This is a genomic window from Roseateles chitinivorans (genome assembly GCF_002761755.1).
In the GTDB taxonomy this organism is placed as follows: Bacteria; Pseudomonadota; Gammaproteobacteria; order Burkholderiales; family Burkholderiaceae_C; genus Roseateles; species Roseateles chitinivorans.
On record NZ_PEOG01000054.1, the window covers coordinates 1 to 40,374 of the forward strand.

A 40,374-nucleotide genomic window follows, 5' to 3' on the forward strand; every position below is an offset into this window, starting at 1 on the left:
TTCTGTGGGCCCGCGGGTCCTGCTCGCGCAGCGCCTCGGCCCAGCTCTGGCCGCGCAGCAGCGCGCGCGCGGCCAGCGCGTCGATGGCGGCGTCGCCGGTGATCTGGTTGGCCTGCGGGAGCGGGCTCGGCCCCAGCGCTGAAGCCAGGCTGCGGGTCGTCTCGATGCGCGGCTGCCAGCGCGAAAGCTTCATCCAGGCCAGCCGGGCCGGCTGCAGGTGCTGCGCGAAGGGCAGCAGCAGCACCGCGTCGCGGGCCGCCAGGTCGTTCTCCTCCAGCCACTGCGCCGCGCGGCGGGCGACGCCGTCCCAGATCGCGGCACTGTTGTGGGCGGGGAGCAACGGGAAGTCGACGGTGGCCGGCGCGGCGCGCAGCGACGGCGGCAGGTCCGGAGCGTGGGGCGTCCGGGGCATCGGCGAAGGCGGCGAGGTCGTCAAGGCGGTGGCGGACTCTGGCGAATGGGCGATGGCGAAATTCTGCGAATGGCGACGATAGCGAAATCCTCGACACCAGCGCCTTGAGATCCGCCTTGCGCACCGTCATGTGGCTGGAGCGCCTACTCGGGCCGAGGTTTCCGGGCTTGTGTGAGAATCTCCGCTCCCCCTGCAACCCTGGGGCTCCCGAGGCGGCACACATTGTCGCCCGGCTGGCCGCCCAACCCGAGGCATCCGCCCGACAGGGACATCACGCAAGGACCATCTCCATGAGCAGCGAACAGATCAAACACATCTCCGACGCCTCGTTCGACAGCGACGTCATCCAGTCCGACAAGCCCGTGCTGGTGGACTACTGGGCCGAGTGGTGCGGCCCCTGCAAGATGATCGCCCCCATCCTGGACGAAGTGGCCAAGGACTACGGCGACCGGCTGCAGATCGCCAAGCTCAATGTCGACGACAACCGCGAGGTGCCCGCCAAGTTCGGCATCCGCGGCATCCCGACGCTGATGCTGTTCAAGGGCGGCCAGCTCGCCGCCACCAAGGTCGGCGCCCTGTCCAAGGCCCAGTTGACGTCGTTCCTGGACGCCCACCTATAATCATTCGATCCGCCGGGGCCCACGCGGCCTCGGCGGTCAACTTGCCAACACGCCCTCTCGGGCCAGCGCGGCGTCTTCGGACGCCGTCGACATTCCGGGTGAGCGCGTGGACTCGGCGCCCAAGTCTCCACGCATTCTTTCCGTCCGCAGCAACGCGGCACGCGCGTCCCTTGGGCTCGCCGTTGTTTGTGTCCCTGGCCTTGGCAGGCCCTGGACGACAGACCGGGTCAACCCCCCCATGCATCTTTCTGAACTGAAGGCGCTTCACGTCTCCGCCCTGATCAAGATGGGCGAAGAGCTGGAGATCGACAACGTCGCTCGCATGCGCAAGCAGGAGCTGATGTTCGCGATCATGAAAAAGCGCGCCAAGGCCGGCGAGCAGGTCTTCGGCGACGGCGTCCTCGAAGTGCTGCCGGACGGCTTCGGCTTCCTGCGCTCGCCCGAGACCAGCTACATGGCGTCCACGGACGACATCTACCTGTCGCCGAGCCAGATCCGCCGCTTCAACCTGCATACCGGCGACATGATCGAAGGCGAGGTCCGCGTCCCCAAGGACGGCGAACGCTACTTCGCGCTGGTGAAGGTGGACCGGGTCAACGGCCTGACGCCGGAGGAGTCCAAGCACAAAATCATGTTCGAGAACTTGACGCCGCTCTTCCCCAAGGAGCAGTTCAAGCTCGAGCGCGACATCCGCGGCGAGGACAACATCACCAGCCGCATCATCGACCTGATCGCCCCGCTCGGTAAGGGCCAGCGCGCGCTGCTCGTGGCGCCGCCCAAGTCGGGCAAGACGATGATGATGCAGCACCTGGCGCACTCGATCGCGGCCAACTATCCCGACGCTCACCTGATGGTGCTGCTGGTGGACGAGCGCCCCGAGGAAGTGACCGAGATGCAGCGCACCGTGCGCGGCGAGGTCATCAGCTCCACCTTCGACGAACCGGCCGCCCGCCACGTGCAGGTGGCCGAGATGGTCATCGAGCGCGCCAAGCGCCTGGTCGAGCTGAGAAAGGACGTGATCATCCTGCTGGACTCGATCACCCGCCTGGCCCGGGCCTACAACAACGTGCTGCCCAGCTCCGGCAAGGTGCTGACCGGCGGCGTGGACGCCAACGCGCTGCAGCGCCCCAAGCGCTTCTTCGGCGCGGCGCGCAACATCGAGGAAGGCGGCTCGCTGACCATCATCGGCACCGCGCTGGTGGACACCGGCTCCAAGATGGACGAGGTGATCTACGAGGAGTTCAAGGGCACCGGCAACTGCGAGATCCACCTGGATCGCCGCATGGCCGAGAAGCGGGTCTACCCGTCGATCCTGCTGAACAAGTCGGGCACGCGCCGCGAGGAACTGCTGCTCAAGCCGGAGATCCTCCAGAAGGCCTGGATCCTGCGCAAGCTGCTCTACCCGATGGACGAGATCGAGGCGATGGAGTTCATCCTCGACAAGATGAAGTCCTCGAAGAACAACCATGACTTCTTCGACATGATGCGCAGAGGCGGCTGATACCGGCCCTGCCAAGGACTTCACGGAAGCCGCCCTCTGGGCGGCTTCCTGCATTTCAGCTATACTCCGCGTTTTTCCGCTGTCGACAAGTGCACTGCAAGGGGCGGTGTGGCTGGCGGCACTGCAGCGAGGTAAGCGAGATGGCCAAAGAAGGCATTCACCCCAACTACCGTGACGTGGTCTTCGTGGACCAGTCCAACGGCGCCCAGTTCATCATCCGCTCGACGGTGGTGACCAAGGAATCGATCAAGCTGGACGACGGCCGCGAACTGCCGCTGGTCAAGCTGGAAACCTCCAGCGAATCGCACCCGTTCTACACCGGCACGCAGAAGAGCGTCGACAGCCTGGGTGGCCGCGTCGAGAAGTTCCGCAACAAGTTTGCGAACCTGCGCAAGAAGGCCTGAGCGCCCTCCCCGACCGGATGTCCGCATCCGGTCACCGCGAAGAAGGCAGCCCCACCGGCTGCCTTTTTTCATGGTGCCCCGCGGCGGCGCGTCACCTCGCCCGGAAGCGCCCCCCGCTGCATCGCTCCCGCCCGGTACAGGGCGTCACGGCCCTTTACCGTGCGCGCTGTCGGCAGAGTCGTCCTGAGGGCGCCGAAGCTGCGGCATGATGCGCACCGGCATCCACAACGACAACGAGACAGACGCGCATGAATCTGCCCACCCCGGCCGTCGTGGCCGAGCGCAGCACGCACCCGATCCCTCGCTGGGCCCTGCTGCTGCTGTGCGCGGCCTACGTGCTGCCCGGCCTGTTCGGCCGTGACCCGTGGCGCAACGCCGATCTCACCGCCTACGGCTTCATCGCCAGCATCGCGCAGGGCCATGCGCCCTGGCTGCAGCCGGCGATCGCCGGCCTGCCCGCCGATGGTGGCCTGCTGCCTTACTGGGTCGGCGCGCTGGGCATCAAGCTGCTGCCCTTCCTGGAGCCGTCGGTGGCGGCGCGGATTCCCTTCGGCCTGATGCTGGCAGCGGTGCTGGCGCTGGCCTGGTACAGCTGCCTGCACCTGGCCCGCACCGAGGCCGCCCAGCCGGTCGCGTTCGCCTTCGGTGGCGAGGCGCATGCGGTCGACTACGCCCGCGCCATGGCCGACGGCTGCCTGCTGGCGCTGATCGCCAGCGTCGGTCTGCTGCGACTGGGCCACGAGATCACGCCGGAGATCCTCCAGCTGCTGGGCATCACCTTGTTCGTCTACAGCCTCGCGGCGCTGCCGTTCCGTCAATGGAAGGCGCGCGCCGCGATGCTCGCCGCGCTGCCCGTGCTCGCGACCAGCGGTGCGCCAGCCGTCGCGCTGGCCCTGTCCGTCGGCGCGCTGTGGCTTTGCTATCGCTCCACCTACGAGGACGCGCGCAAGTTCCTGCCCTGGATCCTCGGCGCGATGGCGCTGGCGGCGCTCGTGGCCTGGCCGATGCATGGCTGGGCCTGGCGCGTGAAGGCCAGCGAACGCAGCGTGCTGGACTGGCTGCGCCTGCTGGGCTGGTTCTGCTGGCCGGCCTGGCCGCTGGCGGCGTGGTCTCTGTGGCGCTGGCGCTCGCACCTGATGCGGCGCCACCTGTCGGTGCCATTGCTGGCTTCGCTGGTGCCGCTGCTGACCAGCCTGCTGATGGGCGCCGACGACCGCGCCATGCTGCTCGCGCTGCCGCCGCTGGCGGTGCTGGCGAGCTTCGCGCTGCCGACCTTCCAACGCAGCGCCAGCGCGCTGCTCGACTGGTTCTCGGTGTTCTTCTTCACCGCCGGCGCGATCTTCCTGTGGCTGTACTACACCGCCTTGCAGATCGGCTGGCCGGCCAAGTTCCTGGCCAACGTGCGCAAGCTGGCTCAAGGCTACGAGCCCGAATTCAGCCTGCTCACGTTCGTGCTGGCGCTGCTGGGCACGCTGGCCTGGCTGTGGCTGGTGCGTTGGCGCACCGCCCGCCACCGCCACGCGATCTGGAAGAGCCTGGCCTTGCCGGCCGGGGGCGTGGCGCTGGCGTGGCTGCTGGCGATGACGCTGGGGCTGCATCCACTGAACTACGCGCGCAGCAACAAGCCGCTGGTCGACCGCATCGCGGCCCACCTGCCGAAGGAGGTCGACTGCATTGCCGCACCGAGCCTGCCGACGCATGCGCTGGCGGCGCTGGAGTTCCAGGGCCATTGGCGCGTCGATGCGACCCGGGGCCTCGACCGCACGGACTGCGCGGTCGCGATCTCCGTGCAGGCGGAGGGTACGCCGACGCCGCCGAGCGGCTGGAAGGTCCTCGGCGTCGTCCGTCGCCCGACGGACCGATTCGCCACCTACCTGGTCATGCAGAAGGACCGCTGACCCGCTCTGGGGCATTTCCCCGACGCCATCCCGGCGCCGCCGAAAAGCCTCAGAGCCCGCCGCCCCCGGCCAATGCCGCAGGCGCGGATTCCTCCCCGATCGCCGGCGCATCGGCCAATCGGACGCGCGTGGCCGGGAACTTGAGCCGGAAGCTGGAGCCCTTGCCGGGCTCGCTGTCGATGCGCAGTTCCCCGCCATGGCGCTGGACCACATGCTTGACGATCGACAGCCCGAGCCCGGTGCCACCGGTGTCGCGCGAGCGGCTGCCGTCGACGCGATAGAAGCGCTCCGTGAGCCGCGGCAGGTGTTCGCGCGCGATGCCGGGGCCGTTGTCGATGACCGAGATCTCGCCGCCATGGTCCGGCATCCAGCGCCATTGCAGCTCGATGCGCCCGCCTTCCGGCGTGTAGCGCACCGCGTTGCTGACCAGGTTGGCGATCGCGCTGAGGATCTCGGTCTCGACGCCTGCCAGCTCGACGCCGGTCTGGCGCTCGCAGACCAGTTCATGCCGCCCGTTGGAGAGCGCCTGCGCGTCGGCGCCGACGCGCGACAGCAGCGGATCCAGCGCGATCCAGTGGTCGGCGGCTGGACGGGGACTGCCCTCGAGTTGCGCCAGCGTCAGCAGATCGCCGACGAGCGTCTGCATCCGCGTCGTCTGCTGCTGCATCAAGTGCAGGACACGCTTGCGCTCGGCCTCGGTCAGCTGCAGGCTGGCCATCGTCTCGATGAAGCCGGCCAGCACCGTCAGCGGCGTGCGGATCTCGTGCGACACATTGGCGACGAAGTCGCGCCGCATCGACTCGTTGCGCTCGCGATCCGTCACGTCCAGCGACAGCACCAGCTTGCGCGATTCCCCGCCGACGCCGTAATCGCGCACCAGCACCTGCAGCGTGGATTTGGCGCGGGTGTTGGTCAGCGTCAGCGGTTGCTGGAAGTTGCCGCTCTGCAGGTAGGACACGAAGGCCGGGTAACGGACCAGGTTGGTGATCCGCTGCAGCTTGTCGCGCTGTGGGTCCAGCGAGAAATGATCGCCGGCGACGACGTTGCACCACTGGATGTGGTCCTGCCCGTCGAGCAGGATCACGCCGTTGGGCGACGCCTCGATCGCCTGCAGGAACTGCTCGAGCTGCTGGCGCTCACGGTCATAACGCCGCTCGCGGTCGCGCAGGCCGCGCTCGACGCGGTAGGCCATCTCGCCCCAGAGGCCGGCCAGCCGCGGCGCGTCCTCATGCTGGTCGCCGCGCAGCCAGGTCACCAGCCGATGCGCCCGCGCCGCGTCCCAGACCGCCATCAGGATGACGGCCGTCCCCGCCGCCAGCGCCGCGGCGAGCTGCGGCATCCGCATCCATTCGCCCAGCCAGTAGCCCAGTCCGCCCGCCACGCCGGTTCCCAACACCAGCATCAGCACCCGCGACAACATCCATGCCATGGACGCGTCCTCAGGCCGACAGGGCGCTGCTCTGCTGGGTCAGTCGGTAGCCGGCGCCGCGCACCGTCTCGATCATGCGGGCGCAGCTGACCTTCTCCAGCGCCTCGCGCAGGCGCTTGACGTGGACATCGACGGTGCGTTCCTCGATGAACACGTGGTCGCCCCAGACGCGGTCCAGCAGCTGCGAACGGCTGTGCACGCGCTCCGGGTGCGTCATGAAGAAATGCAGCAGGCGGAACTCGGTCGGGCCCAGCTTGACCTCCACGCCCTCGCGGCTGACACGTCGCGTGCCCGGATCCAGGACCAGGCCGCCGACCTCGACCGCCGTGTCCAGCGCCTCGGGCGCCTTGCGGCGCAGCACCGCGCGGATGCGGGCCAGCAGCTCGTTGGTGGAGAACGGCTTGGTCAGGTAGTCGTCGGCGCCGGCGTCCAGGCCGGACACCTTGTCGACCTCTTCCGCGCGCGCCGTCAGCAGGATGATGGGCAGCTCGCGGGTGCGGGTCGCGCCACGCCATTGGCGCGCCAGCGCCAGGCCGGTCTGGCCTGGCAGCATCCAGTCGAGCACGACCAGATCGGGCAGCACGCGGTCCACTTCCAACTGCGCCTGCTCGGCATTGCCGGCCAGCGTCACTTCGTAGCCGGCGTGGCGCAGGTTGATGGAGATCAGCTCGGCGATGGCGGATTCGTCCTCGACGACCAGGATGCGACTCATGCGGGGTAACTCCTCTTATTCGGTCCCGCCGGTCCTGACACCCCGATCGGGGCCGGGCCGGACGGGAGGATCGCGATCGGTGCTCAGCGCACCATGTGCTCGACGGCGTCGGGCGAGTTGTGGCGGACGTCGGTGCCCTTGACCACGTAGATGATGACTTCGGCCAGGTTCTTGGCGTGGTCGCCCACCCGTTCGATCGCCTTGGCGACGAACACCAGATCGATCGACGACGAGATGGTGCGCGGGTCTTCCATCATGTAAGTGATGAGCTTGCGCATCAGGCCGTCGAACTCCTTGTCGATCTGGTCGTCGGCCTTGAGCACTTCCAGCGCGCGGTCGACATCCAGTCGCGCGAACGCGTCCAGCGCCTTGCGCAGCTGCGCGGTGGCCAGTTCGGCCTCATAAGACAGGTCCGACATCGGCAGGCGCAGCCGGCTCGACACGCCGGTGTTGATCAGGCGCTGCACGGTGCGGGCGATGCGGGCGGCCTCGTCGCCGACGCGCTCGAGGTTGGCGATCGTCTTGGACACGGCGATCAGCAGGCGCAGGTCCCGCGCGGTGGGCTGGCGGCGGGCAATGATCGTCGACAGGTCGCGATCAATCTCGATCTCCATCGTGTTGACGATCTCCTCCTGCTTGAGGACGTGGCTGGCGATGTCGCCGCTGAACGTGCCCAGCGCCTCGACGGCCTGCGCGACCTGCGATTCGACCAGGCCGCCCATCTCCAGCACGCGGGTGGAAATGCCGCTGAGCTCGGCGTCGAACTGGGTGGAGAGATGTTTATCTGTCATTTCGGTTCTCCTAACTTGATCGGCTCTTAGCTACCGCCTCCCCAGCCATGGTGCGCGAGACGCGCCATGGCCTTCGGCCGGCGTCGGACAGGCCGCAGGGCCCGTCCTCGGTCCGGCCTCAGCCAAAGCGTCCGGTGATGTAGTCCTCGGTGTCCTTGCGCTTGGGCTTCATGAAGAGCTCCGCGGTCGGTCCGAATTCGATCAGGTCGCCCAGGTACATGTAGGCGGTGTAGTCCGAGCAGCGGGCGGCCTGCTGCATGTTGTGGGTCACGATCGCGACGGTGTAGTCGTGCTTGAGCTCATGGATGAGCTCCTCGATCTTGCCGGTCGAGATCGGATCCAGCGCCGAGCAGGGCTCGTCCAGCAGCAGCACCTCCGGCTTGATCGCGATGCCGCGCGCGATGCACAGGCGCTGCTGCTGACCGCCGGAGAGACCGGAACCGCTCTGGTTCAGCTTGTCCTTGACCTCGTTCCACAGCGCGGCCTTCTTCAGCGCCCACTCGACGCGCTCGTCCATCTCGACGCGCGACAGCGTCTCGAACAGGCGCACGCCGAAGGCGATGTTGTCGTAGATCGACATCGGGAACGGCGTCGGCTTCTGGAACACCATGCCGACCTTGGCGCGGATCAGCGACACGTCTTCCTTGCTGGTCAGGATGTCCTCGCCGTCCAGCAGGATCTGGCCCTCGGCGCGCTGCTCCGGATAGAGCTCGAACATCCGGTTGAGCGTGCGCAGCAGCGTGGACTTGCCGCAGCCCGACGGCCCGATGAAGGCCGTCACCTTGTTCTCGGGGATGTCCAGGTTGATGTTCTTCAGCGCGTGGAAGCTGCCGTAGTAGAAGTTCAGGTTCTTCACCGAGAGCTTCGCCTTCTCGGTCACCGGCATGTCGACTTTGACGTCCATGTTGTTTCTCGATTCGTGGGATTCGTTGATCGTGAGACGCCGGAGCATTCGGCCCCGGCGGCATTCAGCCGGTCAATGCTTTTCCTTGAACAGCACGCGGGCGGCGATGTTGAGCAGCAGCACGCCGATGGTGATGATGAAGACGCCGGCCCAGGCCAGCTTCTGCCAGTTCTCGTACGGGCTCATCGCGAACTTGAAGATGGTCACCGGCAGGCTGGCCATCGGGCTGCCCAGTGAGCTGGTCCAGAACTGGTTGGACAGCGCGGTGAAGAGCAGCGGCGCGGTCTCGCCCGAGATGCGCGCCAGCGCCAGCAGCACGCCGGTCACCACGCCGGCGCGGGCCGCCTTCAGCGTGACGGTCAGGATGACCTTCCACTTCGGCGTGCCCAGCGCATAGGCCGCCTCGCGCAGCGCGTTGGGGATCAGGCTCAGCATGTTCTCGGTGGTGCGGATCACCACCGGGATCACGATCAGCGCCAGCGCCAGGATGCCGGCCAGCGCCGAGAACGACTTCATCCGCGTCACCACCACCGTGTAGATGAACAGGCCCACCACGATCGACGGCGCCGACAGCAGGATGTCGTTGATGAAGCGCACGCTGGCACCGAGCCAGGTCTTCTGGCCGTACTCGGCGAGATAGACGCCGGCCAGCACGCCGATCGGCGTGCCGACGCAGGTGGCCAGGCCGACCATCAGCAGCGAACCGTAGATCGCGTTGGCCAGGCCGCCCTCTTCCGCCATCGGCGGCGGCGTCATCTGGGTGAAGGTGGCGATCGTCAGCCCGCCCACGCCCTGGATCAGCGTCTCCAGCAGGATCCAGATCAGCCAGACCAGGCCGAAGCCCATCGCGGCCAGGGACAGCGTCAGCGCGATCTGGTTGACGCGCTTGCGCTTGTTGTACATCGCCAGGCGCTTGGCGTTGGTGGCGCTCATGTGCGGGCTCCCTCGTTCTTCTTGAGCTTGTTGAGCAGGACCTTGGAGAACGCCAGCACCACGAAGGTGATGAAGAACAGCACCAGGCCCAGGTAGATCAGCGAGGCCTGGTGCAGGCCGGCGCCGGCTTCGGCGAACTCGTTGGCCAGCGCCGAGGTGATGCTGTTGGCGGCCTCGAAGACCGACAGCGAGTTCAGCTGGTTCATGTTGCCGATCACGAAGGTGACCGCCATGGTCTCGCCCAGCGCGCGGCCCAGGCCCAGCATGATGCCGCCGACCACACCGGTCTTGGTGTACGGCAGCACGACCTTCCAGACCACTTCCCAGGTCGTGGAGCCCAGGCCGTAGGCCGATTCCTTGAGCATCGCCGGCGTGACCTCGAAGACGTCGCGCATCACCGAGGCGATGAACGGGATGATCATGATGGCCAGGATGATGCCGGCCGACAGGATGCCGATGCCCACCGGCGGGCCGGACACCAGCGCGCCCAGGTAGGGCACGCCGCCCAGCAGCGACTGCAGTGGCTGCTGCACATAGGTCGCCAGGATCGGGCCGAAGACCAGCAGGCCCCACATGCCGTAGACGATGGACGGGACCGCGGCCAGCAGCTCGATCGCGATGCCCAGCGGGCGGCGCAGCCAGCCCGGGGCAAGTTCGGTGAGGAACAGCGCGATGCCGAAGCTCACCGGCACCGCGATCAGCAGCGCGATGAGCGACGTCATCAGCGTGCCGTAGATCATCACCAGGCCGCCGAACTTCTCCTGCACCGGATCCCAGTCCGCGGTGATCAGGAAGTTCAGGCCGAACTGCTTGATCGCGGGCGCGGCCCCGACCAGCAGCGAGCCGATGATGCCCGCCAGCAGGGCCAGCGTGAGCCAGGCCGCGCCGTGCGTCAGCGCCGAGAACACGGTGTCGGCCCAGGGCGCGACGCGCCGGCGCTGCGGCGGACGGCCGTCAGGCTGGGCCCGCTCCTGGCCGCGATCTCGGTCGATGGAATTGGCTGGAAGTATTGCGGCCACGGGGCCTCCGCTGGGAGTGTCTGGAATTCTTGTGCGAAAGCCCGGTGGCCGCGACGCGGGTCACCGGGCTGTGTCGTCAGGCGAGGATCACTTGAAGCTGACAGCCTTGCCCGAACCGTCCTTCACATGATCGGCCCACTGCTTGCGAACCAGCTCCTTGACGGCGGCCGGCAGCGGCACGTAGTCCAGTTCGTCGGCGGTCTTGTCGCCCTGGGTGTAGGCCCAGTCGAAGAACTTCAGCGCGGCGGCGGCCTGGGCCGGCTTGTCCTGGGCAGCGTGCATCAGGATGAAGGTGGCGCCGGTGATGGGCCAGCTGTCCTTGCCCGCCTGCTCGGTCAGCACCTGGTAGAACGATTCGTTCCACTTGGCACCGGCGGCAGCGGCCTTGAAGGCGTCGTCGCTCGGGCTGACGAAGTTGCCGGCGGCGTTCTTCATCAGCACGTAGGTCATCTTGTTCTGCTTGGCATAGGCGTACTCGACGTAGCCGATCGAGTTCGGCAGGCGCGTCACGAAGGCCGACACGCCCTCGTTGCCCTTGCCGCCTGCGCCGGTGGGCCAGTTCACCGCCGTGCCTTCACCGACCTTGGCCTTCCACTCGGCGTTCACCTTGGACAGGTAGTTGGTGAACAGGAAGCTGGTGCCCGAACCGTCGGCGCGGCGAACCACGGCGATGGCGGCGTCCGGCAGCGCCACGCCCGGGTTGAGGGCGGCGATGGCGGGGTCGTTCCACTTGGTGACCTTGCCCAGGTAGATATCGCCCAGGATCTGGCCGTTGAGCTTCAGTTGACCGGGGTTGATGCCCTTGACGTTGATGACCGGCACGACGCCGCCGATCACGGTCGGGAACTGCACCAGGCCGTCCTTGGCCAGTTGCTCGTCCTTCAGGGGGGCGTCGGAGGCGCCGAAATCGACGGTCTTGGCCTGGATCTGCTTGATGCCGGCACCGGAACCCACCGACTGATAGTTGATGCGGACGCCGGTGGCCTTGTTGTAGGCGTCGGCCCACTTGGCGTACACGGGAGCCGGGAAGGAGGCACCCGCGCCGGTCACCTCTTGAGCATGGGCCGCGGAGAACATCGCGGCGCAAGCGGCGAACAGCAGGCCAGCACGCAGTTGATTCATGGTCATTCAGTCCTATCGCTTGGGTTGGTTGGCGAACGGAGCGGATGCTATGACCTCAATGTGACACATCCGTGACGCCGGGCCGGAGCCGGAAAAATCTCGTTACGGAGAGCGCCCCAGAGGAGAACCGGCGCTCCGGGCACGGGGTCCGAGCCATTGTCATATTCGATTCACCCCGCTGTCATCTTCGGTCCCCGGCCTGCAGCGCCGGGGAAATAACCCTTTCGAGGACGAAGTCGGGCCTCCGCGGGCGGACGAATCAAAGGTGTTTCCTGGCTGCCAAGGCTACGAGGAGCCGCATTCGAAGCGACCCACCAATGCGACTAGGGCCGCCGGCGCTCCCGCGCCGGCGGCCCTTTTCACGCTCCGAACTCGTCCGGAGCAGTTCGCATCACTCGCGCGCTGCGTGCTTCAACCGCGAATGGCGTCGGCCAGACGTTCCGCGCAACGCTGGGCGAGCCCGGCGTCGCTGGCCTCGACCATCACGCGCAGCAGCGGCTCGGTGCCTGACTTGCGGATCAGCACGCGCCCGCGATCGCCCAGTTCAGCCATGACCTCCGCCTCGGTGCGGGCGAGCGCCGGATTGCTCTTCCAATCCTGCTGGTCGGCTTGAAGGCGGACATTGATCAGCGTTTGCGGGAACAGGGAGACGCCTTCCAGCAGGTCGACGAGGCGACGACCGCCGCGGCAGACCGCTTCCAGCACCAGCAGGCTGCTGACGATCCCGTCGCCCGTCGTGTGACGGTCCAGCGCCAGCAGGTGACCGGAGCCCTCCCCGCCAAGCTGCCAGCCTCGGGCCGCCAGTTCCTCGAGCACGTAGCGGTCGCCCACCTTGGCGCGCACGAACTCAACGTCCCGCTGGCGCAGCGCCAATTCGACCGCCATGTTGGTCATCAGCGTCCCGACGGCGCCCGCGACACGCTCGCCGCGCGCCAGACGATCCGCCACCATCACGTAAAGCAGCTCATCGCCGTTGTACAGGCGGCCATCGCCGTCGACCATCTGGAGGCGGTCGGCGTCGCCGTCCAGCGCGATGCCGTAATCGGCCTTGTGTTCCTTCACCGCCGCGACCAGGGCGTCCGGCGCCGTGGCGCCGACCTTGTCGTTGATGTTGTAGCCGTCCGGCTTGTTGCCGATGGCGATCACTTCCGCACCCAGTTCGTGGAACACGGACGGCGCGACCTGATAGGCGGCGCCATGCGCGGCGTCGACCACCAGCTTCATGCCCCGCAGGCTGAGGTCACTGCTGAAGCTGGCCTTGCAGAACTCGATGTAGCGGCCCTGCGCGTCGTCGAGGCGGCGCGCCCGGCCGAGGCTGGCGGAGTCCACCCAGACCGGCGGCTCGTCCAGCACGGCTTCCACGTCGAGTTCCCAGGCATCGGGCAGTTTCTCGCCCTTGGAGGAGAAGAACTTGATGCCGTTGTCGGCGAAGGGGTTGTGGGAGGCGGAAATGACCACGCCCAGGTGCTGGCGCAGCGCCCGGGTCAGGTAAGCGACGCCCGGCGTCGGCAAGGGGCCGGTCAGCAGGACGTTGACGCCGGCTGAGGCGAAGCCCGCTTCGAGTGCCGATTCGAGCATGTAGCCGGAGATGCGGGTGTCCTTGCCGATCATGACACTGGGCTTGCCGTAGCTGCGCTTGAGCACCCGGCCCACCGCATGCCCCAGCCGCAGCATGAAGTCAGGCGTGATGGGCGTACGGCCCACGGTCCCGCGGATGCCGTCGGTCCCGAAATACTTGCGGCTCATTGAAGCAACCTCCTGAGACTTCTCGATCTTGAATCCGCGGATTGTCGCCGAAGCCGGATCGAGCACTCCTCGCCCAGGATGGGGCCCCGCGATCGGGGGAGGCGGCCGGGAGGGACGCTCGGAAGTGAAGCAGCCCGTCAGCCTTGCGGTGCGCCGAATGCCTGCCAGACCTTGAGCGCGTCGACGGTGGCGCCGACATCGTGAACGCGCACGATCCGCGCGCCCAGCACCACCGACGCCAGCGCCGCGCCGATGCTGGCCGGCAGGCGTTCGTCGACGGCGCGGCCCGTCACCGCACCCAGGGTCGACTTGCGTGACCATCCCACCAACAGCGGCCGTCCCAGCGCCAGCAGTTCGCGCTGCCGGCGCTGCAGCGCCAGGTTCTGGTCGACCGTCTTGGCGAACCCATAGCCGGGATCGAGCGTGATCCGCTCCGCCGCCACGCCGCACTCGACCAAGTGCCGCATCCGCTCGTCGAGGAAATCGGAGACCTCGGTCACGACATCGGCGTAATCGGTCAACTGCTGCATGCCGGCAGGCTCGCCCCGCATGTGCATCAGGCAGATGCCGGCGCTGCCGTGTTCCGCGAGCAGCGCATCGGCGCCCTCATCCCGCAAGGCCTGCACGTCATTGATGATGTCGACGCCCAGGTCCAGGGCCCGCCGCATCACCTCGGTCTTGCAGGTATCGACCGACACCGGAACGCCGAAATTCAGGGCAGCCCGCATGACCGGCTCGAGGCGACGCCACTCCTCGTCGGCATCGAGCCGGACGGCGCCAGGGCGGGTCGATTCGCCGCCCAGGTCCAGGATGTCGACGCCCTCGCCCAGCAGCCGCTCGCAGAAGTCGATCGCCTTGGCGGCGTCGGCATGCCGGCCGCCGTCCGAGAACGAATCGGGCGTCACATTCACGATGCCCATCACCAGGGGGCGCTCCGTCAGGTCGAGATCGAAGCGGGTGGTTTTCCAGATCGAGGCAGCAGTCATGGGCGGCAGGGCATCGAGCGCGCGGCGGCACGCTAGATCGCGCTGGGGACTGCCACGCCAAGCGGACAGTATGACGGAAGCCGCGACCGCCCGGCGTGAGCACCGCATCCGGCGATGCTCCGGACCAAAAGCAGAAAGGCCGGTCTGACGACCGGCCTTTCAAAGGTGTTGCCCCTTGAGGCCCTTTTTTGGCCTCTTGGGAGTTGCTCGCCGACGATCAGGCGGCGGCAGGTGCGCTGCCTGTGTTCACCGCGGGCGTGCCGCCGCTGTCCGACTTGTTGGCCGGCGGCGTCCAATCCTTCGGCGGACGCGGGGGACGGTTGTCCATGATGTCGTCGATCTGGTCGGAGTCGATGGTTTCCCACTCGAGCAGCGCCGTGGCCATCGCGTGCATCTTGTCCTTGTGCTCCTCGATCAGGTTGCGAGCGATCGTGTATTGCTCGTCGATGATCTTGCGGATCTCCTGATCGACCTTGCGCATCGTCTCTTCCGACATGTTGGTCGTCTTCGTCACCGACCGGCCGAGGAAGACCTCGCCTTCGTTGTCCGCATAGACCATCGGTCCCAGTTCATCGGTCATGCCGTAGCGGGTGACCATGTCGCGGGCGATCGCCGTGGCTCGCTCGAAGTCGTTGCTGGCGCCGGTCGTCATCTGGTTCATGAAGACCTCTTCCGCGATCCGGCCGCCGAACAGCACCGAGATGGTCGAGAGCATGCGCTCCTTGTCCATGCTGTAGCGGTCGCCTTCCGGCAGCTGCATCGTCACGCCCAGCGCGCGACCACGCGGGATCACCGTCACCTTGTGCACCGGATCGGTCTTGGGCAGCAAGCGCGCGACCAGGGCGTGACCGGCTTCGTGATAGGCGGTGTTCTTGCGCTCTTCCTCGGGCATGACCATGGACTTCCGCTCGGGGCCCATCATGATCTTGTCCTTGGCCTTCTCGAAGTCCTGCATGTCGACCACCCGGCCATTGCGGCGGGCGGCGAACAGCGCGGCCTCGTTGACCAGGTTGGCCAGATCGGCACCGGAGAAGCCCGGGGTGCCGCGCGCCAGGATGTCGGCGCGGACGTCCTGGCCGACCGGCACCTTGCGCATGTGCACATTCAGGATCTGCTCGCGGCCACGGACGTCGGGCAGCGTGACGTAGACCTGACGGTCGAAGCGACCCGGACGCAACAGCGCCGGATCCAGGATGTCCGGACGGTTGGTCGCGGCCATCACGATGACGCCCAGGTTGGTGTCGAAGCCGTCCATCTCCACCAGCATCTGGTTGAGCGTTTGCTCGCGCTCGTCGTTGCCGCCGCCCAGGCCGGCGCCGCGATGGCGACCAACGGCGTCGATCTCGTCGACGAAGATGATGCAGGGCGCGCTCTTCTTGGCCTGCTCGAACATGTCGCGCACCCGTGCCGCGCCGACACCGACGAACATCTCGACGAAGTCCGAACCGGAAATCGTGAAGAACGGCACCTTGGCTTCACCGGCGATGGCCTTGGCCAGCAGCGTCTTGCCGGTACCGGGAGGGCCGACCAGCAGGACGCCGCGCGGAATGCGTCCGCCCAGCTTCTGGAACTTCTGCGGGTCCTTGAGGAAGTCGACGAGTTCCTTCACTTCCTCCTTCGCCTCGTCGCAACCTGCGACGTCCGCGAAGGTGGTCGTGTTGTTGGCTTCGTCGAGCATGCGTGCCTTCGACTTGCCGAAGCTGAACGCACCGCCCTTGCCACCGCCCTGCATCTGGCGCATGAAGTACACCCAGACGGCGATCAGCAGCAGCATCGGGCCCCAGCTGAGCAGGATGCTCATCAGGACCGACGGCTCTTCGCGGGGCTTGGCGTCGAACTTGACGCCGTAGTTGATCAGGTCGCCGACCAGGCCGCGATCCATGTAGGGCGCGGTGGTGCGGAGCTTGTTGCCGTCACCGGTGGTCGCCTGGATCTCGGTGCCGGCAGGGGTTTCCTGCAGCACCACTTGCTTGATGCGCTTGGCGCGAACTTCTTCGAGGAAGTCCGAGTAACCGATCTGAGTCCCCTGGGTTGCGCTGCGATCGAACTGCTTGAAGACGGTGAACAGCACCAAGGCGATCACCATCCACACAGCCACTTTCGAGAACCACTGATTGTTCACCGCGACTCCTTTGTCATTCCATCACCGCCGCCCACCGATACTGCCTCGGGCAGCGGACTTTCACGGCATATGGGGCGGATTCTAGGCCAGTCAAGTCCCACGACTTGATTGGCATTCCCACACGCCACGATAGATATTGCCACGCCCACCTCCAGGCAAGCGCCCGAAGCGGCCCCGACTTTGACGCTTGATCGCGGCTTCAGCCAAAACCGAACCGGCTCGCCCGGGCGCCTTCGCCGGATCAGCTCTTCTTCAGCCCGATGCCGACCAGGAAGTTTTCGGCGGATTTGTCCCGGGAGGCTTTCGGCTTGGCGGTTTTCACGCGCTTGAACTGCGCCCGGAAAGCCTGCACCAGTTGGTCATACCCGCTGCCGTGGAAGACCTTGGCCACCAGCGCGCCTTCCGGCTTCAGGTGCTGCTGGGAGAAATCCAGCGCCAGCTCGATCAGGTGTTCCATCCGCGCGGCATCGGTGCTTTCGATGCCCGACAGGTTGGGCGCCATGTCCGACACCACCAGATCCACCTTCGCGCCGCCCAGCGTCGCCTCCAGCTGCGCCAGCACTTCCTGTTCCCGGAAGTCGCCCTGGAGGAACTCCACGCCTTCGATCGGTTCGAAGTCCAGCAGGTCGAGCGCGATGATGCGGCCGTTGAGCGCGCCCACCGCCGCACCGCCGGCGCCCGCCTCCTTGGGCGCGAAGCGTCGGCGGAGGTACTGGCTCCAGGCCCCGGGCGACGCTCCCAGGTCGACCACCACCTGTCCGGGTCGGATCAGCTGGAATTCCTCGTCGATCTCCTTGAGCTTGTAGGCGGCGCGCGACCGGTAGCCCTCCTTCTGGGCCAACTTCACGTAGGGATCATTGACATGGTTGTTCAACCACGCCTTGTTCACCTTCTTGCTTTTCGTATCGACTTTCATGGCACGGATCAGGCTTCTTCGCGCGAATGCCGGCCCGTTCGGGGCCAGAAAGGCATCAGGCAGGATCGCCTCGGCGCAGGCCGCACCATATCACCTCATATATATGCATGGATTGCATGGGCCAGCCAGACGCATGCCCATCGCGCCGGGATCAATTGCCATCGCCCGCCGGATCCGACGACGGCATCACCACGGTCGCGCCGCTGGCATTGGCCGGCGTGCCCATCATGACCGGGATGCGGCCCGAGTCGGTGCTGACGTTCGGACCGATCCGCAGCGTCGAGTCGCGATCGTCCAGCCGCACCAGATGCGAACGCACGCCGCTGAACCGCGAGTCCTCGATCGACACATCGGCCTTGATCGGCTGGCCACCCAGCGTCACCAGCAGCTGGCCGACATCCTCGGCATAGACCCCGCGCAGCTTCACCTGGGCATCGCCGTTGACCTGGATCGCCTTGTCATGCGAATGCCGGAACGAGGAATTGGTGATCTCGACCTCGGCCGGGCCGGACGGGATCGAGGCCGGCGAGATGCCGGCCAGCTGCGCATCGTGCGCGCGGTTGCCGGGGCCGTCGATGGTGATCATGTCGTCGGGTCCGCCGTGTACCGCATGCACGTTGTCGATCTTGCCGCTGCCCAGCAGGTGCACGCCGTCGCCGCCCTGGAACTGCACGTTCTTGAGCGTGGCGCCGGGGCCGAGGATGAAGACCGGCTGGTAGGTCTCGGCCGAACCGCCGCTGAGCCCCGGCCCGGCGGTGAACAACTGGTTCTTGCCGTCGAAGGTCTCGCCCGGGCCGACGACGATGGGCTTGTTCACCACCACCTCGCCGCGATGCGGCGGCAGCACCGAGGTCGCCGGAGCACTGCTGGACACCGCCCCCGCGCCATCGGGCTTGCCGGAGGCGCCGACCGAAGGGGCCGGTGCGGGCGCGAGCGCGGGATCGAGCAGCGGATCGGGAGTCGCCGGAGCCGGGGCGTGGCCATGATGGTGGTGATGGCCATGAGCGGGCGCAGGGCTCGGGCTCGGGCTCGGGCTCGGGCTCGGAGCTGGACTTGGTTGTGAGAAAGCGGGCGCTGGTGCAGGCGGGACATCCCCGCCGCCGAGGCCGGGACTTCCGCTCCCCGCGCCACCGAAGCCGCTGGCGGGCCCGAAAGGACTGACACCACCACCCGGGCCGCCACCGGCGGCGAACGGGTTCCCGCCCCCGGGCGCTCCGCCCAGGCCCCCGCCTGCGCCGCCGCCTCCACCACCCCCGCCGCCCCCGCCGGGCATGCCCTGTTGCCCCTGCTGGGCCTGCAACGACTGCAGAAGCTGCTGCACCAGCGTCGCGATGATCTGCTGGACCAGCAAGGTCATGAGCGGGGCGATGACGTTGGCGGGGGTCGCGGGCTGCGGATCCGCGTAGAGCTGCTGCTGGTACAGCTGCTGCATCGGAGACAGCCGCGGGCCGCTGCCGCTGAGGGAAGAGATCGGATCGATGGCGCTCATGGGCGGTTCCTGTGCAAAGGCATGGGGGATTCACCCTTGACTCTCGGGACCGGACCCGGGCGACGGTCGACACCCGCCGAACCGCCGTGCGGCGAAGCGAAGACATCGCCGCCCACCCCGGCATCCGCCCGTCGCGCCGGCGCCCCTTCGCGCCCGCTGTCAGGCCTTCGCCCCGGCGCGACGGCCCGTCATGGCCGCTCGCCACGATCGGGAGGAAGGAGCAGTCCATGTCCTTCACCACTCGAATCGCGCGTCATCTCGGTCTCTCTCGTGTCGGCGTCGACACGCCGCTCTCCCAGGAACAGCGCACCCCGCTCCTGCCCAGCACGGCGATCCGCCCGCTGGATGCCCCGCCGGCACGGCCGCAGCCGGACAGCGCCGCGGCGCCACGCGCCGCCCTGCCGGCCCGGTCGGTCGAAGCCGGCGACACCGCCGCGGCCGCCGTGTCGCAGCCCGAGCCGCCGTCACGCACCGCGCCCACCGGCGCGGTGCTGCTGGACACGATGCGCATCGACCGGCCGGATCTGGCCCCGCTGATCGCGACGCTGTTCCCTCGCGACGGCGCGATGCCGGAAGACCTGGCACGGTTGGCCGGCCAGCTGTCGCGGCTGGACCTGTCCGGCGTGCCGCCGACGCCCGACCTGCCTTCCGCGCCGGTGGTGCTGCTGACGCAGTCGCTGGCGGCGGCCTGCGAGGGCGACGCGCGGTTGGCGCTGGACGCCCTGGACTCGCTGGCCGCGCTCGACGCGCAGGCGGAACTGATCGCGGCCTGGCAGGCCGGCGCGAACCGGACGTCGGCGGGCTCGCCGCTGCTGTCCGCGTCGCCGTCGCCATCGGCCGCGCTGCTCGGCAGTCCCGGCCGGCTCACCGACGTCGGCCGTCGCCGGCGCCAGGACGGGCTGCGCAACAACCGGCTGGGCTGGGGACCGATGCTGATCGAGCACGCGGCGGCGGACGAGTTGGCCGCCCGGCAGGCCGCGTGGCGGACGTCCTCCGCGCTGGGCGGCACGCCGGCCGGCATGGACGTGCTGATGGCGGTCACCGCGCGCCCGGTCGATCCCGCGCGGCGGCGCGATTTCGCGCTGCTGCTGAAGGCGTCCGAAGGCGCGCCGCGCGCGCTCGATCACCACGGCGATCCGACGGCGCTGCTGCGTGATCCGACCGCGCTGCGGACGCTCACCGGCGAGGCGGTCTTCTGTGCCGCCGCGCGGATGGCGGGCGACGTGGCAGCCTCGACGCCGCATCGATGGGCGCTCGCGGCGGTGCGCAACGACCTGCACGAGACCGGTCCGGGCACGCGCTTCGCGGCGCTTGACGCGCGGCTGATGAAGATGGGCCGCTGGATCGACCGTGCCGCACCGCGCGGCGCGCTGCGCCCGCGCAATCCGTTGATCGGCAAGTCGCCGTTCCGCGCGCTGCGGCACGGCGTGCAGGGCGTGGAGCGCGGGCCGGCCGCACGTCATCGCCAGGCGCGGGAGCAGGCGCTGACCGAAGCCGCGAGCGCGCTGCGGGATGGGCTGCTTCGGGCGGCGGCGGGCCGGTCCACCGGCCCGGCCGCGGTGCCGGCCCATCTGTTGCGCGCCGCGGTCCTGTCGCACTGCCTGGAGGACGCCCGCCCATCCTTCGAGCGCATGGGCTTCGATGCCGATGCGCGCACGGCGATCGCGGAGCGGCTGGCGCGGCTGATGCTGTCGGAAGCCGCCGCCGCGGATCCGCCGGTGCTGGGCGCCCTCGCCCGCCGGCTCGGCGAGTTGCCCGAGCTGAAGGCGCTCGCCGCGTTGCGCCTGGATTCGGCGGCGCTGAGCGCCTGGGTATCGGACGCACGCGCGGACACCGCCAGCGCGACCTCGGGACCCTCGGCGTCCCCGCTGCTCACCGCGTCGGCCGCGCTCGCCCGTGCCGAGGACGAGGCCAACGGCCGCGACACGCGCATGAAGTCGATCGACCGCGAAACGCTGCGGACCGCGCTCAAGGACATCGTCGCCAACATCGAAGGCTCCTCGCGGCTGCGGTTGACCGGCGGCGGCATCGCCGGCGTCGGGCTGCGGCAGATCACGGCGTCGATCAGCGCGGTGGCCGCGGCCCTGTTCGTGCGCGGACGGGTCGACGCACGCGCCCAGGGCGCTCGGCACGCGGTCTTCGAGATCGCCATGCCGCCCTACGACATGGAAATCGTGCTGGGCACGCAGCGCCAGGCCACGCGCCAGGTGGGACTGGGTGCGAGCGTGGGACCGGACCTGGGCCTGTTCAAGATCGGCGGCAACGTCGACGCGCTGCTCTACGGTCACGACCGGTCCGAGCTCCAGGGCCTGTCGCTGCGCCTGCCGCGCGTCGGCCGGCCGGTGTCCGAGCTGCGCGCGGAGTTCTCGCGCCTGATCGACCGGCTCATCGACCACGGCGCCGGCGGAGCCGCCCGCAACCCGGGCGATCCATCGCTGCTGCGCGAACTGCTGCAGGAGTTCCCGGATCTGACCGTCAACCAGATCGGCGATGCGGGCGACGCGCGCCGGCGACACGGCCTGGGCGCCGACGTCACCGCGTCGCTGGGCCGGTGGCGGCTCAAGGCGACGGCCAGCGCCGGCGGCTATGTCGAGACGCAACGCGACGTCACCCGCCGCTACGGCGACGCCAGCGGCGCGATGCGCGTCGAGCGCCGCATCGACGGCCACGCCAGCCGCGCCGGCGTCGCGCTGCGGGCCTCGCTGGGCGTGTCGCAGACGGTGGCCGGCTCGGTCGGCGATGCCGGCAAGGCCGACCTCACGATGGGCGCGCTGCAGGCCGGCATCGGCGCGGAGCGCGTCCTGGGCGGCGTGTTCGAGCGGCGGGAGGCCGTCTACGAGGACGGCCGCCTGCATCCGCTGTCCTTCGTCGAGACCGAGTACCAGGACCTCGACGCCTTCGCCAAGCAGGTGAAGCCGCAACTCGGCGACTGGGTGGCGGCCGGCGCGGACCGTCAGCGGCTGGAACAGCTGGTGGCCGACATCCAGCGCCATGCCAGTCCGAACCACAGCGCCGCGGCGCGGGTGGTGGTCGGGACGGCGATGCGATTGCGCGACGATGCCTACCGCTCCGCGATCGCGCTGTGCGAGCGACAGCCCGGCGGCCTGCCGGCGGAAGTGGCCGCGCTGGAACGCGCGGTCGAGTCGCAGTGGCGAGATCCCGCGGCGATGCGGCCTTACTCGATGCGCTCCTACGAGCGCAACCTGGCGCAGCGCACGCACGGGCTGGACCTGGTCGTCCAGATCGGCAGCGTGACCGCGGCCGAGGCCTCGCACATCGATGCGCGACTGGACGTGCCGGCGCGCTGAGCGCCACGCCTCGCTCGGCGAAGGCCGGCGCCAGGCGCCAGGCGCCGCGCGATCGCGACGTGGACGCGACGTGCGCGTGACCTGGTCGAGTGCGGCCGAGGCGTGATCGCAAGCGCCCCGGCATCTGGCCGGGACGCTTGGTCGTCAGCCGCTGTAGGGCTTGTAGTCCCAGGCGCCGACGCCCTGCACGTCGGCCGTCGCGGGCGCGAGCACCTTGTGCGGCGTGTTCTCGATCACCACATCGGACCCGATGTTGATCTTGGCGTCCTTGGCATCGCTGCGCACCACGGCCTCGTCGCCGTTGCGGAAGACCGAGTTGCGGATGTCGATGCTGATCGGGAAGTCATGGCCGCCGTTGGTGCGCACCGCCTTGCCGAAGCCGTCGGCGGTGAAGCCGTCGATCGACAGCGAGCCCGGTGCATTGATCTGGAAGATCTTGTCGGTCGCCGCGTAGGCGCCGCCGCCGATCACGTGGACGTGGCCCGGACCCTTCATCGTCATCGCGTCCTCGCCGACGTCCTTCCACCAGACGTTCTTCAGGGTCGCGTCGCCGCGGGCGTGGATGCCGTCGCCGCCGGCGACCTGCACGTTCTCCAGCTTCGCACCGGGTTCGAGGATGAACACCGGCTTCTGGGTTTCGCTCTGGCCGCCGTCGCCCAGTGAGGGGCCGGCCTGGTAGAGCTTGCCCTCGCCGTCGAAGGTCTGGCCGGCCTTGACCACGATGGGCTCGTTCACGATGACCTTGCCGGTCGCCGGCGGGATCTCGGTCGGCTTGCCCGCGCCCGTGGTCGGTGCGGATCCGGAAGGCGCGGACGGCGAGGACGGCGAGGACGGCGAGGACGGAGATGGCGGCGCGGACGGCGTGCTCGGCGCCGACGGCGCGGGTGGGCTGGCCGGCGCCGACGGTGCGCTCGGCGAGGACGGCCCGGACGACGGCGTCGAAGGGGCCGAGGAAGTCGACGGCGTGCTCGGCGGCGACGACCCGGGCGAGGAGAAGGGATCGGACTCCGGCGAGGAAGGCATCGAGGGGATCGAGGGCAGCGAAGGGCTCGGCGGCGCCGAGGGCGCCGACGAGAACGGCGAGCCGCCGGGGCCACCCGCGCCCGGGCCCATCGATGGGCCACCCATGCCCCCCATGCCGCCGAAAGGCGAGCCGCCACCGCCACCGCCCGCTCCGCTGCTGAAGCCCCCTCCGCCACCGCTGCCGCCGCCGAACTGGTTGGCCAACTGATTGGCGGCACTGGTGGGCTGCAGGCCGTTCTGCGCGAGCGACTGCAGCAGCGGCAGCAAGGCCTGCAGCAACTGGAGGATGCTGTTGATCAGCGCGAGCTGGCCGGCCTGCGGGTTGTTGCCCGCGGTGCCAGGGCCCATCGGCCCCGACGGGCCGGCGGTCGATCCGGGGCCGGCGGCGGTATCGGGCCAGGGGTTGCCGCCGCCCTGCTGCGGCTGGGCGGCGGCCATGAGGCTAGAGACCAGCATGGCCATCAGCTGCTGGCCGGGCGACCCACCGCTGGCAGGCCCTTGCGGCTGCGCGGCGGGCGCGTTGAGGAACTGGCTGTAGAGGTCGAGCGCCGACGGACGCTGCGCGGACGAAGGGCGATCGATGGCATCGATGGACATGGCTGCTCCTGGATAGGGCCGGGATGGCGCGGTGCGCCGCGTGTGATCGATTGGTGAGGGTAGGCATCGCCCTGCGCCCGGAACGCCCCTGGGCGAAGCGACGTGCCCGGCCGCGAAGCGTCGCGGGGGCCAGGCCTTGCTTCCTTCGCGCGCCGGCGCCGCGCTTCGCGACACGCGTCGCGACGGGTCGCGGTCCTTCCTAGATTGCGGTCCTCCAAGACTTCAGCGCCGAACCGCCATGCCCGCGACGACCGATGTCCTGCCCGCCTCCATCGCGTTCACCGTCGCCCTGGCGGCGATCACGGGCGAGCCGCTCGTCGCGGGCGCGGCGGCGATCGCGATCCGTCCGGCGCTGGACGGCGACCTCGCGGCCATCACCCGGATCTACAACGAGTCGCTGCCGCCATTGCCGGCGCCGCTGCCCGGCCTCGACGCGCGCGCCGGCGGCCGGCCGGTGCTCGGCAGCTGCCTGCCGCAGCTGCCGGCCGACGGTCTCGCGAACTGGATGGCGTCGCACCGCGCCAATGGCCGTCCACTGTGGGTCGCGCAGGCTGGCGTGGAAGTCGTGGGATGGCTGAGCCTGCTCGGCTTCGCCGACCGGCCCGCCTGCATGCCGGCGGCGGAGGTCGCGATCTACATCGCCAGCGGCTGGCGCGGCTGCGGCATCGGCCGGCGCCTGCTGTCCCATGCGCAGGCCGAGGCACCGCTGTGGCACATCGACCGGCTGATGGCCTTCATCTGGCACGACAACGCGGCCAGCCTGGCGCTGTTCCGCGCCCAGGGCTTCAGCGCCTGGGGTCGCCTGCCGGGCATCGTGTGGGCCGACGCGAAGATCCGGGACATGGTGATCCTCGGGCGAGTGCTGGGTGCGGATTGAGCGCGCGCAGCGCCTGTGCCCGGCCCACGGCGCCGCCGGGCCGGGCCTGGGCTGGCGCCCCCCTTTGAAGCCACTTGACTGGCGCGCTGTCGCCGTACTGCATTCACCAGGCCTGCGACGCTTCCTTCATCGGGTCCAGCCGGCAAGCCTGCGCCGTGATCTCGTATTCGACGCGGAGCGACACCTTGGCATGAACGGTTCGGGAGACCAGCCAGTCCGCATGAAGCTCTCGCAGTCGAGCGGTCAGCATGTGCTGCGTCATGGGCAGTCCAATCTGCGTCCGACGTCGCCCGCTTGGGCGCGCTACCTGCCGTTCTGGGGCCGGCAATCTGCTGGAACGCATGTGACGGGTGGTAGGCGGCCTGCTGATGCTGATGCTGTCGCGCGTGGTGCCGCCGCTCTACCGGAAATCCGACTTCGAGAGCTGCTCAACGCACCGCGGACCAAAGAAATTGTTTCGATCGACGCAAGCCGGGAGCGAAACGAGCACGCCACTGCGACACTGTGATCCGGGATATGGCGAAGACCTGAGGGAGAAATGATGCTTCGAATGCGTATCGGTCTTGCGAGCTTTCTCGCGACCACGATCTCGATGCTATGGGCACCCGCCGCCCTCGGCATCACGCTCTCGAACATCGATGTTGTCGGCATCCAGGGTGCTGACAAGGAGCTCGTTCGCTCGACAACCCGGCTCGTCATCGGCAATCAATATGAGGCCCGGGATCCAGCGTTCGTCAGCGCTTGTCGACTGGTCCGAGAACAGTACCCGCGAGCCAGCGTCAGCTGCAACCTGATTGCCAGAGCGAACAACGAGGCCACCTATGCGATCGCGTTCTCGGCGGGCGGCTACACGCCTCGCTATGCGGGGACATGCGTGGATGGCAAAGGAATTCCGGAAGCGCTCAATCGGGACATCGAAGCCTTCGAACGTGCGCGGCAATCGGTTTTCGATGAGACCGGGGGACGCAGCGGACGAGAATTCGTGGGCATCGATGGTTCTCTCGACTACCAAGACCCTCGTCTTCACGAAGCTCGAAACAAGCTCGTGAATGCCGTGGCCGAGGAACGTGCCGCGGTTGTCGACGCAGCCAGGCGATGCGATCCGGGCATCAAGGTGAAGGCCTTGGAGTTGCTTCAATACGCTGGAGCTCCAAAAACAGCCGTTGAGGCGGCGATGCCAGAGGCGACACATCCGGATCCTGCGGTCAGGAATATCTCATTGCGACTGCTTGGAACTTTCGCCGGCTCGCTCGACTCGGCGTCCACGGAGCACGTTCTGAATATTGCTTGTGATGCGGTGCAGCGAGGCGGGTTCCTCGACGTCAACAAAGCGCTCGCGGTGATCGACGCACTGGAGGCGAAGGCGGCAATGCAAGCGTTGAAGATTGACGCCGCCTGCAGGGCGGAGATCGTTCGACTCAGCGCGGAAAGCGATTCCCCTCAAATCGGGGGATTCGCGAATTCGATCATTCGTCAGCGCAAGGACAAGGGGGCGCCGACGTAAGTCCGAGTGCTTTACGCCGCGCCCAACGGCGGTTCCAGCGCCGAAGCTGCCAGCCAACGCTATTCAGCTCAAACTGCTGCTGTTGGTGAGACCAGTCACTCAGTTCCAAGTCGCGAACGACCGAGATCAGCATGCTGCAGTCGGCCGCCATGCAGCGGCACGGTCGCCTGAGCCAGTTCTACCGCCGGTTAACGTCCGATCCTTCCTCTGACGTTCAAGGCTCACCGCTTGTCACGACGCTTCATCGCAGCAAGTTTCGAGTTCACAGCAATAGGAACGACCCGCACGTTATTGCCGTGGAGCCTTCGGGGGGGCGGACTACACGCCGCTCCCAGGCGAACCCCGGAGGTCATTGCAATCCGCGAAGAGGTCGCCCCGTCGTTTGAACTTGTGGCGTGAGACGAGTCCTCACAGCCGTACTGCAACGACGCACCCACCTGCTAGGTAACGCAGAACGGGACCGCCATTCTTGTGGCCACGACAGCCCGCGGACGCATCGAACACCGGCCCTCTCCGCGCCTGAAGTCACGGCGGCTCGGCCGCAAGAGCCAACATTGGTAGGGCAGAATGCGTCGCCCCACCCCGGGCGTACCACACGCCCGTTCGTCTGGATTCAGCCCGCCTGACACTTCAACAATCGCCTCGCATGTGCGTCCTCGACGTTCCCAGCCCCATCGACCTGAGACAGATGGTCGACGCCCGCGAGTGGGCCGATGAAGCGATGGTGAAGCGCCCGTGGCGGAGGGAATTCTTCGCGGAGTTCGCCGAGCAGCTCGTCGCCGGCTCCGCAGTCCGGGTGCTGGAGCTGGGCTCCGGCCCGGGCTTCCTCGCCAAATTCCTGCTCGACGCGCTCCCGCACATCGCCTACACGGCACTCGACTTCTCGCCAGCCATGCATGAGCTTGCTGCGGAGCGGATCGGCGCGGCGTACTCCCGCATCCGCTTCGTCGAGAGGAGCTTCCGCGAGCCCGCGTGGGTGGAGGACCTCGAGTTCTTCGATCACGTGGTCACGAACCAGGCGGTCCATGAGCTGCGCCACAAGCGCCACGCCCGCGCGCTTCATGAACAGGTTCGAGGTCTGCTGGCGCCGCAGGGGCGCTACCTCGTCTGCGATCACTTCGCCGGCCCTGGCGGGATGAAGAACGACCAGCTCTACATGACCATCGAAGAGCAGCGCATCGCGCTTCAGGAAGCCGGCTTCGCACGGGTCGAACCCCTGCTGCTCAAGCGCGGGCTGATGCTCTACGCGGCGTCCTGAGAGGGCAAACCGCGTGCTCGGTCTCGCCGACAGTCTTCAACTGACTACCCGATCCGATAAAGCCCCGCCCCATGCGCCGGCAGCGTCTGTGAGAACCGCCCCGAGGCCTGCGCGAGCGGCCGCCTCGCCCAGAGGTCGCGCACCGGCTGCGCGCCTTCCAGCGCCAGGTCCCGCAACGCGATCGACACCTCCCGCGCCTTGTCACCCGGATTGAAAAGCGCGAGATAGCGGCCCTTGCCGTCGGCCGGCCGCGCCGACCAGATCCGCACGCCGTCCTCGACGAAATGCGGCCGGTTGTCCGAGCTCGCCTGGTCGACCGCCAGCACCTCGGGGTTGGTGAGCAGCGCCAGCGTCGGCTCGTCCAGGTGGCGCAGGTCCCCGCCCATGATCAGCGGCGAGCGCGTGATCGCCCACAGCGTCATCAGCGTGCGCTGCTCGTCGGCGGTGAATTTGGTGTCCCGCTCGCCCAGCGCCAGGCGTCCCAGCGGCAGCATGTCCGGGTCGGGCCAGGCGCCCGGCCGGCGCCACGGGTTCCAGTTCTCCAGCCGCGTGAACTGGGCCTCCAGCATCTTCCAGTCGTCCCAGAAGTCGTCCGAGATGCGCCACATCTGCGCGTACTGGCGGACATGGTCGCCACGGATCACCGGCGTCTCGCCGGGCGACAGGCTCAGCACCATCGGCCGTTTCGTGCGCACGATCGCGCGATGCGCCGCCTCGATCTCGGCCGCGTGGGCGTCGTAGGGACGGCTCATGTCGTCCATCTTGATGAAGTCGACGCCCCACGACGCATACAGCGCGAAGACGCTGTCGTAATAGGCCTGCGCGCCGGGCTTGCGCATGTCCACGCCGTACATGTCGGGATTCCAGGAGCAGACGCTCGACGTGTCGGCGATGTCCGCCGCCCGGTACGACGTTCCCAGGATCGGCAGGTTGCGTTTGACCGCAAGCCGCGGAATGCCCCGCATCAGGTGGATGCCGAACTTCAAGCCCATCGCATGGACGTCCGCCGCCAGCGGCCCGAAGCCACGGCCGTCCGCGCTGGACGGGAAGCGGTTCACCGCCGGCACCAGGCGGCCATGGCCGTCCATCGCCGGCTCGGGATCGGCGCTGTAGGTGTAGCTCGACGCCGTGGGCTCGTACCACTGGATGTCAATGGTGAAGATGTCGTAGCCGGCAGGCCGCAGCTTGTCCGCCATGATGCGCGCGGTCTCGCGCGCCTGCGCCTCGTTGATGGTCGTGGCGAAGCTGTTCCAGCTGTTCCAGCCCATCGGCGGCGTGGGCGCGAGCACATCCACCGTCACCCCGCTTGAATCGCTGGTCGCGGCCACGCCGGCTGTTGCGGCCGCGCCGGCCGTTGCAGCCATGCCGGCCAGGCCCGTGCGGATCATTGCGCGACGACTGATCATTCCTGTCTCCGTGAGTTCTGCTTGTATGGCGCCGCCAGGCAATGCCTGGCACCGCGGCCATGCCGTCCGTGCCGAGCGCCGGAGGCGGCAAGAAGCTATCACGGGACGCTGCGGCGTCCGTCCCCCACCGCGATCACAATTTTCCGCCCATCGATATCCAAGCCGATATCAACGCCCCGGACCGGTAGCCGCATCGAGCACGGGTTTGAGCGCCGCATGCGCCCCGACCGCGCTGCCGATCGCCATGGCCGTGCGCGCATCCGCACCGCGGTCCCCTTCCGACATCGGGCGCACGGCCGGGGCCGCCGCGGCGGCCACCTCCACCGGCACGGCCTTGATGCCCTGCCTCAGCGATTCGCGGGACGCGGCCATCCGCGCGCGCTGCGCCGCGTCCGCGGCCGGCTCGGCCTTGCCCGGCAGCCGTTTCGCGAAGAACAGCGGCACCTTGTGCGCGCCGGGCTGCTCGCCGCCGCGGGACTTCATCAGTTGCTCCAGCGCCTGCGCGCCATCGGCCGGGCGAGACGCCACCAGCGCCCTCAACTGCTCGGCGTCCGGCACGGTGACGGTCGCCACCGATTGGCGAGTCGCCATCACGCCGCCGATGACACAGCCCGTCGCCGCCGCGGCCCCGAGGCCGAGCGCCGCCTGCCCGGTCAGGCCCAGCGGCGTCGTCACCATCAGCGCCGCGCGCGCGCGATTCGCGACGTCTTCCGACAGCTTCGCGAGCTTCACGTTGCTGGCGCTGCCCAGATCGACGATCTCCGCCTGACGCGTCGAGACCGATGCGCGCAGCTTGTCACCCGCCCCGGGCACCAGCGCATTCATGTCGCTGACGACCGGGTCCGGCACGACCGCCCTGGCGTCGATGGCCTGGAAATGACGGGGCAGCCGGTCGATCAACGGTCCGGCGAGCTTTCTGCTCAGCACCTCGCCGGTCTGTCCCGCGGTCAGATGTGCGAACAGGGATCCCGGTGCCGATGCCGCGGCGGCCACCTGATCCACCTCCGTCGAAGCGCCGGTCATGCCCTGGCGCAGCACCGCATGAACCAGCGGCACGGTCCGGTCCAGCCAGGTGGCCGATCCCTTCCCGTACGCCACGGCGGCCGCATGGGCGTCCATCTGCGCGGTGCCCTGCCCCAGATCCGCGCGCAACGCGGATTGAAGCGGCGCGCTGGAGACCACCGGTCGCATGAACTGCTTCGCCGCCTTGACACCGGTGGCCAGCGCGCTGCCGATCATCGACACATTCGGCAGGGCGATGTCCTTCGCCGCCTCCATCACCCGGGGCAGGCTGACGCGGCGCGCCGTCGACGCGGCCGGTTCCGCGCCGGCGGCGGGCGGACGCTGGCGAAGCCCGTCGGGCGACTCGAGCGTCTGCGATCGCGCCAGCTCCGGCGGCGTGGACGAACGCCCGCCGTCAACGGTGCCCGTGCCCGTCGCCAGCCCGTGCGAGACGCGGTGGACACCGCCGGCGCTCATGAGAGGCCCTTCCTCATTGCGTCCGGGTCGCGGTGAAGTCCTGCAGCAGCACCGCGAGCTGCCGCACGGCGAGGAGATCCCGCGCCAGGCTCGCCGAGGTCGCGGTCCCGGCGTCGGCGATGCCATGCAGCATCAGTTCACCGTCGGGATCGCAGCCGATGGTCATGCGGTGCACCGCCAGCAGCCCGGGCGCCTGCGCCAGCACGCTGGACAAGGCGGAGACCGGCATCTGTCCGAGGCGCCGACCCAGGCCCACGGAGATCACCAGCGAGTTGGCGTCATCCGCGCCCAGCGCCACGGGCGACACCAGGACGACCTCGCCATCGAGCACGAGTCCACCGTCCAGGGCGGCCTGCTCCGCGGCCTCGGCGTCCATGCCGAGCGCGCGCGCCGCGTCGCGCGTCAGCAGATGAATGCGGGTCAGCAGGCGGCCCGCCTCCGAGGGCGGCCTGAACTCCGGTTCCGCAAAGGGTGTCGAGCGTTCGAAAGTCGTGATCATGAGATCGTCTCCAGGAGGTGTCAGGTTGGCGGGGGCCGCAGTTCGTCCGGGGTCGCCACGGGTGGCGTCGCCGGGGTGGTCGCCGGCGGTGTCGCCCGGGGCGGTGGGCCGTCGCCCGGACGCGCCATCAGGTGACGCTGCGCGAGCTCCTCGGCCTTGGGCTTCACCACCTCGTTGAACAGCTGCTTGCCGGTTTCCTTGACCGCAGCCTTCACGGCGGTCTTCGCGATCACGCTGGTGCTCGCGGTGACCGCCTTGCCCGCGCCCGGCGCGGTCGCCACGCTCAGCGCATTGCTGCCGAAGCTCTTGCCGGCATTGGCCGCGGCCCGCTTCACGTCGCCGCCGTCGATGGCGGTGCGCCCCACATCGAGCCCGCCGGCGATCGCGTTCGTCACCATCGATCCGACCGCCGCCGCCTGGCTGATCAGCGGAATCTTCAGCGCCGCGATCGCGCCCAAGGTGGTCGAGCCGATCTTCTCGAAGATGGACAGGCCCTTCATCACGCCGGTCACGACGCCCCGGAGCTTGCCGCCCTTCACGGTGCGCGTTTCAGGCTGGTTCCAGCGGCCATCGACCATCTCGCGCACCGCCGCCGGATCGGGCAGGTCGCGCGGCGGCGGGGCGGGCGCTTCGTCGCGAGGCGGCGTATGCGGCGGCGGTCCCGCGTCGACATCGTTGCGCTCGATGAAACGCCGCAGGTCCTTGCGCCCGATGCGGCCGTCGTCCGACGAGCGCCACGCATTGCTCTTGTGTCCCCGCTCCGCGTTGTCGAGCAGGCCGAACAGCACCGGATCGGCCAGCAGCACCCTCGCCGCCTCGGCATGCCCGCGCGGCTGGCGCGGGTCCTGGACGATGCGCTGCAGCTTCTCGCGATCGAACAGCCGTCCATCGAAGAAGTCATCGGCATGACGCTCGATCGTGCGCACGGCGCGGCGCTCCTCCGGACGCAGCTGGATGTTGCGGCCCAGCGCATCGGCCAGCCGGGCGCGGGAGATCCCCTCGTCCTCCGCGAGGCCCGTCACCAGCGCCCATTCGCCAGGCCGGTCCACGAAGTAGCGCGCCGCGGCGATCACCTGCGGCGGCCGCCGATCCATCGACAGCGTGCCGTCGACGAGATCCCGCAGCGTTTGCAACGAGGTCGACTTCGGCAGGTAGTCAGCGTACTTGTAGAGCTCGCGCGCCGCGTCGGAGCGCGTCATCTCCCGGACCCGCTCGCGCACCTGGTCGCCGTTGTCCGACGCGAGGTAGTGATGGCGAAAGCTCTCCGCGCGGCGGCGGTTGTAGCGGATCAGCTCATGGGACTCGGACAGGCTGCGCAGGTCGCCGCGCCCGATCAATCCATCGACGCGGCCATTGCTCGCGCTGTCCAGGCCGTGCTTGAGTTCCTCGTCCGCCAGCACGCTCCGCAGCGCGCGCCCGAGTTCCGGCGCGGTGTGCGGATCGTCGGCCAGGCGGCGCAGATCCTCGTCGGACCTGGGCTTGTCGAACAGCCGCTCGTTGCGCTGCAGCGTGGAGACCGTCTGCAGGCGATCCATCGGCACCGGCACCGGCACGGACATGGACGGCGTCTCCGGCCCGGCATCGGGACAGGGCGCGTCGGCCGATCGCCTCAGCGACGTGGTCACCGCGGCATCCAGGCGCTGCTGGTAGTCCGGAGGAAGTCCGGCGGCCGGGTCCGCGCTCGGGCCACCGCCGGCCGGGAACGGCGTCGTGGACAGTCCCCGGTTGACGATGGGCTGGGGCATCACTCTTTCCTTTTGCATGGACCGATGAAGACCGGCGCGGCTGGGCAGCGCCTGGACGCATGCTGTTTCAGCGGTCACCGCATCGATCGGCCACGGGCGAAGCGCGGGCCGTCCGGACGAAGCCGGCCCCGCGACCGCGCTCAACGCCCCTGCCCGCCACCGGCGCCAAAGGGCCTTGCTGGTGCTGGAACGGATCGACGGTCAGGGCCGATCGGCCTGTCCGGCTTCGCATGCCGGAGGACCGCTTCGCTTCCTCCCCACGCCGGTGCCCGTCTGCACCGAATCTGGTGATTTCCAACGACACATCACCAGAGACCTCCCCATGCCGGATATCCCCAGCGCCAGCAGCCCCGCGCCGCTCCTGTCGGCCAACACCACCCCCAGCATTCCCCGCGAGACCGCTCAGTCGACCGCCACGCAGCCGTCCTCCGAGGCCTCGAGCTCCCATTTCCTCGGCCTGCGCCGCCGCCCGAAGCGCCAGGGCGACATCGAATCCGGCGCTCCGCCCGCCGACGACCGGGCGGTGGGCTTCTCCTCCGCGGTGGCGCCCAAGCTGCAGCAGGCGCTCGTCAGCGCCTACGGCTCCAACAAGCAGCATCCGATCACCACCACCGGGACGGTCCTGGGTTATCAAGCGTGGAACCAGCTCTCCGCGGGCGGCCCGCCCGGCGAGATGCCCAAGGCGCCCAAGCTGCCGCCGCTGGAGACGGACCGCTTCAGGTTCTCGGTCCCCGCGTCGAAACCGGAGCAGTTGAAGCTGGCCGCGCAGTTGCTGGACACGCCCGCGCTCGACAAGTGGATGCCGGCACCTCAGTCGGCACCGGGTGCGCCCGGATCAGCCTCGCCGCTGCCGTCGATCCTGGGCGCATCCGCGCAGGCGGTGGCGACCGCCTCCACCGTCGCACTGCAGTCGGTGGGGATCATGGCCCGCCCCACGGCGAGGCTGACCGACATGGCATCGCCCGAGGCCCGTGCGGCGGCGGCCAGCCGTCCGCCGATGCTCGACGCCCGGATCGGCGAACAGAAGGCCTTCATCGAACTGGCCGGGGCGCAGTACGCCGCCCGTGGCATCGAGATCGAAGTCGACAAGGCCGTGCAGTGCCTGCAGGCCGCCGCGGGGGACCAGGGAGCGCAGGTCGAGGCCTTCGCCAAGGGCGTGAAGCCCTTGCTGACCGCGCTGCGCCGTCTGCCCGCCGACGCGCCGCCAGAGCGGCGCGAGGAACTGGAGGGCGCGCTGCGCCGGCAAGGCGCGGCAATCATCGATCTTCCACCCGAGGTGCAGACACCGCTGCATCAGGCGATGGCCAAGTTGGATGCTGCCGTCATGGCCGAGGCCCAGGCCACGCAGCGCCATGCGGCCGCACAGGAACGCCTGGCGGACCTGCAGTACCAGCGCATGAGCACCCTGATCGACCAGGCACGCGCCGTTCACGCGCCGCTGGGCGACGCGCTGCGCACGGTGGCGGACCGGCTGGGCGCCCGGCCGGCCAAGGGCGATCAACTGCCGCGCGACACGGTGCTGGAGAACGTCTTCAACGCCGGCATCCTGGCCTTCGCCCCACGCGCCGCGACCGGCCCGCTGAGCCTGGGAGAGGAACAGGCGACACAGCTCAAGCACGCGCTTCAGACGCTGGGCGCGCTGGATGCAGGCGGGCTGGCCACGATCACCGCCGCCCCCACCGAGCGCTCGCCCGCGCAGTCCGCGGCCGTGGCGCTCGCACGGGAAGTCGCGGTGTTGCCCCGCGGCGTCGAGATGCTGTCCGCGCTGCTCGCGCCGCCACAGGCGGGCGCGCCGGCGCTCGATCTGGAGACCTCGGATCGCCGCGTCGCGGCACTGCGCGTGCTGTTCACCGCCGACGCCGCGCTGCAGGCCTCCGGCGGCGAGCTGCCGCAACTGGCCCGCAGCGCCGCCGCGCAGGCGCTGCAGACCTCGGACTTCAAGCTGGACGGTCTGGCGCCCGAGCTGCGTCACGCGTTCAACGCGGTGCGCAACGAGTTCTTCGAGAAAGGCCCGGGCACCCCGCTGCAGCAGGCCGACGACTACCTCAAGGGACTGACCACGGACATGCTGTCGAGCGTGTCGCGCGAGCACTCGGTGATGGGCGTGATCGCGCGCGCGCTGCCGGTGGGCGGCGCGACGGCACTGAACCCTTCGGCCATCGCCTCAGCCACGCGCACGCTGGCGCAGGCGGGGCTGATCACCAGCACGCCAGCGGCGGTCGACGCGATGCGCGACGGCATCGAGACGCTGCGCGGCGGCGACGACGCGCTCCCGGCCGAACGTGCGCTCAAGACGCTGGCGCGCGCGCTGGATGTCGCGGTGCCGAAGGAGACGCCGGAGCACCTGCTCAGCGCGACGGTGGCCGCGGTCCAGGTGCCCGTGCGCTTCGGGCTGGATGACCGGACGCTGCAGGCGCATCCGAAGCTGGCCGGTCTCTGGGAACGCTACGCCGAAGGCCAGATCAAGCCGGCCGAGGCCGTCCATCAGCTCGCGCGCGTGGCGGCGGCCGATCTCACCGCGGCCGGCGAGCCGGACGCGGCCAAGACCGTCGGCGCGTTCCGCAAGACGCTCGACGGCGCGGTCGGCTCCGCGATCTGGAACCGCGGACAGATCGACAACAAGGAGCAGTTGCTCGACGGCCTGATCTCGATCGCCCGGTTGATGTCGGTGCGGGACAGGTTCAAGTTCAGCGGCGGCAACAGCTATGGCTTCGACACCTCGCGAGTGCAGATGGGCATGAAGCCGGGCGACTTCCCCGACCCGCTGTCGCTGACCATGCGCGTGGCGGCGGCCGGCAAGTACCAGCACGACCTGGTGATGGAGATCGGCATGACCACCGCCGCCTACTACCTCACGGCCGGCACGCAGAGCACGGTCGGCGCCAAGATGGGCTTCGGCGCCGGCGTGTCGGCGAAGGTCGACGTCGGCGCCGCATCGTTCGGAGCGCGCCTGGCTGACCTCACCGCCGCCGCCAGCTACGAGAACCAATGGCAGAACGGCCTGCAGGTGCGCGTGCCCCAGGACGTGCCGACCCAGCCCAGGAACCAGCTCGAGTTCGAGGACATGCTGCGTCATGCGGTCATGTGGGAGGAGATGGGCCATGCCGGCCCGGTGGACGCGATCCTCAAGAACGTCGACGTGGCCTCGCTCAACCTGCTGGGCAAGTACAACCGCGAGGCCGTCCGCGGCGAGCTGTCCGGCACGGCGCTCAGTCCGCAGATCACGATCTCGCGGCCGCTGGACGGCACGCCGGCGGCGGCGCCGTCCGCCTCGGAGACGGCGCCGGCGCCCGCGCCTGCTGCGGCTGGGAAGAAGATGGCGCAGGTCGTGCAGGGCCGCGTGGCGCTGGCGCAGGGCCGCACCGTCGGCGAGCTACGGCACGCCATGGCGGACGAGGCGTCGGGCTACTACCGCTATCCGGAGGAACGGTCCGGTGCCCGGACCCTGCAGCAGAGCGGCGCGGCGGCCAGCCTGAGCGTGAACCTGAAGCGCTTCGAGGACGGCAAGACGATCAACGCGGCCGACGTCGCCGGGGCCAGCCGGATGGGCGACCACCTCGGCGGCACCGAAGTGACCAAGCGCCTGGTCACCGTGGACGGCGTGACGGCACCGATGCGCACGCGCCGCATCACCGAGTTCGTCGACCTGCCGCGCTTCGAGCAGGCGATCGAGTCCGACCGCGCGCGGTGGATCAACCACGGCAACACCTACACGAAGTTCCCGGACGGGTTCAAGCAGCCGGCGGAAGACTTCCGGCTGCGGCAGCAGTCGTCGGAGTCGGACTTGCGGCAGATCTTCCAGGACGCGGGCAAGCTGGACAACCAGTTCAAGCAATACCTGGCCGTGGATTGCATGCAGGTGCCGGCCGCGGCCATCGTCGATGGCTACGACGCCAGCGCCGTGCTGGCGCGCAAGCTCGGCAGGCCCGAAGAGGCCGCGGCGATCCACGCCGAGCGCGAGGCCTTCCTGGCCGAGGACTCGAGCTGGCAGCCACGCCGGATGGCGATCAACAACGTGTTCAATACCGCCAACCAGCCCGGCGTGACGCTGCTCGGCCTGGAGGTGCGCGTCGCCGACAACTCGGAAGGCGCGCACAACGACGTGCTGTTCCCGCGCGGCTGACGGCGTCGTACGGCCTCGGCGGCTGGCCGTTACCCCGCCCTCTCCCGCAAGCGGCAGAGGAAGCAATACCTGGTAGCGGTCGCCTCTTGCACCCTCTCCCGCGAAATGGGAGAGGGCGGGGTGAGCGCCAGCAGCGTGAGCAGCACCGCCGTCTTCCTGGTCCGGCAGCTTCGCGCCGGATCGCATCGCTTCGCCTCGCGGCCCGGCCGCGATGGCTTCGACGCCTAGATTGACCCCTGTCGCAGCGCCCGCGCTGCTCCTGCCCGCGAGGCCCGTCCACCATGTCCGGCGAAAAGACCGAAGAGCCGACAAAGAAGAAGCTCGACGACGCCCGCAAGAAGGGCCAGAGCCCCAAGAGCCAGGACGTCAACGCGGCGCTGGGCCTGGTGGGCCTGCTCATCGTGCTGGTCGTGATGGCGGAGTCGACGCTGGACCAGCTCTCCGGCCTCATCGTCCGCGCCCTGCGCGAAGGCGTGGTCGCCAGGAGCAACGAGGAGCTGCTCGCGCTCACCGTCGACATCGCCCGCTCCGGCTTCCTCGCCATCCTGCCCTTCGTCGCCGTGTCCGTGGCGCTGGGCGTGATCGCATCCTTCGCCCAGGTCGGCTTCAACCTCTCGTTCGAGCCGCTCAACCTGCAGTTCGACAAGCTCAATCCGGCCGAGGGCATCAAGAAGCTGTTCTCGGTCCGCTCGATCATCGACTTCCTGAAGATGGTGGCCAAGGCCATCGCGCTCGGCGCGGTGCTCTGGGTGATGATCCGCGGCCTGGTGCCGCTGCTGGTCGGCGCCGCCTACTTCGATCCGGTGGGCGTCGGCGTGCTCGGCTGGAAGGCCCTGATCAAGCTGATCTCCGCCGGCTGCCTCGTCTTCATCATCGTCGGACCGGTCGACTTCGGCCTGCAGCTGTGGCTGTTCAAGCGCGACCAGAAGATGTCCAAGGACGAGATCAAGCGCGAGCACAAGGAGAGCGAGGGCGACCCGCAACTCAAGGGCCAGCGCAAGCAGCTCGCCCATGAGATGGCCACCTCGCCGCCGGAGCAGCGCGTGCCCGGGTCCACCGTCGTCGTCACCAACCCGACGCACTACGCGGTGGCGCTGCGCTACGAGCCCGGCGAGACGCCGCTGCCGGTCATCGTCGCCAAGGGCATGGACGCGGAGGCGCTGCGCATCCGCGCGATCGCCGAGAAGTCCGGCGTGCCCATCGTCGGCAACCCGCCGCTGGCGCGCGCGCTGCACAAGCTGCCCGTCGACGACGCCATCCCGGAGGAGCTCTTCGAGGCCGTCGCCGCAGTGCTGCGCTGGGTCGCCTACCTGCACACGCTGACCTCGCCGGCACCGCTGCCCGCACCCGCCGCGCCCTCCTCTTCGTCCACCGAGCCGCCGCGCCCCGCCGCGCCGCCTCCCTGACCCACCCGGAAGGACCCGCCGCCATGGCCGCCCTGCGCCTGAGCCCCACCATGGGCAACGACCTCACGATGGCCGGACTCATCGTCGCCATCGTGGCGCTGATGATCCTGCCGCTGCCGACGATGCTGATCGACACGCTGCTGGCGATCAACATCGCCGTCAGCGTGCTGCTGCTGATGACGACGCTGTTCATCCCCAACGCGGTGTCGCTCTCCTCGTTCCCGTCGCTGCTGCTGTTCACGACGCTGTTCCGGCTGTCCCTCAACATCGCCTCGACCAAGGCGATCCTGCTGCACGCCGACGCGGGGCACGTCATCGAGAGCTTCGGCAACCTGGTCGTCGGCGGCAACCTGGTGGTGGGCATCGTCGTCTTCATCATCATCACGGTGGTGCAGTTCATCGTGATCTCCAAGGGCTCGGAGCGGGTGGCCGAGGTCGGCGCGCGCTTCACCCTCGACGCGATGCCCGGCAAGCAGATGAGCATCGACGCCGACCTGCGCGCCGGCATCCTCACCGCCGAGGAAGCCAAGCGCAAACGCGCCATGCTGGCGATGGAAAGCCAGATGCACGGCGGCATGGACGGCGCGATGAAGTTCGTCAAGGGCGACGCCATCGCCGGCCTGATCATCACGATGGTGAACATCCTGGCCGGCATCGTGGTGGGCGTGCTGTACCACGGCATGACCGCGGGCGAGGCCTCGACCCGCTTCGCGGTGCTGTCCATCGGCGACGCGATGGTGTCGCAGGTGCCTTCGCTGTTCATCTGCGTGTCCGCCGGCGTGCTGATCACCCGGGTCGCCGACGAGCAGGAGAAGAAGCCGCGCTCGCTCGGCCAGGAGATCGGCGCCCAGCTGTCGCGCAATCCGCGCGCGATCTACCTGGCCGGCGGCCTGACCATGGCCTTCGCGCTGGTGCCCGGCTTCCCGGCGCTGCAGTTCCTCGGCCTGGCGGTGGGCCTGGTGGCCATCGCCCACTGGCTGGGCCGGCGCCAGCGCAAGGAGGAAGCGACCGTCCTGTCCAAGCCGATCAGCGCGCTGCAGCGCGAAGGCGGCAAGGGCGACGCGCCCGCGATCCTGCAGCAGCCGCCCCACTTCGCCAAGCCGCTGGCGATCCGGATGTCGCGCCCGCTGGGCGAGCTGCTCGAGGCCGACCGCCTGGACGAGGCCCTGGAGGCCGAGCGCCACAAGCTGCAGGCCCACCTGGGCCTGCCCTTCCCCGGTGCCGCGATGTGGGTCTCGACGGACCTGCCGGAGCACCGCTTCGACGTGCTGCTCAACGACGTGCCCGCCAGCCAGCACACGGTACCCGGCCGGCTGCTGCTGCTGACCGACCCGGCCAGCGCGCTCGCCGGCGCGGCCCAGCGCCACGGCCCGATCCTGCATCACGCCGAGTCGCTGTGGCTGGTGCCCGCCGCGGTGCCCGAGGCGCAGCGCGGCGACTGCATGGACCTGGAGTCGGTGATCGCCGCGCAGGTCTTCGGCGTGCTGCGCCGCCACGCCCACCTGTTCATGGGCGTGCAGGAGGTGCAGTGGGTCATCGACCGCGTCTCGCCCGAGTACCCGGGCCTGGTGGCCGAGGTGCAGAAGGTGCTGCCGCTGCAGCGCATCGCGGAGGTGCTGCGCCGGCTGCTCGAGGAGCAGGTCCCGATCCGCAACGTGCGATCGATCTTCGAAAGCCTGATCGCCTGGGGACCGAAGGAGAAGGACATGCTGCTGCTGACCGAGTACGTGCGCGGCGACCTCGGCCGCTACCTGGCCTTCGAGGCGACCGCGGGCCGCGGCCACCTATCGGCGGTGCTGCTGGATCCCGCCATCGAGCAGGCGATCCGGCAATGCATCAAGCCTACCCCGGCCGGCAACTACCTGGCGATGCCGCCCGAGAACGCGATGGCATTGACCGACCGCATCGCCGAGCTGGCCGGCACGCCGGCGCAGGGCGTGGCGCTGGTCACCTCGATGGACATCCGCCGCTATGTGCGCAAGATGATCGAGGGCCGGCTGGAGTGGCTGCGCGTCTACTCCTTCCAGGAACTCGGCAGCCTGGTGGAGCTGCGGCCGATCGGCCGCGTGAGCGGCTGAGCGCGCGGACCGCCCGGGCCCATGTCGCGCACCGAGCCCCGCCGCCCGTTGCGGCTGCTGCAACCCG

Annotated in this window: 30 protein-coding genes; 11 read left to right on the forward strand and 19 right to left on the reverse strand. The window is 69.1% G+C overall.

The genetic code is table 11. The features are described 5' to 3' along the window. On the reverse strand, positions 1-412 hold a 412-nt coding region (locus CS062_RS18185), incomplete at its 3' end, for a hypothetical protein (RefSeq protein WP_143742408.1). Positions 413-702: 290 nt separating this feature from the next. On the opposite strand from CS062_RS18185, the gene trxA reads away from it, so the two are divergent. From trxA to CS062_RS18205, 4 genes are all read left to right on the forward strand, one after another. After that, on the forward strand, positions 703-1,032 hold the full coding sequence (gene trxA / locus CS062_RS18190; protein ID WP_088383781.1) for a thioredoxin TrxA: 330 nt from the start codon (positions 703-705) through the stop codon (positions 1,030-1,032). A 238-nt stretch (positions 1,033-1,270) separates the two neighbouring features. After that, positions 1,271-2,533, forward strand: coding sequence for a transcription termination factor Rho (gene rho / locus CS062_RS18195; protein ID WP_091733634.1), 1,263 nt, complete (start codon positions 1,271-1,273; stop codon positions 2,531-2,533). Positions 2,534-2,673: 140 nt separating this feature from the next. Next, positions 2,674-2,937: a type B 50S ribosomal protein L31 gene (locus CS062_RS18200; protein ID WP_091733632.1), complete on the forward strand. Its 264-nt coding sequence runs from the start codon at positions 2,674-2,676 to the stop codon at positions 2,935-2,937. A 248-nt stretch (positions 2,938-3,185) separates the two neighbouring features. Further along, positions 3,186-4,835: a hypothetical protein gene (locus tag CS062_RS18205; protein WP_099862997.1), complete on the forward strand. Its 1,650-nt coding sequence runs from the start codon at positions 3,186-3,188 to the stop codon at positions 4,833-4,835. 49 nt (positions 4,836-4,884) lie between these two features. Here the strand turns inward: CS062_RS18205 and phoR are convergent, their stop codons facing one another. The 12 genes from phoR to CS062_RS18265 form a co-directional block, all read right to left on the reverse strand. Beyond that, the gene (gene phoR / locus CS062_RS18210; protein ID WP_099862998.1) at positions 4,885-6,264 is read right to left on the reverse strand and encodes a phosphate regulon sensor histidine kinase PhoR; all 1,380 of its coding nucleotides are present in this window, start codon (positions 6,262-6,264) and stop codon (positions 4,885-4,887) included. 10 nt (positions 6,265-6,274) lie between these two features. Continuing rightward, positions 6,275-6,976, reverse strand: a complete 702-nt coding sequence (gene phoB / locus CS062_RS18215) for a phosphate regulon transcriptional regulator PhoB (protein ID WP_091733626.1) — start codon at positions 6,974-6,976, stop codon at positions 6,275-6,277. A gap of 83 nt (positions 6,977-7,059) precedes the next feature. Next, the gene (phoU, locus tag CS062_RS18220) at positions 7,060-7,767 is read right to left on the reverse strand and encodes a phosphate signaling complex protein PhoU (RefSeq protein ID WP_099862999.1); all 708 of its coding nucleotides are present in this window, start codon (positions 7,765-7,767) and stop codon (positions 7,060-7,062) included. Between the two features lie 118 nt (positions 7,768-7,885). After that, positions 7,886-8,671 carry a phosphate ABC transporter ATP-binding protein PstB gene (gene pstB, locus CS062_RS18225; protein ID WP_091733906.1) on the reverse strand — a complete coding sequence of 262 codons (786 nt, stop codon included), beginning with the start codon at positions 8,669-8,671 and terminating at the stop codon, positions 7,886-7,888. Between the two features lie 72 nt (positions 8,672-8,743). Continuing rightward, positions 8,744-9,604 (reverse strand): phosphate ABC transporter permease PstA, encoded by an 861-nt coding sequence (gene pstA / locus CS062_RS18230; protein WP_099863000.1) that lies wholly within the window; start codon positions 9,602-9,604, stop codon positions 8,744-8,746. Beyond that, the gene (gene pstC, locus CS062_RS18235) at positions 9,601-10,623 is read right to left on the reverse strand and encodes a phosphate ABC transporter permease PstC (RefSeq protein ID WP_438270488.1); all 1,023 of its coding nucleotides are present in this window, start codon (positions 10,621-10,623) and stop codon (positions 9,601-9,603) included. Before pstC ends, pstA begins: the two co-directional genes overlap by 4 nt. Before the next feature lie 87 nt (positions 10,624-10,710). Further along, positions 10,711-11,745, reverse strand: coding sequence for a phosphate ABC transporter substrate-binding protein PstS (gene pstS, locus CS062_RS18240; RefSeq protein WP_099863019.1), 1,035 nt, complete (start codon positions 11,743-11,745; stop codon positions 10,711-10,713). Positions 11,746-12,156: 411 nt separating this feature from the next. Then, a complete protein-coding gene (gene glmM, locus CS062_RS18245) occupies positions 12,157-13,491 on the reverse strand; it encodes a phosphoglucosamine mutase (RefSeq protein WP_099863001.1) in 1,335 nt (444 codons plus the stop codon). A 137-nt stretch (positions 13,492-13,628) separates the two neighbouring features. After that, positions 13,629-14,477: a dihydropteroate synthase gene (folP, locus tag CS062_RS18250; RefSeq protein ID WP_099863002.1), complete on the reverse strand. Its 849-nt coding sequence runs from the start codon at positions 14,475-14,477 to the stop codon at positions 13,629-13,631. Between the two features lie 217 nt (positions 14,478-14,694). Continuing rightward, positions 14,695-16,599: an ATP-dependent zinc metalloprotease FtsH gene (ftsH, locus tag CS062_RS18255; protein WP_099863003.1), complete on the reverse strand. Its 1,905-nt coding sequence runs from the start codon at positions 16,597-16,599 to the stop codon at positions 14,695-14,697. A 241-nt stretch (positions 16,600-16,840) separates the two neighbouring features. Continuing rightward, positions 16,841-17,515, reverse strand: coding sequence for an RlmE family RNA methyltransferase (locus CS062_RS18260; protein ID WP_099863004.1), 675 nt, complete (start codon positions 17,513-17,515; stop codon positions 16,841-16,843). 151 nt (positions 17,516-17,666) lie between these two features. Continuing rightward, a complete protein-coding gene (locus tag CS062_RS18265; RefSeq protein WP_233218127.1) occupies positions 17,667-19,004 on the reverse strand; it encodes a pectate lyase in 1,338 nt (445 codons plus the stop codon). Positions 19,005-19,231: 227 nt separating this feature from the next. On the opposite strand from CS062_RS18265, the gene CS062_RS18275 reads away from it, so the two are divergent. Beyond that, positions 19,232-22,312: a hypothetical protein gene (locus CS062_RS18275; protein WP_099863005.1), complete on the forward strand. Its 3,081-nt coding sequence runs from the start codon at positions 19,232-19,234 to the stop codon at positions 22,310-22,312. Positions 22,313-22,456: 144 nt separating this feature from the next. Here CS062_RS18275 and CS062_RS18280 read toward each other — a convergent pair whose 3' ends face one another. After that, positions 22,457-23,932: a pectate lyase gene (locus CS062_RS18280; protein ID WP_099863006.1), complete on the reverse strand. Its 1,476-nt coding sequence runs from the start codon at positions 23,930-23,932 to the stop codon at positions 22,457-22,459. A gap of 238 nt (positions 23,933-24,170) precedes the next feature. On the opposite strand from CS062_RS18280, the gene CS062_RS18285 reads away from it, so the two are divergent. Further along, a complete protein-coding gene (locus CS062_RS18285; protein ID WP_099863007.1) occupies positions 24,171-24,809 on the forward strand; it encodes a GNAT family N-acetyltransferase in 639 nt (212 codons plus the stop codon). 103 nt (positions 24,810-24,912) lie between these two features. On the opposite strand, the gene CS062_RS18290 is transcribed toward CS062_RS18285, so the two are convergent. Continuing rightward, complete coding sequence (locus tag CS062_RS18290) at positions 24,913-25,071, reverse strand: winged helix-turn-helix transcriptional regulator (RefSeq protein ID WP_233218128.1); 159 nt, start codon at positions 25,069-25,071, stop codon at positions 24,913-24,915. A 279-nt stretch (positions 25,072-25,350) separates the two neighbouring features. Here CS062_RS18290 and CS062_RS25930 point away from each other — a divergent pair, with 279 nt between their 5' ends. Together CS062_RS25930 and CS062_RS18300 are read left to right on the forward strand one after the other, a co-directional pair. Next, complete coding sequence (locus CS062_RS25930; protein ID WP_143742409.1) at positions 25,351-26,313, forward strand: hypothetical protein; 963 nt, start codon at positions 25,351-25,353, stop codon at positions 26,311-26,313. A gap of 646 nt (positions 26,314-26,959) precedes the next feature. Further along, on the forward strand, positions 26,960-27,571 hold the full coding sequence (locus CS062_RS18300) for a class I SAM-dependent methyltransferase (RefSeq protein ID WP_099863010.1): 612 nt from the start codon (positions 26,960-26,962) through the stop codon (positions 27,569-27,571). A gap of 44 nt (positions 27,572-27,615) precedes the next feature. Here the strand turns inward: CS062_RS18300 and CS062_RS18305 are convergent, their stop codons facing one another. The 4 genes from CS062_RS18305 to CS062_RS18320 all read right to left on the reverse strand — a co-directional run bounded on the left by CS062_RS18305 (position 27,616) and on the right by CS062_RS18320 (position 32,700). After that, complete coding sequence (locus CS062_RS18305) at positions 27,616-28,977, reverse strand: glycoside hydrolase family 27 protein (protein WP_099863011.1); 1,362 nt, start codon at positions 28,975-28,977, stop codon at positions 27,616-27,618. Between the two features lie 168 nt (positions 28,978-29,145). Next, the gene (locus CS062_RS18310) at positions 29,146-30,456 is read right to left on the reverse strand and encodes a hypothetical protein (protein WP_099863012.1); all 1,311 of its coding nucleotides are present in this window, start codon (positions 30,454-30,456) and stop codon (positions 29,146-29,148) included. A 13-nt stretch (positions 30,457-30,469) separates the two neighbouring features. After that, positions 30,470-30,955 (reverse strand): hypothetical protein, encoded by a 486-nt coding sequence (locus CS062_RS18315; RefSeq protein WP_099863013.1) that lies wholly within the window; start codon positions 30,953-30,955, stop codon positions 30,470-30,472. Between the two features lie 20 nt (positions 30,956-30,975). Further along, positions 30,976-32,700 carry an HrpF/NolX family T3SS translocon protein gene (locus CS062_RS18320; RefSeq protein ID WP_158238833.1) on the reverse strand — a complete coding sequence of 575 codons (1,725 nt, stop codon included), beginning with the start codon at positions 32,698-32,700 and terminating at the stop codon, positions 30,976-30,978. A gap of 322 nt (positions 32,701-33,022) precedes the next feature. On the opposite strand from CS062_RS18320, the gene CS062_RS18325 reads away from it, so the two are divergent. From CS062_RS18325 to sctV, 3 genes are all read left to right on the forward strand, one after another. Next, positions 33,023-36,823: a hypothetical protein gene (locus CS062_RS18325; protein WP_099863015.1), complete on the forward strand. Its 3,801-nt coding sequence runs from the start codon at positions 33,023-33,025 to the stop codon at positions 36,821-36,823. Between the two features lie 281 nt (positions 36,824-37,104). Next, complete coding sequence (sctU, locus tag CS062_RS18330) at positions 37,105-38,229, forward strand: type III secretion system export apparatus subunit SctU (RefSeq protein ID WP_099863016.1); 1,125 nt, start codon at positions 37,105-37,107, stop codon at positions 38,227-38,229. A 23-nt stretch (positions 38,230-38,252) separates the two neighbouring features. Continuing rightward, on the forward strand, positions 38,253-40,307 hold the full coding sequence (sctV, locus tag CS062_RS18335) for a type III secretion system export apparatus subunit SctV (protein WP_099863017.1): 2,055 nt from the start codon (positions 38,253-38,255) through the stop codon (positions 40,305-40,307). The last annotated feature ends 67 nt before the right edge of the window (positions 40,308-40,374 follow it).

Excerpts from the sequence above, each read along its gene's own strand:
- glmM (WP_099863001.1), bottom strand. The coding sequence starts at position 13,491 with ATGAGCCGCAAGTATTTCGGGACCGACGGCATCCGCGGGACCGTGGGC.
- CS062_RS18300 (WP_099863010.1), top strand. The coding sequence starts at position 26,960 with ATGTGCGTCCTCGACGTTCCCAGCCCCATCGACCTGAGACAGATGGTC.
- rho (WP_091733634.1), top strand. The coding sequence starts at position 1,271 with ATGCATCTTTCTGAACTGAAGGCGCTTCACGTCTCCGCCCTGATCAAG.
- CS062_RS18260 (WP_099863004.1), bottom strand. The coding sequence starts at position 17,515 with ATGAAAGTCGATACGAAAAGCAAGAAGGTGAACAAGGCGTGGTTGAAC.
- CS062_RS18275 (WP_099863005.1), top strand. The coding sequence starts at position 19,232 with ATGTCCTTCACCACTCGAATCGCGCGTCATCTCGGTCTCTCTCGTGTC.
- CS062_RS18325 (WP_099863015.1), top strand. The coding sequence starts at position 33,023 with ATGCCGGATATCCCCAGCGCCAGCAGCCCCGCGCCGCTCCTGTCGGCC.
- phoR (WP_099862998.1), bottom strand. The coding sequence starts at position 6,264 with ATGGCATGGATGTTGTCGCGGGTGCTGATGCTGGTGTTGGGAACCGGC.
- pstB (WP_091733906.1), bottom strand. The coding sequence starts at position 8,671 with ATGGACGTCAAAGTCGACATGCCGGTGACCGAGAAGGCGAAGCTCTCG.
- trxA (WP_088383781.1), top strand. The coding sequence starts at position 703 with ATGAGCAGCGAACAGATCAAACACATCTCCGACGCCTCGTTCGACAGC.
- CS062_RS18320 (WP_158238833.1), bottom strand. The coding sequence starts at position 32,700 with ATGCCCCAGCCCATCGTCAACCGGGGACTGTCCACGACGCCGTTCCCG.
- CS062_RS18315 (WP_099863013.1), bottom strand. The coding sequence starts at position 30,955 with ATGATCACGACTTTCGAACGCTCGACACCCTTTGCGGAACCGGAGTTC.
- CS062_RS18285 (WP_099863007.1), top strand. The coding sequence starts at position 24,171 with ATGCCCGCGACGACCGATGTCCTGCCCGCCTCCATCGCGTTCACCGTC.
- folP (WP_099863002.1), bottom strand. The coding sequence starts at position 14,477 with ATGACTGCTGCCTCGATCTGGAAAACCACCCGCTTCGATCTCGACCTG.
- CS062_RS18290 (WP_233218128.1), bottom strand. The coding sequence starts at position 25,071 with ATGACGCAGCACATGCTGACCGCTCGACTGCGAGAGCTTCATGCGGAC.
- pstA (WP_099863000.1), bottom strand. The coding sequence starts at position 9,604 with ATGAGCGCCACCAACGCCAAGCGCCTGGCGATGTACAACAAGCGCAAG.
- pstS (WP_099863019.1), bottom strand. The coding sequence starts at position 11,745 with ATGAATCAACTGCGTGCTGGCCTGCTGTTCGCCGCTTGCGCCGCGATG.
- CS062_RS18265 (WP_233218127.1), bottom strand. The coding sequence starts at position 19,004 with ATGAGCGCCATCGATCCGATCTCTTCCCTCAGCGGCAGCGGCCCGCGG.
- CS062_RS18280 (WP_099863006.1), bottom strand. The coding sequence starts at position 23,932 with ATGTCCATCGATGCCATCGATCGCCCTTCGTCCGCGCAGCGTCCGTCG.
- CS062_RS18205 (WP_099862997.1), top strand. The coding sequence starts at position 3,186 with ATGAATCTGCCCACCCCGGCCGTCGTGGCCGAGCGCAGCACGCACCCG.
- CS062_RS18310 (WP_099863012.1), bottom strand. The coding sequence starts at position 30,456 with ATGAGCGCCGGCGGTGTCCACCGCGTCTCGCACGGGCTGGCGACGGGC.
- sctV (WP_099863017.1), top strand. The coding sequence starts at position 38,253 with ATGGCCGCCCTGCGCCTGAGCCCCACCATGGGCAACGACCTCACGATG.
- CS062_RS18305 (WP_099863011.1), bottom strand. The coding sequence starts at position 28,977 with ATGATCAGTCGTCGCGCAATGATCCGCACGGGCCTGGCCGGCATGGCT.
- CS062_RS18200 (WP_091733632.1), top strand. The coding sequence starts at position 2,674 with ATGGCCAAAGAAGGCATTCACCCCAACTACCGTGACGTGGTCTTCGTG.
- CS062_RS25930 (WP_143742409.1), top strand. The coding sequence starts at position 25,351 with ATGCTTCGAATGCGTATCGGTCTTGCGAGCTTTCTCGCGACCACGATC.
- phoU (WP_099862999.1), bottom strand. The coding sequence starts at position 7,767 with ATGACAGATAAACATCTCTCCACCCAGTTCGACGCCGAGCTCAGCGGC.
- phoB (WP_091733626.1), bottom strand. The coding sequence starts at position 6,976 with ATGAGTCGCATCCTGGTCGTCGAGGACGAATCCGCCATCGCCGAGCTG.
- sctU (WP_099863016.1), top strand. The coding sequence starts at position 37,105 with ATGTCCGGCGAAAAGACCGAAGAGCCGACAAAGAAGAAGCTCGACGAC.